Source organism: Thiothrix sp. (genome assembly GCF_028714775.1).
Classification (GTDB): Bacteria; Pseudomonadota; Gammaproteobacteria; order Thiotrichales; family Thiotrichaceae; genus Thiothrix.
The window spans coordinates 1-54,243 of sequence record NZ_JAQTLS010000010.1 but is presented as its reverse complement, the minus strand read 5'-3'; the positions used below and the strand labels follow the sequence as shown (position 1 = coordinate 54,243).

Genomic DNA, 54,243 nt, shown 5'->3' with positions numbered 1-54,243 from the left:
GTCAGCAATGTCGGTCTGGTTCATGCTGGCGTCTTCGGAAATGAAGCCCAGCACCAGCAGAAAACCCGTGGAACTTTTCGCCACTTTCACGCCTTGCGCCTGCACCGCCTGCGGCAATTGCGGTAAGGCCAGTTGCAGCTTGTTTTGTACTTGCACTTGGGCAATATCGGGGTTGATGCCTGCCTCGAAGCTCAAGTCAACTTTCGCCGCCCCGGCAGCACTGCTGGAAGATGAAATGTATTGCAAACCATCCAGCCCCGTCATTTTCTGTTCAATGATCTGGGTAACGGAATCCTCCACGGTTTTGGCGGAAGCACCGGGGTAGCTGGCGCTAACTGAAATGGTCGGCGGGGCAATGTCAGGGTATTGCGAAATCGGCAGGTTGGGGATCGCAAGTACCCCCGCCAGCATGATGATAATGGCGATAACCCACGCAAAAATTGGGCGGTCAATGAAGTAACGGGACATAAAACTTACCCCTTTACTGGTACTGGTTTGACTTTCGCACCCGGTTTGGCTTTTTGCAGGCCATCCACCACTACTTGTTCACCGGCAGTCAGCCCGCTTTCCACCACCCATTTGTCGCCTACCGCTTGGGTGGCTTGGATGGTGCGTTGTTCCAACGTGCTGTCGGCTTTCACCACCCACACGCTTGCTGCACCATTGGCTTTACGGCTGACGCTGGGCTGCGGGACTAGCAGTGCATCTTTGCGCCCGCCTGCGCCGAGTTTCGCCCGCACGAACATCCCCGGCAATAACTGCTGTTCGGGGTTGGGGAATTCAGCGCGGACTGTCACCGAGCCGCTCGCTGCATCCACGGTCAGGTCGGTGAAAGCCAGTTTGCCTGCATGGGGGTAAGCGCTGCCATCCGGCAACAACAGGTTCACGGCGGCGGCTTGCTCACGTTTCAGGCGCAGCAATTCGGTGCTGGCTTGGGTAATGTCCACCAAGATCGGGTCAAGCGGCTGGATGGTAGCTAAGGCGTTGGCTTGGTTTGCGGTGACTAAGGCTCCGGCAGTGACAGCGGATTTGCCAATGAAACCGTCAATCGGGGCTTTCACATGGGTGTAGGCGAGGTTGACGCGGGCATTTTTCAGTGCGGCTTGGGCAACGGCGACATCGGCTTCGGCTTGCTTTTGCTCCGTCAACTGGTCGTCGTGGACATCGCGGCTGATCAGGCCACGGTCTGCTAAGCCTTGTCCGCGCTGGGCTTTGCTGCGGGCGGATTCCAATGCAGCTTCGGCTTTGGCAAGCTGGGCAGCGGCAGTATCAGCGGCGGCTTGGTAAGTGGCGCTGTCAATCTGGTAGAGCGGCGTTCCCTTTTTGACTTGCGAGCCTTCTTGGAACAGGCGTTCTTGGATGATGCCTGTGACTTGCGGGCGCACTTCCGCAACTTGCAACGGTGTTACCCGCCCCGGCAATTCGCTGGTCAGCGTGACGGTTTCGGGTTTTAGGGTGATGACCCCAACTTCGGCTTCTTTTTGCGGCGGTTTGCCTGCGTCGTTGCTTTTGCCGCAAGCACTGAGCAGGGCTGTTCCCAACAGCAGGGCGGGAATCATGAATTTAAATTTGGCGATGTCTTGCATAATGCCCTTGTCCTTATCCCAGCGAATACAAACTGTCATTAAAAAGTCCAAAAAAGTCAGAACGGAATGTCATCTTCAAGATCAAAGGCATCGTTGTCTTTATGAACAACCTTTTGCAAACTATACTTCATCAAAAGCTGGTTCAGTTTTTCCAACGCTTGTCCCTTAGCAAACACTGCTGTGGAAGCTGCTCCTTCTCTCAGCTTCTCAAGATAAGCTATGGGTAAATCACTTATGTCATTCAAATAGCTCAGTTTTACCAACGCTTCCTGTTCTTCATTAGCTTGCAGGATTGTGTCAACGAAGCATGTCAGCATTTTTGTTCGAGTTTTTGGTGAAGATACCAATATTCCAAAAATTTCCTTGGCTACCTGCGATATTGTTTTATTACCATCTGCCTGCAAGCCTTGGTATTTCTGGATGAATCCGTAGGGGATTACATCTCGGACAATGGGAATAACTAGAATACCCCGACCAATAGCAATACCAACTTCTTGATTTGTCCAGTTGCTTTCCTTGAAACCTGGCATCAAGATGGCAGCCAACGCATCCATAGAGAACAGCCCTGCCTCAATTTCATCTTGCCATTTTTTCGTAGGTTCAATATCAACATGCGCCACAAAAGCTGAAATGCCAAATTGCTTGAGAGCTTTTCGTAAAGTGGCTGTTCTATCTTTAAATGTGGAAATATGGCTAAGAAAAAGACGAAAGTAACCCGCCTCCCAAAAAGTTGCTTCCGCAGTATTTTTGTCTGTTACCACTGTATACGTGTGAGGTATACCTAGCTCATCGGCAACTTTCAGCACAACCGTATCAGGTTCACCTGCAAGCAAATCTTTCGTGTATTTCCACTTACTGTTAACGTTTGATGTGGGTTTATTGGTATTGACACCAGAAGCTTCGAGATATGCTGAAATATCGTCATACCCCATTCGACTTTGCAAGGTACGTCCGACTTTGTCAATTAAATCAATGCGATCTAAAGCTCTCATCAGTGACCATTAAGTATCATGTTTTAGTGCAAATTCGATGACATCTACGCCCAATCGTATGCCTCTTGCCTGCATCCGCTGGATAGCCTGAGCTAGTGAAAACTCTGGGTGTTCCTGTTTGTAGCGCACCAATACCCCGGTTGAACCTGTCAGCGTCAAGCCATTGAGGCGGGCAACGCGCCTGCCGATGGCTTCATCAATACAAACCGTTTCAAGACCTTTGTCCAGTGCCAGTTGGATAACGGCAGCTTCGCCTCTGTCGAGCGAATTTGCCAAAAACGGTGAAATCTTAACGGACTGCTGAGCTTTATGCAGGAAACTGGCTGCCATGAATTCTGGTATGGCGAAGTTATTGTCACCACCCCGGCAAATTTCTTCTGCCACTTCAAACGGGACATGTACCGCAGTATACAGACTGCGCAGCGGTTCCAATGTTCCCCACTCCGCTACTAGGGCAATCAGCGGACTGGTGTTAATGACGATGGTTTTCTGTTCAAGCATTGGCTAAGTCTGCCTCAAGCTCATCCATCGGCAAATCCAGCATCGGCACACCGTAACGGTGCAGGTTCAGCAAGAAAGTTACCCGTTCGATGCCTGCCAGTTGAGCTGCCATGCCGGATGATAGGCGTTTCATTTCAAACAACTTGACCGCCATTGCCATACGCGCTTCCTGCGCAAACGCCGTCGGCGTCATTTGCAATGCATCAGGAAAATGGGCGGGGTATTCGACGTGTATGGAGTTTGACAGCATGGGTGTTCCATCCTTTTCTACCAATATTTCGCCCATTCTAGCACAAGGGCTAGGTAGGAACGGTTCGTTTACGCCGGAACGTGCAGATTAAGGTACGTCGATCAATGTGCAACGGCTATAATCCTGCGCACGAATAACGGAATAGGCGCAAAGCCCGTGGTCAATGGTCAGGTCATCCTAAAACAGGGGCGCGATAAAAATGTCCGCGCCCACCATCCGTGGGTTTTTTCCGGCGCAGTCCAACACGTCAAGGGTAAACCACAATCCGGCGAAACCGTCGAAGTCCGCACTGCGGGCGGGGATTTGCTGGGTGTTGGTGCGTGGTCGCCTGCTTCACAAATTCAGGTGCGCTTGTGGGCTTTTACGGAAGAACCTATTGACCGCGATTTCTTTACGCGCCGTATCCAGCAAGCCTTGGCATACCGCCAGCAATTGGGTATTCCGCAACGCAATTCCGGCTACCGTTTAATCAATGCCGAATCCGATGGACTGCCGGGTGTGGTAGTGGATGTTTTCGGCGATTGGCTGGTGATGCAAGCTTTGACCACCGGGGCGGAATTTTGGAAACACACCATCGCCGATGCGCTGCTGGACGTGATTCCTGCCAAGGGTATCTACGAGCGTTCCGACGTGGATGTGCGCAAGAAAGAAGGGTTGGAAACCACTGTCGGCATCCTCAAAGGTGAGGCGCAGCCTGCACACATCGACATTGTGGAAGAAGGCCGCCATTACCGCGTGGATGTCGTCAACGGGCACAAAACCGGCTTTTACCTCGACCAGCGTGACAACCGCAGCGTGTTACAACAGTATGCAGCAGGCAAAACCGTGCTTAACTGCTTTTCGTACACCGGCGGATTTTCCATTGCCGCGCTACACGGCGGGGCGGAAAAAGCCATCAATATCGACGCCTCGCAACCCGCACTGGACATTGCTGCCGATACCGCAGCGCTGAACGGTTTTGCACCGGAAAAAATGGAACATATTTGTGGCGACGTATTCAAACTGCTGCGCGAATACCGCAACGAAGGCCGCCAATTCGACATGGTGGTACTTGACCCACCCAAATTTGCAGAGAACCGTAACCAATTGGAAAAGGCGGCACGCGGTTACAAAGACATCAACTTGCTGGGGTTCAAATTGCTGCGACCGGGTGGTTTGTTGTTCACGTTCTCGTGTTCGGGCTTGATGGAAAGCGGTTTATTCCAGAAAATTGTCGCTGACGCCGCCGTGGATGCGGGTTGCGATGCACGTATCCTGCGCAAGCTGGATCAGGCTACTGATCACCCGACACGCTTGGCGTTCCCCGAAGGTTATTATTTGAAAGGTTTGGTATGTCAGAAGTAGCGCAAACACCTACCGCCACAGAAGTTTCCACCCAGCAACGCTTGCTGGAAATTTTCAACCGCCTGTTACCGCTGGTGGATAGCGTTTCCGACAAGGTGCGCTTCGCTGCCCTGCTGGGTGTGGGGTTGGATGCGTGGATTTTCGTGTGGCTGTATTTCCTCAAACACTTTTCGCTCACCAGCGCGTTGGTGGTGGCGGGTGTATTGCTGTTGCCGATCCTGATTTTGCTGCGCTTTTGGTGGGTATTGGAAGACATCAAGGATTTGCCCAACATCGCCGGGGAAATGATGAACGATGCCAAAGGCGAAATTAAGGAAACGGTGCAAGGTATCCGCGAGGGTAAGACCCAAAAGCTGGGTTTCTTGAGTTCCGCGAAAAGCTTGTGGAGCATCGGCTCAATGGCGACGGAAGCGCGGGAACTGGTCGGCTCTTACATCAGCATCGGGACATTGGCTAACCCGCTGTCCCTGATACTTGGTGCACTGTCACTGTTGTTCGTATTGCTGCTGATTTTGGTCAGCATTGTGTTGTTGTTGCTCGCCTTGTTCTAACGCTTGCCGCACTCAATAGGCAACAATGATGTTGTCGATGAAAACATCCCCGCCATTGGGGAAGCGGATGTGGATGCTGTCGAAACTGTCCACGCCTGCCGCTTCGCTGTAATGCACCTTCACTTCGGTGTCGCTGGAAATTGATGCGGATGCATCGTGCATTTCCAGATCAAGGATCAGGATGCGCGGGTTGAAACCCTGCGGCGCTGCCCGCACCAGTTTCACCACTTTGTTGCCATCGGGAACTGTAACCGTGCCGCTGACATGCAAAGCACTGGGGCCGGGCGGCATGGCGTTGATCCAAGCGTGCCAATCGTGCGAATGGTCGGGTGGCAATTGCGCATCGTCTTCCCCGTGTGCGTACAGGATGACGGCTTTGCTTGGCCTGAAATCAGTGCCTTCCGCATCATCCCCTCGGGTATAAAAAGTTACCACATAATGCCCAGCTTCCAGCGTACCCAAATCGACCGACTCGTTCAGGCGTTGCGGTAACTTGCTTTCAACCCGCTCGGGGGTAATGTGGGTGAGGAAAATGCTGATGTGGTGGTTTTCAACGCTATGCGATGTTTCTAGCACATGACCGGAGCCAACCACGTCGATGTGGAAATTCAGTTGGCATTCTGGTGGCATTGATTTTAGCAAAGTGATGCCGTCAACGATGACGGGCGACGTTGCTAAAGAATAGCCGGTTGTACTCATAATGAACCCCCTTCACTGGTTTTGATCTTCCCCTTAAGCATAGTGTATCGTCATCATTTTTGTAGGATTACACCTTGCAAAGTCTCATCCTTGGTGGCGCACGGTCGGGCAAAAGCCGTTATGCCGAAACGCTGGCGCAACAGTCCGGGCGCGAAGTCATTTATATCGCCACTGCCACCGCGCAAGACGCCGAAATGCAGTCCCGCATTGCGCACCATCAAGCCAACCGTCCCGCCCATTGGCAAACCATCGAAGAGCCGCTGGCCTTGGCAACTTGCCTGCAACAACACGCCGCACCCGGACGTTTGCTGCTGGTTGATTGCCTGACCTTGTGGCTGACCAATTTGTTGTGCGCGGAAGATGTCAGCCGCTTGCAGCAGGAAACCACGCAATTACTGCAATGCCTGCCAGAACTTTCCGGTGACATTATTTTTGTCAGTAACGAAGTGGGGTTGGGGGTCATTCCCTTGGGTGAGCTGACTCGCCGTTACGTCGATGAAGCGGGGCGTTTGCACCAGCAATTGGCAGCGCAAATGCAACGCGTGGTGTTTATGGTGGCGGGCTTGCCGCATGTGTTGAAGGGTTCAGCCATTTCCTGACGGTTTGGCTGCGGTTTTCGCATAACGCGCCAGAAAACGGTCAAGCTGGTTGGCAAAGGCTTGGCGGTCGGTTTGGTTCAAGGTCGGTGGCCCGCCGGTCATAACGCCGCTGTTGCGCATTTCTTCCATCGCATTGCGGATGCGCAGACGTTCGCGGATATTTTCGGGGGTGTAAAATTGTCCGCGCGGGTTGAGCGCGTGACCTTTCTTTTCAATTACTTCCGCTGCGAGTGGGATGTCGGCGGTAATCACCAAGTCGCCTGCCGATAATTCTTGCACAATGCGGTTATCCGCCACGTCAAACCCTGAGGCGACTTGGATGCTTTTGATGTATAGCGATGGCGGGGTGCGCACGAATTGGTTTGCCACCAGCGTGGTGCGGATTTGCATCCGTTCGGCGGCGCGGAACAGAATTTCCTTGATCACATTGGGGCAGGCATCGGCATCGACCCAGATTTGCATGGCGGTTCCTTCGGTGTGGGGCGCTAAAGGGGTAACTATTCCATAATTCCGCTGGCTTATCGACAAGATGCGTATTTCGCGCCTTTCGGTATTGCTATCCGATACTTGGTGGTCTGCTGCTTTTCAGCAAGTGGCGTGGCGGGGCAAGATGCCTTGGTTCACCAACCACAATAAGGAAACCGCCATGCGCCTGTTACTCCGTATCCTGCTAATCGTCTTGCTGGGGATTGCCTTGTTTGGCTGCGCTACCCAAGCGTTGCATTCCAATAAAAGTAGCAGCACCGAAAAGATCAAAAGTTTCCTCGTCACCCAAGATGCTGCCACTTTGGTGGTGGCGGGTGAGGAGCATCACTTCATTTTCCCTCTGGGTGAACCGCTGAAATCGCTGCTGCAATGGCAAGGGCGTAACAAGCTCACCCCAACTTTCGGTACATTTAGCGTCAATGCCGGGCAAACGGTGACGGGTAATTACACCTTACAATCCAATCTTGCCCAATTAAGCGCCACGGAAAAGCGGTTCCTTACCCAACGCGGTTTCAAAGCGGGTAACAATACCAGCGTGTTGGAATACAGCGCCACCATCCAAGGCACGCGCTATCTGGCGGGTGATGTGAAAGTGCCGCAAACAGCTTACTTCCACCAACCGTATCGCGTGAGCATTATCGCGCCGGATGATGCCGCAGATACTGCTGCGAAAATTGCTCTGACCCCGCTGGCATTGGCGGCGGATGGGGTAACAGCGGTGTTGGGCGGCATTGTGCTCGCGCCATTTTTTGGCTTGTGGGTGCTGTCGGGCGGGTATTAATACGTGAAACGACGCTCTTGGGTCTGGCGTTTATTGCTGGGTGTGCCGGTGTTGCTGTTGGGCATGATGGTTGTGGCGCTGCTGCTACGCGAAGCCCTTTTTAGCGGCCCAGTCGTGCCGCCTGCGGCTTTGCCAACGGGCAAAATTGTAGACATGCATGCGCATATTGCCGGTTATGGCAATGGTGGCAGCGGTTGCTACGTGTCACCGGCATTACGTGCCAATTTCCGTTTTGACCAATACCTCAGCGGATTTGGTGTTACGCGCAAGGAAGTGGAAGCGCACGGCGACCAAGTGGTGGTGGATAAGATTGCCGCCCGCTTGCAAGCTTCCAGCAGCGTCGATGCGGCGGTGTTGCTGGCACTGGACGGGGTGGTGGATGCCAAAGGGGAGCTGGATTTGCCCCGCACGGAAGTTTACATCCCGAATGCTTACGTGGCGGCGCAAGTGCAACGTTACCCCAAGCTGTTTTACTTTGGTGCAAGCATCAACCCTTATCGTAAAGATGCGTTGCAACGCTTGGAAACTGCCAAACGGCAAGGTGCGGTGTTGGTGAAGTGGATTCCAAACATCCAGCAGATTGATCCGGCTGATCCGCAACTGACGCCCTTTTACCTGAAAATGCGTGAATTGCATTTGCCGCTATTGAGCCATACCGGGCAGGAACAGGCATTCAGTAATGCCAATGATGCTTTCGGTGATCCGCGCCGCTTGGCATTACCGTTGTCGTTGGGGGTGACAGTGATTGCCGGGCATGTTGCCACCACCGGGATGAGTGCGGGCGAAGACAATTACCAGCGTATCCTGCCGATGTTTGCGCAATACCCTACGCTCTACGCCGACATTTCCAGCCTGACGCAAATTAACAAACTGGGTTTTATGGGTAAGGCACTACAGGAACCCCGGCTTAAGGGGCGATTGCTGTATGGAAGTGATTTTCCGATGTCCAATATGATCCTGAGTTCCGCGTGGTATTTCCCACTCAACCTGAGCAAAGACGATATGCACCGCATTAACAGTATCCCTAACCATTGGGATCGGGACGTGGCGCTGAAACAGGCACTGGGAGTTCCGCCGGATGTGTTTGCGCGGAGTGCGCAAGTGTTGGGTCTGCCTGATTGAGCGGACACCCCGGCCCGCTGACCTGTTGGCGCATTTTCCCAACATCCACTTGGTGGATAAATTCGGGGACATTCGTAAAGAACGGGTGGTAGCCATACCCACCTTGCATCAGTTCATCCAGCGCCTGCGTTTTGTCCCAGCCTTGGCAGACCATGCGGTATAAGGCGACCACCGTGCCGGTACGGTCAGCACCGTGCAGGCAATGCACCAGCACGGGTTCACGGGATTGGGCAATCACGTTCAGCGCCGCCAGCATTTCACGTTCGCCAAAATCGCCGGGATTCACCCACACATGGTTCAAGGCCAGATGCGTACCCGTGGCGGCACTCTGGTCATCGTGGTATTGGCGTAAATTGAGCACCCGCAGGATGCCCGATTTTTCCAACGCCTGAAAACCGTCCGGGGAAGGTTGGGCAGAACGGTAAAGGTGTGGCGTCACCCGATACAGGTTAGGCGCACCTTCCACGGCTACGGGTTGCGCCCACCATGCAGGGCGTGGGAGTTGCGCCGTATCTGCGGCGTTAGCGGGCGTTTGCGCCAGCAACAGCAGGAAGGTGATGCCCCAGCGGGTAATCTGGCGTGTTATTTTTTGCATTACCCGGCGTTATTCCGAGTGCCCTGCGCTACACGGCAGCCCGCTTTTGAACAGCACATAGCCACTTTGCACCTCTAGCGGGCGGCGGATATGGCTGGCCTCGAAGCAAACCCCGGCATAAAACTGGACATTATTGGCTTCCGCCAAACGGTTGTGGAAAGTGATTTTCTGCATGGTGCATTGCGCGTCATTTTGCCCATCCATATCCGCTAGCGGGATGCCATTCCCCGGCGAAAACACCATAGCAGGCGAGCCATCCTCAAGGTAAGGGTTGGGGTCTGGGGTGATGAAAGCGATTTTAACGTGATGCAATTGCCAGTCGTGGCGCAAGTTACGCAGCTCCAGCAGCAGATGCCTGTCGTGGTCGGTGGTTTCGGGTTGGAACCACAGGTTCATCGCCAAGTAGGGGGTGTCCCCGTATTTTTCTTGCTTAGCGTGGCACGGGGTGCAGGTATACTGCTCCAGCCCCGTGGCATTGTGTTGATTTTCCATCGGTGTTATTTGTGGTGTGTTCATCTTGATCGTTGCCTTTTTAATACAGCCCAGAAGTGTAGACTGTATCGTAGGCTTTGCGGTTCAATTAAACAGCAAAAAACACCTGCCATCCGTCGGGGAATGATCCCCGTCCCGGTTTATTTCTGCTCCTGATACGTGGCGTTGCCGCCATCACCGAGCACCATGCTGTAGTTGCCTTCCCCTGCGTGGTACATGTAGCGCACTTGCAGGTAGTAAATGCCCGCAGGTAAATCCGCTTGCGTCAGGGTAAAGTCAGCCTTGGCATCATCTCCGGCACGCGCCAAACGGTTGCCTTTGTCATCCCACAGGTCTGCAACTATATCCAGCCCACCTTGGGAACTGACGGTGAACTTACCGCCGGGGAATTCCACGCGGAAGGTGTCGTAATCGCCGCGTTGGATGTACGCCTTGACTGTACTGGGATAAGCCAGTGCAGGCGAGGTATTGTCGGCAGTGGTCGGTGCATCAGGAATCTGGATATTGCCCTGCGGTGAAGTGGTTGTATTGGGCTGGGTCGGCTGGGTGTCTGTTCCTGCCGTTGGGGTTTCGCCCGGAACATTGAGCAGCAGTAAGGGAGAATGCCATACGCTCCCCTTACTGCGTGCCGATGATTTTTCTACGGCGGCATCGGCATCAGCAGGTGTTTTCAGCATCACTTGGGTGGAAAGCTTAGGTTTGTTGAACGTTGCCACGATATACAGCGAGTTGTGTTCACTGTTTGGGGCAATGGTGAAATTGTGGCGATACAGGTCGCATTTGGCACTTTCGTTTGCAGTAATCGGCCACGGGCTTTGCCCACGGGTAGCAAAGCCACGCACAACCCCCGATGTTTCGCCGAAACTGCTAGTGTTATCCGTGAGTGGTGTTACGCCATCCATCCAGACGCCTATTTTGGTTCCCGTACCCGAATCCGGTGGCGCTGGTACGCATTCGTATAAGGTGTATTTTTGTCCCGGCGTTACCGTAAACCGCGCTACGGTTAGGTAGGGGCTGCTGCTTAAATAGCGTTGGTACAAACGTTTGGGGGTGTTGGCGGGCGTGGCTTTTTCCGCCGGGGCAGAAATGGTCGCCATCTGGTTCAGCGCTAAGGGTGCTGGTACTGGGTAAGGTGCAGCTAACAGTGTTACAGGCAACAGGCCAATGGCAAGTGTTGCTCCAGCAAGTCGGTATTTCATGGGATATGCTCCTTCACCAAGGAAAATGTAGGACTATTTTCTCTAGTTTCTGCCTTCTTTTTTTCAGGTGCAACAGGCGATTAGGCGTGTTTTTGGGCATCGGACAAATGGTTTTTTTGCCTTATGCGGGTATTGCCCTCGCCTATGGCTAAGGCTTCAGTGCTACTATGGCAGCATCCGCAGATGAATTGAAACCCGACTGGGAGGATGCCTATGCAAGCTAACGAGATTACCCCTTACAGCTTAGGTGAAGAAATTGCCAACGCTGTCACACATGGGCTGGGGACGGCGGCGGCAATCGTCGCGCTGACCTTGATGATGGTGAAATCGGCAGGGGCGCTGGGTGCTGCCAACATCGCTGGGGTCGCCGTCTATGGCGCGAGCTTAATCATCCTGTTCCTGTGTTCCACCCTGTATCACAGTTTTGGCAACCCCACGGTAAAGGCGGTGCTGAAGCGCCTAGACCACAGTGCGATCTTTGTGCTGATTGCCGGGACCTATACCCCGTTTTTGCTGATTACCCTGCAATCCCCGCTGGCGCATGTGTTGCTATTCGTGATCTGGGGAATGGCGGTCGCGGGGGTATTGTTCAAGGTGTTTTTTATTCACCGGCTGAAACGCGCATCCTTGGCGATTTACCTGCTGATGGGGTGGCTGTCGCTGCTGGTGGTGTACGAACTGTACGTCGCCTTGCCTACGCCCGGTTTTGCACTGTTGGTGGCAGGCGGGCTTGCCTATAGCATCGGGGCTATTTTTTACGCTGCGAAAAATTACCACTACACCCATGCCATTTGGCATCTGTTTGTGTTGGGCGGTGCTGCCTGCCATTGTGTGGCGATTGCGGTGTATGTGATTCCGTCGTCGGGTATTTAACCCTATCGGTAACGGTTTATCGTATGCTGATGAAACCGAAGGTATATGCTTTTCGGCGAAGCAATACGTCAGCAATCTTGCTACAGTATCCTTTATATAAGACCTTGTGAGGAGAGCACTTATTTCTGTCGCAACCCCCTACAATACCATCAAGAATTACACCCTCATGGCAGCCTTGTTATCAGTGGTGTTGGTCGGCCTGTTTGCATGGTGGTTCCAAACCCCGTGGTGGATGCTTGGCATTTACGCGCTAGTCGCCGCCCTTATCGCTGTCACCGTGCCCTTGATGTACCGCCTGCTCGGCTATAAAGACTACGACGAAGCCCTGTGGCTGCACGAACGCAATGTGCGCGAACACACCGCCTTGCTGGAACGCCTGCAAAGCGCCCGTGCCAGCCTTGCGGAATTAGACATCAGCGAGGGCGTCAAGCAAGCCGACGTTCTGACCGACATCCTCGACGATTACCGCTCGGTGGTGGAAACTCGTTTCGTGGGTAAAGCCTTTGCTCCCGTCACCTACCTGAATGCCGCCCGCAGTGTGCAGGAACACGTGGTGCAAAACCTTACCGATATGGTAGCCGTCGGTCATAGCCTTTCCGGGATCAGCCGCCAGCAAGGCCAAACCGACTTGTACCAAGAGCAGCAACAACGTCTTACGGGGCTGCTGGCAGAAAACGACAAACTCTTTACCGCCCTGACCGAAACGGCGGTGGAAGTCGCCAATATCCGTTCCACCAGCCAGTTTGAACGGCTGGATACGCTGGCACGCTTAGTCAGCCTTGCCCAAACCGCCAACCAGACAGGAAAATAATAGGCATGAAAACCTCAACCCAACGTATCGCACTGGCATCCATCACCCTGCTGGCGGCAGCGTTACTGACCGCTTGCGATGAGGCAACGGTGGATAACAAAGTAAATGCCGAAACCCAAATCCACAATCTCGTGCAGTCGGATGTGCAACCTAGCCACAACGAAAACCAGTACCGCGCCAACATCCAGCTTACCCGCACTAACTTGCTGTCGATGCTGCCCGATTTGGCGGAATACCCACTGCTGAACGATGCGGCGGATAGTGCCGACACCGAAGCGGCAGAAATTTTCACCTCCGCCGACAAAGCAGGCAAAGGCATGGATGGGGTGTATCTGGAATTGGCGGAACAATTCAACCAGCAGCACCAAACCCTCAGTAACGGCAAAAAAGCCGCGATTGCCATCCGCAAGCTCGATTCCGGCTTGGGGGCGCAATTCATCATGACTGGGCAATACGTCGCGGAAGGTTATTCCCCCGCCAATGGGCTGTGGGGCAATTTGGTCAATGCCAGTGGCAGCAAACTGACCACCGTTGCGGACGTGACTGCTTCCAGTGTTGCCGGGATCATTGTCAAAAAGGCCAAAGTCGACCAGATCACCACCGCTGGAAAGCTGGATATTGCCAAGCTGCTGACCAATGTCAGTAATGGCTCGTTTGCAATGGGCTACACCAACCCTTACCAATCCGCTACGGGCTTGAATTTCCTGCTGACGGTGTTGGATGCGTTTGCCAAAGGCGACCAGACGCAGATGCTTTCCCCCGATGTTGCCAGCGCGTTTGAAGCCTTCCAAGTGGGCGTGCCATTCGTTGCCCAAAACACCTTGCAAATGCGTGATGCGGCAATGGGCAGCGGCGTACTGGATGCCTTTGTCGGCAGCGAACAAACGTGGTTGGGCATGACCGGGATGGATGATTACCAATTCGTCGCCTTCGGGGTACGCCACGACAACCCGCTGTACGCCACCAGCGCGGCTGACCCGGCAGAACAGGAAGTGTTGAAACGCTTTGCCCAGTTCATCAACACCCAAAAGCCAGTACTGGAAAAATTCCATTTCGGAACCAGTTTGGATTACAAGGACGCTTATAAACTGCCCGATGGCGGTGTCATCGCGCAGGCACAAAAGCTGTGGAAACAGAAAAAGTCCGGCGGCAAACCGATTGCAGCGGTATTCGTCACCGACATTTCCGGCTCGATGGAAGGCGAACGCATCAAAAACCTGAAAAAAGCCCTGATCGAATCATCTGACCTGATCAGCGCCAATAACGCCATCGGCTTGGTGTCTTACAGCGACATCGTGAACGTGGATTTGGCGATTAACCCGTTCAACGTCCAACAAAAATCGCTGTTTAATGGTGCGGTCGAGCAACTGGCAGTCGGTGGCAAAACGGCTACTTACAGCGCCACACTGGTCGCGGCGGATTTGCTGCTGGAATTCAAAAAGACCCACCCGGATTACAAGACGGTGATTTTCGTGCTGTCTGATGGCGAGACCAATAGTGGGGTGAGCTTTGAGGATACTAAAGCATTGATGGAATCGGTCGGCATCCCCATCCACACCATTGCCTACGAGCTGACCTCCCCGGCGCTCAAGGAAATGGCTGGCTGGGCGGAAGGCGCTTACACCGAATCCAGCACTGGGTCGGCCTCGTTCCGCATCGGTAACTTGCTGAATGCAGAAATGTAACCACGGCACAGGAGCTATCGTTTGAAACTGTTGAAAGTTTTCGCCCTGTTCATCGTGTTGCATATCGCGGCATGGGCGGGCACGCATACCTACCTGAGCAAACACCAGCCGGATGTGTTGGTGGTGGTGGATACGTCCTACTCCCTGAAACCGCATTTCGGGGCAATGGAAGCGTGGATTAACTACCTGCAAGCCAGTACCCGTTACAAGCGCATCGTGGTGGGGACGGATAAGGCATTGCTGGGGGATTTGCAAAGCATTCCCTCCAAATCTGTCATTTTCCGTTCTGCTTTTGGGCGCATGAGTGCGGATAACCTGAAGCGTTACGAAGAAACTCCGGCGGTAGAAAAAATCCTGTTGTCGGATGGCAGCATCCAGCCAGCAGGGTGGAAAGTGGTGACATTCGGTCATTGACACAACACGCAAATCAGCGTTTACTTATACGCATCTTGGATAGACCAAGATTAACCATTCTCAGTAAGGAGCTTACTGACATGCAAAAAACCAGTTTTGACTTTCTGGTCTTTATAGGCCGTTTCCAACCGTTTCATGCAGGCCACCAAAGTGTGGTGGAAGCCGCATTGCAACGTGCCGAGCGCGTGATTGTGCTGGTCGGTTCCAGTTGCCAGCCGCGTACTTTGCGTAACCCGTGGACATTTGCCGAACGCGAATCTGTTATCCGTGCCGTATTTCCTGATGCAGGCGAACGCTTGATCGTCTCCCCGTTGCTGGATGAAACCTACAACGAGCAGGGATGGATCACCCGCGTGCAACAATCCGTGCATGGCATCACTTGCCGTTTTCCACCGAAAGTGGGCAGTGCCACCCCGCGCATTGGCCTGATTGGGCACAGCAAAGACCACAGTTCCTATTACCTGTCGATGTTCCCGCAATGGCATTCGGTGGCGGTGGAAAACGTGCGTGGGCTGTCATCTACCCCGGTGCGCGAACAGTATTTCCAACACGGCACGACCAGCGATGATGTGCCGCCTGCGGTAAAAACGTGGATGGAAAGTTTCCGTGAATCTGACACCTTCCAACACATTGCAGGCGAGTGGGAATTCGTTAACCAGTACCGCAAGGGCTGGGAAGCCGCGCCCTACGCCCCGACCTTCGTTACTGTCGATGCGGTGGTGGTGCAAGCCGGACACATCCTGCTGATCGAGCGCAAAGCCCGTCCCGGTAAAGGCCAATGGGCGTTGCCCGGTGGTTTCCTTGATCCACGCGAAAAACTGCGGGATGCGGTAATCCGTGAATTGCGTGAAGAAACCCGCATCAAAGTTCCCGCTCCGGTATTGGCTGGCTCGATTGAGAAGGAACAGGTATTTGACGACCCGCACCGCTCTGCTCGTGGGCGCACCATTACCCATGCATTTCTGATCGAACTCAAACCCGATGCGCACGGCTTGCCGAAAGTGAAAGGCGGTGACGATGCGCAACATGCTTTTTGGGTTCCATTGGGCGACCTTGATCCCGAAAAGCTGTTTGAAGACCATTTCCAGATTATTAAGACAATGATTGGGTAAACATTCTCTCTTTTCCACGCTGGATAGACTGGCGTTTAACTCAACACAGGAGGATTTCCTATGTTCACTAACTTGATTCTCAACACGGACAGCTACAAAGCCAGTCACTTTCTGCAATACCCTGCCGGGGCGGAAGTGGTGTCATCTTATATTGAGTCACGCGGCGGGCAGTTTAAACAGTCGCTGTTCTTTGGCTTGCAGGCATTCATCAAGGAATACCTACTCAAGCCTGTTACTATGGCGGATATTGACGAAGCAGACGCGCTATTTGCCGCGCACGGTGTGCCATTTTACCGCCAAGGTTGGGAACAGATCGTGCAGCAGCGCGGCGGTTTCCTGCCCATCGAAATCGAAGCGTTGCCGGAAGGCATGGTTGTCCCCACCGGCAATGCGCTGGTACAGGTACGCAATACTGACCCGCAAGCCTACTGGCTGACTTCGTATCTGGAAACCGCGTTACTGCGGGCGATTTGGTATCCCACTACTGTCGCCACGTTGTCATGGCAGGTGAAGCAAGCGATCCGCCAGTCACTCGAAACCACCTGCGAAAACCCGGAAGCTGAGTTGCTGTTCAAGCTGCACGACTTCGGCGCGCGCGGGGTGTCTTCCCACGAATCGGCAGCCCTCGGCGGCATGGCGCACTTGGTCAACTTCATGGGCACGGATACGGTAGTCGCATTGTTGGCGGCGCGTAAATATTACGGTGCTGAGATGGCGGGTTTCTCAATTCCCGCGACCGAACACTCCACCATCACTGCGTGGGGACGCGACGGCGAGGCAGATGCTTACGCGAATATGCTCAAACAGTTCGCCCAGCCGGGGAAATTGCTGGCGGTAGTCTCTGACTCTTACGACATCTACCATGCAGTTTCCGAGATTTGGGGCAAGCAATTGCGGGCGGAAGTCGAAAGCAGCGGTGCAACCGTGGTGATCCGCCCCGATTCTGGCGTGCCAGAAGAAATTGTGCCGGAAGTGCTGAAACGCTTGTATGCCGAATTCGGCGGGCGCGTGAACAGCAAGGGTTTCAAGGTGTTGAGCGATTGCGTGCGGGTGATCCAAGGTGATGGGGTGGATGTGGATTCCATCGGCGTGATTTTGCAACGTATCCAGCAAGCGGGGTTTTCCACCGAAAATGTGGCGTTCGGCATGGGCGGCGGGCTGTTGCAGAAGGTTAACCGCGATACCTTGAGTTTTGCGATGAAGGCTTCCGCGATTCAAATCAATGGCGCGTGGCGCGATGTGTATAAGCAGCCCATTACCGATTCCGGCAAAAATTCCAAGCGCGGACGGTTGGCGGTGATCAAGGATGCTGGTGGTATCAAAACCATCCGCGAAGATGCGCTGTCGTGGGAAACCAACTGCTTGCGTCCGGTGTTCCGTAATGGCGAATTGCTGGTGGATGACAGTTTTGAAACCGTGCGTGCCCGTTCCAACGGTCAGCTATAAAAGGAGGTTCACCATGTTAGGAGCAATTGCAGGCGACATCATCGGTTCGGTGTTTGAGGCGCGGAACTGGCGCAATGAAGCGCCGCACAAGAGCAAGGATTTTCCCTTGTTCGACCCCAAAAGCAAGTTCACGGATGACAGCGTGCTGACCATTGCGCTGGCGGATGCGATCTTGCACCAGCGCGATTACGCAGAAGTCATGCGCGAATATTACCAGCGTTACACCAAGGTCGGGTTTGGGAAAGCGTTCCGTGTGTGGGGAGCCACGCCGGATGCACCCGCTTACAACAGTTGGGGCAATGGTTCGGCAATGCGTATCAGCCCGGTGGGGTATGCCTTTGATTCCTTGGAAGCGGTCTTGGTGAATGCCCGCCGTTACAGCGAGCCGACCCACAACCACCCGGAAGGCGTCAAGGGGGCGCAAGCGGTGGCGAGCGTGATTTATCTGGCGCGAAAAGGTGCGGATAAAGCCGAACTGAAACGTTTCGTGGAACGCGAATTCGGCTACGACCTGTCACGCACGCTGGATGACATCCGCCCGGATTACGCCTTCAACGAATCTTGCCAACAAACCGTGCCGGAAGCGATCACCGCGTTTCTGGAAGCCAACGATTTCGAGGACACTATCCGTAACGCGATTTCCTTGGGTGGCGACAGTGATACCTTGGCATGTATTGCGGGCAGCATGGCGGAAGCGTTTTACGGCGGTGTGCCAGCGCACATTGCCGCGCCGTGTTTGGCGTTGCTGGATGAACCGTTACGCAATGTTACCCAAGCCTTTCGGACAACTTATCACCTGAATGCCTGAGCTACCGTGGGGGGAATGTTAGAAACTTTTCCCCCACGACACGCCCTTGTTGTTGATGCTCCAGTCGCCCAACTGTATTCCGGCAACCGCGCCTACCGCATCCCATACCAAATCTTTACCGCTGAAATGGTTGTCTTGTTCTTGGCTGTCGGCAATTTCTTTGACAATGCCTGGAACCATCGCCAAGCCAAACGCCTTGGGTTTGCTATGGGTGTAAGCGTAAGCTGCCAAACCTGTACCGGCAGAAAGGGCAAAGTGCATGGTTTTGTCGCTGCCTGTCCACGCATCTTCCGCAGCGTGCGCCGCGCCAGACAGCATCAGGGTCAAAGCCAACAGATAGTGTTTCATGATGGGTATTTCCTGTAATAAATAGCCAAATCTTATAAGACTGCCGCCATCGGCGCATGAATTCAGACGGGCGGCGGGCGCGGCTAAACTGCACCAAATCTGCATCAGTATCCGCCATATTTCCACATCCGCCCAAGGTAAATCTCCACGGTGGCTGCTTATCCTTGACCTATCACCAACAACAAGGAGTTACCCCATGCACAGCCGCGCTTTTTACTTCAAACTCGCCACCATCATCGGCCTGATGGTGTTTTTGCTGATCCCGCAATCGTTCATCCTCGGCTTGGTGGGGGAACGTGCGGGGTGGCGCGAACAGGCGTACCAAAGTATCGGGCAAAGCTGGCCCGGCGAACAAACATTAGCAGGCCCGGTGCTGGCAATCCCTTACCAGTTGACCTTTAACCGCAAGGAAAAGGTGAAAGACGATGGCGGACGTGAACGCGAAATCACCCGCGAAGAAACCCTCAGCGATACGCTTTACCTGCTGCCCAAGCAATTGAACATCCAAAGTAAACTGGATAGCAGCGTGCGTTACCGGGGGATTTACGGCGTGCCGGTTTACACCAGCGGCTTGCAGGTCAAAGGCGAATTCAGCAACCAAGCGCTGTTGGATTTACTCGCGGAAAACAAAGATAAGCAATTCCGTTGGGATAAACCCTACCTGTCGGTGCTGGTGCGTGACCAGCGCGGCATCGTTGCCCCACCGAGCCTGACATGGGCAGGCAGTAAACTAGCCTTCCAACCGGGCAGCAACTTGCCGGGGGCGGGCGCAAGCGCAGGGATGTACGCCAAACTGCCCGCACTGGCGTTAGATGCCGAAACCCGTCTGCCGTTTGCTTTCGATCTGGAATTGAACGGGATGCGGGCGATGAATTTTGCCTTGCTCTCGGAAGACACCAGCGTGCAATTGGCTTCCAACTGGGCAAACCCCAGCTTCACGGGTGAATTGCTGCCAGTTAGGCGCGACATCACGGAAACGGGTTTTAGTGCGCAATGGCGGGCATCGTCGTTTTCCTTCAATGTCACGGGCGCGATGGAAGAATGCCGTAAAGGGGATTGCACCAACTTGTTGAGCCGTGCGGTTGGATTCGGCCTGATCCAGCCAGTGGATGTCTACCAGCAGTCGGAACGCAGCATCAAATATGCGCTGCTGTTCATCGTGCTGACGTTTGTCACGCTAATTTTGTTTGAATTGCTCAAGAAATTGCGCATCCATCCGGTGCAATACACGCTGGTTGGGTTTGCGCTGCTGGTGTTCTACCTGCTGCTGATTTCGCTGTCGGAACACCTTGCCTTCCTCACTGCATACAGCACGGCAGGCTTGGCGAGTACTGGGTTGCTGACGCTGTATTTTGGTGCGATCTTGCACAGCCGCAAACTGGGATTATTGCTCGGCGCGGGTTTGGCGGGCTTGTATGCGCTGCTCTACATGATTTTGCAGGCGGAAGAAAACGCGCTGCTGATGGGCAGTGTGCTGATCTTCGTAGTGTTAGCGGTGCTGATGCTCGCGACCCGGCACTTCGACTGGTATGCACTGACAGCGGGAAATGCGGGCGAGAAATTGGCAAGCCCTGCGCCTACGACGGAATAATCCCCTATAGCATTGGCTGTGTCAGTACGGTGTAAAGCTGTTCTGACACAAGTGTAAAGTCAGCGTATTGCTGCTGTAATTGCCCCAATAATGCCAAATTCTGCTGAATTGCTTGCTCTACCGCCGCTTCAATCTCCGCTATTTTTTGCGTATCCAGTTGGCAATGCTGTTTCGCAAAGGTGTGCAGCACCTTACGTTTAGGCCAGCGTTTCGAGCCTGTCAGGGTCAACGCCATCGTGTCATGCGGCAGGTAAGGGACGGTGCTGACCAGATCAAACACGGGGGCAAGCGTGCGGCTGATGCTTGGGGTTTCACCACTGCGCAAGCCTTGCAGGTTGGGGTATAACACGCCCAGATTTTTCAGGTGCGCATCGCCATTCCTGATCCTGATGTTGAGGTAGGTCAGTTTGAATAGGTCATACAGCGCTTTGCCCTGATGTTCCGGTGAAACAAATTGGCGGATGGTGTTGGTGCAGCTTTCCAAAGAACTGTCGTATTTCTGTTTCGTGCCTTTGGCTTGCAGCACGCAAAAATCCTCAAAGCCCAGTGCTTCGCCGTCGCTGCCAATGTCGAAACGCTGGCTGACCAACAGCTTGGCGTTATCGCTGAGGTAAAAGATTGGGACATTCAAACCTGCGTCTTTGGCAATGCTCATGCACAGGTATTCATTGCAGCCTAGATGGGGGTAATCTGCCCCCCAGCTTTTGACGATGTAATGCTCAACCGGGAACGTCAGATGCCCTTGCAGGTCGAGCAGGACTTTGGGTTGTACGCCCGCTACCCCGGATTGTTGGGCGTAACGTTGCAGCAATTCACTGAACAAGTTGGCATCGGGGTTGTTCAGTAAATCTTGCAAGGTTAAGGGGTTGTCACTGGGGAGGCGCAAGGGTTGGTCTGCCAATGCGTAGGCAATGCGCCCGATTTGGTGTGTGCCTAGAATGGTCAACAGGGTCAGGTCATCACTGCCGTATTGCTTGGCGGTCATGCGCTCTAAGGCTTCGCGCAACGCACCTTCGGGCAAGTTCATCTCGAAAATGGGGTGCAATTGCCCGTAATTGTAACTTTCGTGGCGCAACGGCATGGTCAGCGACAAAGCCTCGCAGGCATCATGGCGGTAGCTGAAAACGTGTTGCTGCTGGCTGGCACTTAAGCGCCCTGCGGGGGCAGGCTGGGTTCCGTGTCCGGTGTAAACGTCGACTTCAGCCATATTGCACCTTCAACTCATCCAGCGTGGGCAGGCCGACATCTTTAGTGGTGAGGGTTTTGCCCAGCATTCCAAGAACACGCTCCACTTTGCGGATGCCGATGTCGTTGTAATCGTTGCGTTCGAGTGCGCCGATGGTGGTACGGTCAAGATTGCACAGGTCGGCAAGGTATTGTTGACTCCAGCCGCGCGTTTTGCGGGCGGAGCGGATGGTTTCACCGATAGTTGCTAGCATGATGTTTATATTCATCAAAATGGGGATATTTGGCAGTATTGATGAATATGGTCATCATTTCAAGCCTGTTTTTCCCAAGGTGATTCAGGTAATACGGCGGCTTCTGCAATTATTTTCTGGTCATCATGCCATGCTTGCCTTTCGGCTGGGGTCAGACTGTGAAGCGCACGCTCTGGACGGTGATCATCGCCTGCGTCGTAGTCGATTGTGCCGAACAGTTGCAGGATTGAGGCTCGTTTATGGCGTTGGATGTATTCCTGCAAAGCTTGGGTAACAGCCTCCTGTTTGGTTTTTAAACCACTGAGTTTGGTTACTGCTTCGATCAGGTCATCGTCGAGTTCGAGATTTACCATAAGTCCCACCTCCTTGTTTATATACACATTTGGAGTATAGGTTTGCTGGTAAACGGGGAACAAGTGTTTGCGCTAAATCTACACTGTGCCGCTCAAATACTGCTGGCGGCGCTCTTCGGGGAGTTTCTCAATCGCATAACGCAGCATCGTGCGCGGCATCTGGCGGTAATGCGTTTGCAAGAAGGTTTCTTCCGCCGACAGGTCGCGCTTGCCGATTTCGCGCAGCATCCAGCCGACGGCTTTGTGGATCAGGTCTTCGCGGTCAGTGAGCAGCCGCGCTGCCAGCGTGAGGGTGTCAGCAAAGTCGCCGCGCTTGATGAAGTGGAAGGTTGCCATCACCGCGATCCGCCGTTCCCACAGGTTGGTGGAAGCGACCAGTTGGGTGAGCAATGCCCGGTCTTGCGCCAGCAGGTGTGCACCGATGATGTGTTCGGCGGAGGTGTCGACCAAATCCCAGTTGTTGATGCGCGGCAGGTTGCGCAGGTAGAGCGCGAAAATGTCCGCCTGTTTGGGCGCGTCCGCTTTGGGGTATTGGCGCACCAGCATCAGCAGTGCCAGCAGACGGTCTTCGTGCCACGGCGAATGCAGCAGGGTTTCCACTTCCGGCAGGCTGAGGTTCGGGTATTGCTTCACCAGTTGCCGCAGCGCGGGGACGCGGATGCCACGGAACTGGTCGCCCGCGCCGTATTCGCCGTGGGCGGTTTTGAAGAAACGCTGGAGGTTGGCAGCGTCAACGGGGTTGGCGAGTCGGGTTAGGTGGTGTTGGAGAGTTGGATTCACAGTTCAATCTCATTGGTCTTGTCGGGGGGAATCTATCAAGACATCCACTTGTCAGGGAAGGAGTACCCTCGAATATTCCGTTTTGTTCTCAAATATTGCGTTTTTTGAGAAGGTGGAGGAGGATGTATACCAAATTTCCGCATTTCTGAGAAGATGGATAACATGCAAACTATCTCACTGGCAGCGTTGCTTCCCCAACTGGAAACTTCCGGTATCCTCAAGGCACTGATTGTAGCCCACCGCTACCTTGCAGAATTAAAGGGTATCGCGAAGACCATGCCTAATCAGGCAATTCTATTGTCAACGCTCAGTTTGCAGGAAGCCCAAGACAGTTCTGAAATCGAAAATATCATCACCACGCAAGATGCGCTGTTCAAGTACAGGTTACAGGCTGATGTGCATGATGTGGCAGCGAAAGAAGTCTCCAATTATGCCGATGGCTTATCGGTTGGTTATCAGCGGGTGCGTGAGCATGGTTTGTTGACCTTGAACAGCATCTTGGCGATACAGGAAACGTTGGAAAGCAATCGGGCAGGTTTCAGGAAAGTGCCGGGAACGGTTCTCAGGAACGATAAAACTGGGCAAGTCGTCTATGAACCGCCTTCCCCGGAACAAATACCGTCGCTGATGGGTAATCTGGAGCAGATACTGCATGATGGTTGCGTCCAACTTGACCCATTGGTCAGGATGGCGATTATCCACCACCAGTTTGAAACCATTCATCCCTTCTATGACGGTAATGGTCGAACGGGCAGGATCATTAACATTCTGTACTTGGTGAAAGAAGGGTTGTTGGATGCGCCTGTCTTGTATTTGAGCCGTTACATCAACCACACCAAAACAGATTATTACCGCTTGTTACAAGAGGTGCGTGATACGGGGAATTGGGAAAACTGGGTCATTTACATAGTGCGCGGCGTTGGTTTGACGGCAAAACACACCATTACGTTGATCGAAGGCATCAGGCGCTTGTTGCAGCAACAAAAGCACCACATCAGGGACAATCACCGTTTTTACAGCCAAGATTTGATTAACAATATTTTTCGTCATCCCTACACGAAAGTGCAGTTTTTGGAGCATGACCTGAACGTGTCGAGGGCGACAGCCACCCGTTATCTGGATGCGTTAGCGGTTGATGGCGTTTTGGAAAAGCATAGGCTGGGGCGGGAAAATTATTACCTCAATAAAGCCCTCGTCGATTTGTTGTTTAACATCCCGAAGATTGAAACTGCGTAATGGGCAAAATGTCTGCTGACATTTGTCACCATGCGCTATCTTGTACTTAGGTAACATGAACGGTTTAGGTGTTTATATTAATGAGCAATGTGGAGCAAAACGATGGATCAAGAAAAAACCAATAACCCCCCAGCAGTGGACGCAGCAGTGACAGCCGCCGGTGTGGAAGAATTTGCTGTCCTCCAGTCCAGCGCGGAAGCGCAAGATGCGCAGTTCAGTGCGGTAGAAGACATTCTGGAACATACCGAGCCGCGCCCTGCGAACAGCGCCGAGGCGATGAAAGCACTCGAATCTATCCTCGAAGGCGCATCCCCAGATGACGCAGCGGCACTGAAGGCGGCGTTGTTACGCTGGCAGAAATACGAAGCGCGGATGCCGGTTAGCCCCGATGATGAATTGGTGGATGACTGGCGCAATGCGGTTTACCCCTACAAAAACCGCCTGTCACGCAAGAATTATGAGAAGCAAAAATACCACCTGCAAGTGGAACTGCTCAAACTGCAAGCGTGGGTACGTGAAACCGGGCAGCGTGTCGTGATTTTCTTTGAGGGACGTGATGCGGCGGGAAAAGGTGGCGCAATCAAGCGTTTCATGGAACACCTTAATCCGCGTGGTGCGCGTGTCGTCGCCTTGGAAAAGCCCACTGAAATGGAGCAGGGGCAATGGTATTTCCAGCGTTACATCCAACACCTGCCGTCAGCGGGTGAAATCGTGCTGTTTGACCGTTCTTGGTACAACCGTGCAGGCGTCGAGCGTGTCATGGGTTTTTGTAACGAAAACCAATACCTCGCGTTCATGCGCCAAGCGCCGGAATTGGAGCGTAATCTGGTCAATAGCGGCATCCATATCATCAAGTTCTGGTTCTCGGTCAGCCGCAAAGAACAGCGCCGCCGTTTCAAAGAGCGTGAAATTCACCCGCTCAAGCAGTGGAAGCTCAGCCCGATTGACTTGGCATCCCTCGAAAAATGGGACGAATACGGCAAGGCGAAAGAGGCGATGTTCTACCACACCGACACTTCCGAATGCCCGTGGATCATCGTCAAATCAGACTGCAAGAAACGCGCCCGCCTCAATGCGATGCGTTACGTGCTCAACAAGCTGGATTACAAAGGCAAAGACCTGCGTAACCTCAGCCAAGCTGACCCGCTGATTGTCGGGCGGGCCAACTTTGGGGGCAATAACAACAGCTAAACGCTTATTGTAGGCGCAATACCTGCCCCGCCTTGATCCCATAAGGTGCGGGCAGGCTATTCAGGCTGATAAGCTGGCGTACTGGCACGCGGGTTTGACGCATGACTTCATACACGGTGTCGCCCGCTTTTACGGCATAAGTGTTTGAGCCTCCTCTGGCAGACCCCACATGCAAATCATCCCACGGGAAAACTTGGTTGGTTTCCACCTTAGCCCGCAACACCGCTTGGTTGGCTTTGCTGGATGATGATGCTTGGCGCAACACCGCTTTGATGGGTTTGGCGCGAGGTTCCACTGAGGTATCGGCATACGTTTCGGCAACACTTGCTTTATAAATACGGTCTTGACCATCGGAGAATTTGCCATAGGCGTGCATGACTTTGCTGACATAGCCGCTGTTCGGAATCCGCCCACCTTTACTGACATTACCCTCGCCCGCATTGTAAGCAGCTATAGCACGTCTGGCGTTACCGTCGTAATGCCCCAGCAAGAAACTCAAGTAACGCGCACCGCCGTGGATGTTTTGCCACGCATTGTAGCCATTGTTGATATTGAAACGGCGGGCTGTCCCCGGCATGAGTTGCATCAAACCTTTTTCACCGGAAGAGCCACGTGCGGTGGATTTGAAACAACTTTCGATGGTAATCACGGCTTTGATCAGGTCTTTGCTTACCCCGTATTTGGAAGAGGCACTGGCAATCGGTTGCCCATACTGGCTGGCTTTCTGTTCCAAGCTGCTGGGGCTTAAGGTTTGGCAACCACCGCCGCCGCCGACATGATGCGATTTGGCACGGTGGGCTTTGTGGGAAGCCGCATCAGCGAAGTTGAGCGGAGTCGATGCGATTGACAAAGCAATCACTAGCGCTACGCCAAGCGCGATAGATATGATCTTTTCCATAAGTTTTCTTCTTAATCCATTCAATTGACACAAACCGGCAACCATACCGGATGCCCCTTAATGGGGCAAATATTCCGTTGGCTCCATCTATTTAGTTATCAACGGTTTGCAAATCAAGCGGTTATTTTGCATCAATGCGGGAACTTTATCCTGTTTGATGGGTCATCCCCCTCATTTGCGCAGGTAACGGGTATCGTCGAAAGCGGGTATCCACTGAGGTACATACACCACCGCAATCACCGTCAACATGCCATTGAGCAGCCCTTCCGGCAGCATCAGTAGCGGGATATAGGGCAGGTAATTGGTTTGCAGGTAATACGCCGAAAACGTTTCCGTCCACCACAGCAGCAAGCTGCCCACCGCAATGACCGCAACAATACTGAGTATCGCGGCTAAAAACGCATTGACGAACACGAAAATAAAAATGTTGGTCGGCAAGCGCCGCTGGCTCCAACGCAATAGCCAATGGGTGATCAGGATCGGGATGCCGCCCATGACCAAGGTATTGCTGGGGACAGCAAGCAGGCCAGCATCCAAGCGCCAAAAAGTAATGCCCACGATAGCGGTGGCGGCAATCAAGGCCAAGCGCCAACCGAACAGCAACGTCATGAGCGTGAAACCCAAGAAGTGGAAATTGAGGTTACTGCCAATCCCCGCCCGCAACAGCCAGAAGGTGCTTGCAAACACGATAGCGCCAAGGTAAACATGGGTGTGCTCGCGCACATAGCCCCACGGCGCGTGGCGGAATGCTTGCACCAGCAGTAGGAACAGGACGAAGCCCGTTACTAACAACCAGTCTTGATTGAACACATTAGCAGGTATATCCATGCAAGCCATTCTCTCACGCTTATTGGCGATTCAGCCACCCACCCGGCGGGTCGTAAAAATAGTATTTCTGTGCCTGATGGCTATCGGGTTGGTGCTTGCCTTACTGCCGATGGACGGTATGGGGCTGGAATTCAACAACCGCGACAAGCTGGCTCACGCTGCCGCCTTTTTCGGCTTTGCTTTCCTGTTAGATTTGGCAACGTTACGCAGCTTTTGGTACTGGAAAGCACCTTTACTGCTTTCTTACGGCGCGGTCATTGAGATATTGCAAGCGTTCACGCCGTGGCGCTCATTTTCCGTGGCGGATTGGGCTGCGGATGCGTTGGGTATCCTGCTTTACTGGTTGGTGTGGCGCGGCTTAACGCACTACGCCACTGCTGCGGATAAGCCTTAGTTGCCGGTTTTTGCAGGCGTGGTGGGTTCCGTCTCTTCGTAGATTTCCACCCGTGCATCATTGATCTGGTAGCCCGCATCGGCTAGGTCTGTGTGTTTTCCGGTGGTGCTGAGCGTGCCGTAAACCCAGATGGGGGAATACATATCGCCCATACTGATGGACTTGCCTGATTGTGGTGTGACCAAAATGGTCTGGTTGACGGGGGGCGGCGGGACATGGATGCACGCGCCAAAGAAAGGTACGAGCAGGAATTCCTTCACCGTATCGGTTTTTTCGTCCACTTCCAGCGGGGAAACGAAGCCGGGAAGTTTGACCTTTTTGCCATTTAGCGCGGGGTTAACGGGGGCATTATTAAGTTCGGCCTGCATCTTTTCTAGGACTGCATTTTCTTTCGGATCGCCTTCGGGAATGGCGTCGATTTGCGGCTGGTACTTTTTCATGATGTCTGCCAAGCCCTGCCCCGGCAGTTCGAGGTCTTCCCACGCCAGTTCTTTATATTCGGCGTTTTGCGCCTTGAGCTTCGCCAGTTCGGTATCCGGTGGTTTGATTAGGCTGTTGATCAGTGTGCCAACAACAGGGGCATCAGCAGGCAATGCCGTATTGGGAGTCCCCATCGTGGCGGGTTGGGCGGTGCTGGCTGGGGTTGCTGTGGTTGTTTCCTTGTCGCCACAGGCTGCGAGCAAACTGGCAAGTACGATTGCCAACAGAATCGTTGTTTTCATCATCATACCCTTACGGTCAAACCATCTTGCAGGGAACGGCGGTAAGCAATTGCCCCCGGAATCAGGCTGAACAGTAGCGCAAGCCCCGCCACCACCGCAAGCATCAGCACATTGGGCATATCCGGTATCCAAGTACGCAAGTAAAAGCCATATTCAGCCACCACCCACGGGCGGGCAGCGAACAGTGCCGCATAGACCAGTGTTACCCCAGCCAGACAGCCCAGTACTACCAGCACCAGCGCTTCCAGCACGAACAGCAAAAACACCTGCCGTGGATGTGCGCCGACTGCCCGCAAGATCGCCATTTCCCGCCGCCGTTCATTGAGGGTGGAAAGTAGTATGGTCAGCATTCCCAGCAAACCTGCTACCACCACGAAACCGCTGATGATGCGCAACACGGTTTCAAACATCCCGATGGCTTGCCACAAATCAGCCAGTGCCACGCCCGGCAAGGCTGCTAGCAGCGGCTCGCGTTGGTATTCATTGATCTCGCGTTGCACTCGGAAAGCGGCGGCGCGGTTTTTCAAACCCACCAAAAACGCAGTGATCAGTTTGGGGCGTAAGTTTTTTTGTACAGCCTCTTCCGCGCTGATGTGGTAGCCCGGCACTTGCACACCGCTTACCCAGTCGACGTGGATGGCTTCAATGCCCTCCAGCGTGACATGCACCGTGCGGTCGATGGGCGTGCCAGTCGGCTTGAGGATGCCCACCACATGGAAGGGCTTATCGGCATGTAAGGCGAAACTTGCCGACGCGGTTCCATGCGCCAGCACGATGTTATCCCCCAGTTTATACCCCAACTTGCGGGCGACTTCTGCGCCCAACACGGCGTCATACACGCCTGCAAACGGCTGGCCTGCGGAGAAATCCAGCAACTGCTTGTCTCCGTAACGGTAGTAACGGAAATAGTCCTGATTCGTCCCCAACACCCGGTAGCCCTTGTGGGAATCACCTAAGCTCAACGGCACTGACCATTCCACCAGCGGATTGCCGATGATTTCCTGATACGACTGCCAACTGATGTTATTGGTGGCATTGCCGATGCGGAATACGCTGTAAAGTAGCAATTGCACCGGGCCGCTGCGTGCGCCCACCACCAAATCCGTGCCGGAAATGGTGCTGAGGAAACTGGCCTTGGCTTCCTTGCGGATGTATTCAACCCCGAGTAGCAGCGCAATGCTGATGGCGATGGAAAACACGGTAAGCAATAGGCTGGCGCGGCGGTTCCACAGGCTGCGGAGGGTAAGTTTGAGCAGGATCATGGTTGGTTTACCTCGCGTAAATCCACCACGCGCGGGAAATGGCTGGCGATGTGCGGGTCATGGCTGACAAAGAGGATGGTGCTGCCCTGTGCTTCAGCTTCCCGGAATAACAAGTCGAGGAAACCGTCGCGGGTGTCAGTGTCGAGTGCGGAAGTCGGTTCATCCGCAATGATCAATTCCGGGTTGCCAATCAGTGCTCGAGCTACTGCTACCCGTTGCTGTTGCCCCACACTCAAGTCGGTGACGGAACGGTTACGCAAGTCGGCATCCAGCCCCAGATGATCCAACAGGCGGTTGGCTTCCACCAAGGTATTCCCTGCTTGTTGCTTACGGCGGGTGGAAAAGTGGCAGGGCAATTGCACGTTTTCCAGTACTGACAGGTAAGGCAACAAATTGAACTGCTGGAAGATCACCCCCATGTGGTCAGCACGGAAGCGGTCGCGGGCGGAACTGCCCATACTATGCAGCGCTTGCCCCAGAATACTAAGGCTGCCGCTGGTGGGAGTGAGGATGCCCGCCAGCAGATTGAGCAAGGTGGTTTTGCCGCTGCCGCTTGCGCCTTTGATGAACAGGTGTTCGCCTTGCGCCACATGCAGGTTCGCAATTGCCAGCGTGTCGCGGATTTGACTGTGCCAACGGTAGTGCAAGTTTTGCAGTTCGATCACGTTCATGGGGTCAGTTTGATGGTGTCGTCTTGTCCCAGTTCCACGGCTGACGCGCCTTTGTCTGTTACCCATTCGGCGTTGATGCGCTGGAAACCTTCCGGGAACGCGCTAAACAGTTTGACCGCGACTTCTTTCAACTCGGCGGGTTTGTTGCAGGCGTATGCCCACGTAACGTCCACATCATTGTGGGCATCGCTATTTTGGGGTTCTGCGGTGGTGGGTGCGGTTTCTGTGCCAGCTTCCGCGTTACCGATGTCATCACCCAGTAGCCCGGAAAGTACTTCGGTGTCTTTCAGTTCGCATTCGGCTTCGGGGTTGACGTTGAACAGTTCATCGCCACCTTCCAATTTTTCCACCAAGTCGTCCAGTTTTTGCTTGTCTTCGTCAGTGTCAGGCATGTGCTCAAAACCGACGAGGTTAACGGCGGGGGAGTCGAGCATGATTTCTAGCCCCGTTTCCCCGACAGACAGGGAAAGTTTTGCTGTGCCGTGTTCGTGTGCGCCATGTTCTTCGTGTTCGACAGGGGCGGCGGCAGCTTGGGTTTGATCGTCGGCGTAGAGCTGCCCCGCCGAGAAGGTAAACAGCAGGCTGAGGGTACTGATCAGGATAGTGGGGAGTTTCATGTGCATCTCCTTTCGCTAGGTGGAAGTATTAACAGTTTGGGTAAAAGCGTTCAGCAAGTTGCTGACATAGGCTTCGTCGAGATCGGCAGTGATAAAGACGAAGCGGCTGCGATGATCGTTATCAGGCCATGCGGGCAATTCCACCGACGGGTAGAACAGGTGTTGGACAGCGTGCAACACCACCGGGCCTTGATGTTCTTGGACATTGACGATGGCTTTCATGCGTAACAGGCGCTGGTGGCAGAATTCCGCCAGTGTTTCCAATGCTGCCGACACATCAGCCCAGCGCAAGGGTTGGTCGAAGGTCAGGGAAAAACTGCGGATGCGCCCATCCGTGCCCTTAGGGCTAGGTGCGGCAGGGTTACGGATAGCCGCTTGCGTCACGGGATTTGCCGCGACAATACGGAAATTGTCTGCCGCCAGCCATTGCTTGGCTTTGGCGGGTTCCGACTGGTGGTAAGCGCGGAGTTTGAAAATAGTGTCTGGGTTAACATCACCATTACGCACATGCGCAATGGGGGCGGCAGGGTTGGTGCTGGCGAGGCGGGCTTCCAATTGCCGGATGGTGTCAGCATCGGCAAGGTCGGTTTTGGTCAGCAGCAAACGGTCTGCCCCGGCGACTTGCCTTACGGCTTCAAAATGTTGGTCAAGCTGGCTGTTGCCAAATACCGCGTCCACCGTGGTCACAACCCCATCCAGATAATGGCGTTTGGCTACCCAGTCGGAACGCAGCAAGGTTTCCATGATCGGCATCGGGTCGGCGATACCTGTGGTTTCAATAATGATGCGCTCATACGGGGGAATCACCCCATCGCGCCGTCCCATCCACAAGTTTTTCAGGGTGGGGACGAGTGAGCCTTGGATTTCGCAACACACGCAACCGCCGGAAAGCAGTGCCATCGGGCCGTTCGTGTTTCCCACTAATTGGTGATCCAGCCCTACACTGCCGAACTCATTCATGATGACGGCGGTCAGCGGCGGCGCACGCAATAGCCGTTCCCAGAACGACGGTCTGAGCAGGTTATTCAACAGGGTGGTTTTTCCACTGCCGAGAAAGCCAGTTAGCAGGGTAATTGGGATGCGGTCAGCGCTTGCTTGCACGTTAGTATGTCTTCTTGCAACAGGGGTTGTCAGGTTTTACGGTAGCAGAAGTGTGGCACGATAAGGAACCCGGCTACAAGCGGGATAAGTGCGTCGAGGCTTGGGCTTGAACCTCGGCGCACTGTGTTTCAGGCAACGGAAATGTCGCCTGAGTTCCCTCTCAATCAAATATAAAGGGAAGAATTAGGGGGTAACTTCCATGTTATTTTCATCATTCCATTGATTGAAACCTTAATGTAGTCTGAATGGCGGAAAAAGCAAGGAACAATGCAGTATTTCGTTGCAACGTTACATTACGTTAAGGTAATCGGGGTATGCGCGACTTCCCGGTGCAAGGGATGGAAGTCTTGCCCACTTTGCCGTAAAGTGCAGAAATTCTATGAATCAGGCACACGTAGGAATTATGGCTGACACGATCCGCATCGCAACCCGCACCAGTCCCCTCGCCATGTGGCAGGCCGAACACGTCGCCCGCCGCTTACAAGAAGCCCACCCCGGCCTGCAAATCGAAATGGTTGGCATGGTCACACGCGGTGACAAAATCCTCGACAGCCCGCTATCCAAAATCGGTGGCAAAGGTTTGTTCGTTAAGGAATTGGAAATGGGGATGCTGGAAGGTACGGCTGATATTGCGGTGCATTCCATGAAAGACGTGCCGATGGATTTCCCCGAAGGTTTGCACCTGCCGGTTATCCTTGAGCGCGAAGACCCGCGTGATGCTTTCGTTTCTAACCGCTATGCCACCTTGGATGATTTGCCGCAAGGCGCTATTGTGGGCACGTCCAGCTTGCGCCGCCAAACCCAAATCCGGGCGCGTTACCCGCATTTACAGATCAAAGATTTGCGTGGCAACGTCAATACGCGCCTGTCGAAATTGGATAATGGCGAATACGATGCCATCATTTTGGCAGCGGCGGGTTTGATCCGTTTGGAATTCCAATCACGTATCACGGCTTACTTGTCGACCGAACAGAGCTTGCCTGCGATTGGTCAAGGTGCGGTGGGGATTGAATGCCGCCGTAATGACCCTCGGGTGGAAAGCCTGCTGGCTCCTTTGCGTCATGCGGAAACGACAGTTTGTGTGCGTGTCGAACGCGCCATGAACAAGCGCCTCAATGGTGGTTGCCAAATTCCGGTAGCGGGTTTTGCCGAGTTGGATGATGGGGCATTGCGGATGCGCGGTTTGATCGGCTTCCCCGATGGTTCTGCGGTCTATACTTGTGAATTGCGCGGTTGCTCGGTAGACCCCGAATCGCTGGGGGTTATGGTTGCGGAAGATTTGTTGGCGCAAGGCGGTGACAAGGTATTGGCGTCGCTGGGCATTCATGCCTAAAACCTTGCACGGCTTGCAGGTGGTTGTTACCCGCCCTGCACACCAGTCGGAAGCTTTTCGGCAACAACTGGAACAAGCCGGAGCGCAAGCCTTGTGTATCCCTGTCATTGAAGTCAGGGCAAGCGACCAACCGCAGGCGGCGCAGGCAATATTGGCAAGTTTGGCGTCTTACGATGCGGCGCTGTTCATCAGTGCCAATGCTGTTACCTTTGGCCTTGCAGCACTGGATGACGTGCAGCAACAAGTTTTACAGCGCCTGACTTTAGGTGCAATTGGTAAAAAGACAGCAAAAGCCTTGCAAGAACGCGGTTTCAACCCCCAATGGGTTCCGGCGCAAGGGTTTACCAGCGAAGATTTTCTGGCGATGCCGGAAGTACAACAGCTTGCGGGCAAGCGTATCCTGATTTTTCGGGGTGAGGGAGGGCGTGAGTTATTGGCAGATGGCTTACGCCAGCGCGGTGCGGTGGTGGATTATGTGGATGTTTATCAACGTATTTGTCCAAAACATGATGCCGGACAACTGAAACAACACCACGAACGCCAGCAGCTTGATATAATTGCCATCACCAGCAGCGAAGGGCTTTTGAACCTGCTCACGTTGCTGGATAATCCTGACTGGATAAAAACGGTTCCCCTGCTTGTGGGTAGCCAGCGAATGTTGGTAACAGCCCGGCAAGCCGGTTTTACAGGACTTATTGTCATTGCAGACAATCCCGGCGATGAGGCCATGTTGCAGGCACTCAATCAATGGGCACAGGAATCCCACGATGATCGACAAAACAGCACACGAAGCTGATAACAATAACGCCGATACCGCTGTTGATACGCTGGACGTACACAGCAGTGACCTAAAGTCTGGGCACGCCGCCCGTGCGGGTGGGGCGCGTTTTGCCCTGTTCCTTGCCATTTTGGCGCTGTCTTTTTCGGTGATCGGTATTGCGGCGGGTTATAAACACTGGCAACGCATGAATGATAAGGCCAATAAAGGTTTGGCTGAAATTGCGGCGTTGCGTGAGCAGTTGCAGCAAACCCCGCGCAATGATGCGATGGATGCCCTGCGTAAGGAATTGGCGGATAAAACCGCGCAATCCCAAACCGTCAGTGCCGATGCCGTCAAGGAAGTGGCGCGGATGCAAGAGCAAACCCGCCAGTTTGCCGACACGGTTGCCTCCCAAGTTGAGCAAGTAACATTCCTGCAAGCGCGGGCGCAGCAAACGGCTGCTCCTACCACGGCTGATGAGTGGCAAGTGGCGGAAGTCGAGTTCCTTTTGCAAGTGGCGAACCGCGAATTGCATCTGGCAAACAATGTCCAGACAGCCAAAGACAGCCTGAAAGAAGCCGATGCTGCGTTGGCGAAATTGGGTTCAGTTAATTATTTGCCGGTACGCCAGCAGATTGCCCGCGACATTGCCGCACTGGAAGCGGCTGCCGTGCCCGACATTGCTGCTACTTCGCAACACATCAGTGCCATGATGCTGGCGCTTAAACCCTTACCTGCCGCTGCCCCTGCACCGGATAAGCCAGCGGTTGAAGAACCGAAGCCGGAATTTGGGGAAGGCAATTCCCTCTGGGCAGAATATAAACGTAAGCTCAGCGATGCCATCGTGATCCGCCGCGCCGATGGCCCCTTGCAAACCGCGCTGGATGGCGATGCCCGCCAAAACCTGTACCAGTTGCTGTATTTACGCATGGAAACCCTGCGCTTGTTGCTGCTGCAACGTGACAATGCTGGATTCCATGCCCAGCTTGGTTTGCTGAAAGATACCACCAGCACTTACTACCCCAAAGATCAGGCAGAGCCACTGCTGAAAGAGCTGGGTGAATTCGACAAACTGGATTTGAAACCTGTGATGCCGGACATTTCTGCCAGCCTCAAGCAATTGGAAAGTGCCCGCCAGACAGAAACCACCAAACAGCAACCAGCGGCTGAAGGCAAAACCAAGCCAAGCGAGAAAGACCCTGCGAAAGCCAGCGCGAAAGGGGGTAAGGGCGAATGATTTTTTACCTCATCGTACTGCTGTTGCTGGTTGCAGGCGCGTTCTGGCTGGGGCAATTGGTGCTTTCCAATCCCGGTACTGCCAGCATTACGTGGGGCGTGTGGAGCTTGGAAATGAAAACCGCCACGCTGGTTGCCGCTGTGCTACTGGCGTGTTTGGCTTTCTACCTCTCGATTGCCCTGTTGCGTTACGTCTTCGGCTTGCGTAAAAACTTCAGCCGTTACCGGGAAGCGCGGCTGGGCAGCAAGGCTAACCGTGCGCTCAGCCAAGGCTTAATCCTGTTGACCGAAGGGCATTGGGAAAAGGCCGAGAAAGTATTGCTGGAACACGCTCCCCACAGCGAAACGCCAGTGCTCAACTACTTGGCGGCAGCACGCGCCGCACACATGCGGGAAGCCTATTCGCGCCGTGATGAATTGCTCAAATTGGCGATTGAAAGTGACAGCAAGGCCAATATTGCCGTGGGTGTTTCCCAAGCTGATATGCAAATTATCAGTGGGCAATTGGAGCAGGCGCACGCAACCCTGACGCGCCTGCGTGAGCTTTCCCCCAAACACCCTTATGTGCTTAAGCTGTTGGCAAAAGTCCTGTACCGGCAGGAATACTGGGATAGCCTGCTGGAGTTGTTGCCCGAACTGATCAAACAGAACCTGCTGAAGAATGATGAAATGGCTAAGGTGCAAGGCGCAACTTTGCAAGCCATGTTCCAGCAATACGCCAAAAACAAACAAACTGACAAGTTACAGGGCTTGTGGAAAAAGCTGCCCAGCGTGATCCGCGAAAATCCCGAAGCCATCTTATTGTACGCCCGCGCTTTGCACACGGCGGGGGACGAGCTTAGCTGTGCTAGTCTGATCAGCAATAACTTGGGTAAGCGTTGGGATGATGGCCTTGCTGACCTGTACGGGCGCATCCAGCACCACAGCTTGGGTAATGCCATCCAGCAAGCGGAAAAATGGCAACTCAGCCGCCCAGACAATAACCCAGCCTTGCTGCTGCTGTTGGCTCGCCTGTACAACCAGCAAAAATTGTGGGGGATGGCGAAAAGCTATTACGAGTCCAGCCTCAACCAAGCGCCGAACACCAAAGCCTATCTGGAGCTGGCGGAATTGCTGGATACCATGAAAGAGCCGGAGAATGCCCAGCGTTGCTACCGTCTCGGCTTACGCTACTGCATCCGGGGTGAAGGTGAAAAACTCACGCTGACTGTAACGCAGCGCCCGCAGGCTAACCCACAGGCGCATAGCGCAGTGCCCTTAACGCCTTACAACGGCTTATAAGGGCAGTCTTGCCACACCCGTATCGACAGCAGCTTGGGCAACGGCTGTCGGTACGCGCTCACGCAAACGCAGGTCGAATGGCTTAGGAATGATGTAATCCTTGCCGAACTCCAGCTTATCCAAGCCGTAAGCATCCAGCACGTTTTGCGGAACAGGTTCCCGTGCCAGTGCCGCCAATGCATTGACCGCCGCCTTCAGCATTTCCGTATTGATGCAACGCGCCCGCACATCCAAGGCCCCACGGAACAGGAATGGGAAGCCCAGTACATTATTGATCTGGTTCGGGTAGTCACTGCGCCCGGTTGCCATGATCAGGTCATCACGCGCCGCCAGCGCCAATGCTGGGGAAATTTCCGGGTCAGGGTTGGAAAGTGCAAACACAATCGGTTTGTCAGCCATGCTGTTGAGCATTTCCACCGTCATGACATTTGGCCCGGAAACACCGATAAATACGTCCGCATCCCGGCAAGCGTCTGCCAATGTGTGTTTGTCAGTTTCCACGGCGTATTGGCGTTTAAAAGCATTCAGGTCGGTGCGCCCGGTGTGCAGCACACCTTTGCTATCCACCATCAGCAGCTTTTGTTTGCTTGCGCCCAGTGCGGTCAGCAGGTTCATGGAAGCAACCCCGGCAGCGCCTGCGCCAACACACACAATGTTCACATCGTTGAGTTGCTTGCCTTGGATTTCCAGCGCATTCATCAGCCCGGCAGCAATGATGGTTGCCGTACCGTGCTGGTCGTCATGGAATACCGGAATGTCGAGCATTTCCTGCAAGCGCCGTTCGATCTCGAAACAGCGTGGGGCGGAAATGTCTTCCAGATTGATGCCGCCGAAAGTGCCCGCGATATTTTTTACCACGGTAATGAATTCTTCCACATCTTGGGTTTCTACTTCGATGTCGAACACATCCACATCTGCAAAGCGTTTGAACAGTACGCCCTTGCCTTCCATGACTGGCTTGCCTGCCAATGCGCCAACATTGCCCAAGCCCAAGACGGCGGAACCGTCAGAAATGACTGCGACCAGATTGCCTTTGCCAGTGTATTTGTAAGCGGCTTCGGGGTCTTTGTGGATTTCGCGCACGGGTTCAGCAACACCCGGTGTGTAAGCTAATGACAGGTCGCGTTGGGTGGCAGTGGGTTTGGTGATTTCCGTGGCAATTTTGCCGGGGCGTGGCTCGGCGTGATACTTCAACGCATCTTCTTTCAATGTGGACATGACTTCTCCTTGGGTATTATTGGATTGTTTTTAGCAATTGGCCGGGGCGCGGTTCACCGTTCGGGAACAGGCCATTTAATAGGCGTAAATGCATCGCAGCATTGTTACGTAAACGGCTGGATTGCGCCAGTGTCTCGAAGCTTTCGCCGGGGCGGGCAGTGATCAAGTGCATTTGTACCGTTTGCCCATTGCCCAACGGCATCCGTAAGCCTTCCAATCGGTGGAGATAGGCATCATGCCCCGGATCGCGGCTGCCAGGGCCGTATTGGCGGGCTTGCGCAATCAGTTGTTGTAAGCGCATGTCGTTGCTGGGGTGGGTGGAATACAGGTCGCGGTACGGGTCGCTCGCGCCGCCGGTAAACTGTTCGTAAGCTTGCAAAGTGGCAATCACATTGACCATGTAAGCGGGGTCGTAACCCGCGCGGGCAAGGTATTCTGCCCCCAGCCCATCGGCCTGTAATTCTTGGTCACGCCCGTATTTGCGTAAGGTCAGTTCAGTCAGGGTGCTGATCAGTTCCGGGTTCCCCAGTTTCTCGCCCAGCACTTTGGTGGCAATATCGCCGACTGCGCCCCACGAGGCTTGGCTGACGTTATGGCGGGCGCAAACGTGCCCAATTTCATGCCCCAATACTCCGGCGAGTTCCGCTTCAGAATTTAAGTAAGCCATCAGCCCGGTGGTAACGTAAATATACCCACCCGGTAAAGCAAAGGCATTGACCGCAGGATCATCCAACACCGTGAAACGGTAGGGTAAGTTACGGCGGTCGCTTTGTGCTGCGATCATTTGCCCGATGCGGCTGACATACGCCTGCAAACTGGCATCACGGTACGCGGTATTTTGTGCCATCACCTCTTGATCGGCTTGCTGCCCAGCAGCAACTTCATCATATTCCGACATGAGCGATAACTGGTTTTCCCCAGATACCGGGTTAGGTGCGCACCCCGCCAGTAAGGTCGGAATTGCCAATACGATACCTATCAACACCGCCGCATAGCGCATTTCCATATCTCCTCTGGCGAACAAATAAAAAAGGCGTCCATGAAGGACGCCTTTAATATGCATGATTCCAAAACAGTCTGCTAGGGCTTACTTGCCACGCGCATAACGGTTTTTGAATTTTTCTACGCGACCCGCAGTCGTGTTAACTGCTTGCTTACCAGTGTAGAACGGGTGTGACTGGCTGGAAATTTCCACCTTAACCAGTGGGTATTCTTTACCGTCTTCCCACGCGATATTTTCTTTGGTGTTGATGGTAGAGCGGGTCAGGAACGCGAAGCCGCTAGTCATATCTTGAAAGACGACTTCTCTGTAATTGGGATGAATGCCGGGCTTCATGTTGTGAAATCCTCAAATTATTCGGTACGTGCGAAAAGGGCGGCATCATACCGCTAATTGATTGAAAGTTCAATCTCGGCTTGCACGTTCACCTTGAGTTTTTGTTTGCCCGCTTCCAGTGATGGTGGGGCGGGTGCGGCGGCAGCGGCTGCATCCATTGCTGCCATGCGCATCATGGGCGGTTGGAAGTCATTGGCGGCTTGCACATCCAAGCGCACCACCCGGTATTCCCCGCGCCCCATATTGGTCTTAACTTGGTCTGCGCGTTTTTTGAAATTGGCGAGTGCGATACTGATCAGTTCGTCTTCGGTGCTGGTTTGCACTTCCGGCGAAACGCTGTAATTGATGCCTTCGATGCGCAGCTTTTCCTGCAACTTGCCCAGCAGGCCGCTCAGTGTTTTGCTGTCCTTGCTTTTGAGTTGGAGGCTTTGGCGTACCTGCCAGCCGGTCACGCGCCCGTCGGTGTACAGCGGGTTGGTGGTGTAATCCAGCGTGCGGGCTTCGACGGCGCTTTCCTGTTTGGCGACCCCCATGGCCCACGTAATGGCTTGGTTAACTGTATCCGCCATTGCCACGGTATCTTGCCCCTGTTGTTCGGCGTACAGGACGGCGGTCAGCACATCATTGGGCACTTCTTTTTCAGCACTGACGGTGAAGGCAATGCGGTCGTAAACGGGTTTGTCTTCGGCATGGGCAGCGCTCAAGGCTGATAGCCCCAGCAGCAAGGCTGCGAATTGTTTTTTCATGGTACTTCTCCTGATCAAGTGTGGCGGTAAACTTCCTGCCCGATTGGACAACCAGCGGGCAAGAAGTTCATGTTCCCTATTCAGGAGTGTAGGCGGATCAGAAGTTCTCCGTAGAAGTAAACAGACCAACGCGCAGGTCTTTGGCTGTGTAAATTTCGCGCCCATCCACTTCCATGCTGGCGTCACCAATACCCATCACCAGTTTGCGGGTGATGACGCGGGTAAGGTTGACTTTGTAGGTAACTTTTTTCGCTTTCGGCAGTACTTGCCCAAAGAATTTGACTTCGCCAACCCCGAGTGCCCGCCCATGCCCCGGATTGCCCAGCCATGCAAGGTAGAAACCGATGATTTGCCACATAGCATCTAGACCCAAGCAACCGGGCATTACCGGGTCGCCGGGGAAGTGGCAATCAAAGAACCACAGGTCAGGGGTGATGTCCAGTTCTGCCAAAATGTGGCCTTTGCCATGCGTGCCGCCGTCGGCGCTGATTTCGAGGACGCGATCCATCATCAGCATGTTTGGCGTGGGCAATTGCGCATTACCGGGGCCGAACATTTCGCCACGACCGCATTGCAGGAGTTCTTCACGGGTAAAACTGGATTGTCTGGACATAAAGCAAGCTCAGGGTAAAAAATATAAAGCACGGATTGTAACGGAAATATGACAGCGCAGGAACGGACTTGTAACCGTCTTACGCCAGCGCATAGTCGGTTGCCAAGCCCACAAACACTGCCATCCCCAGCCAGTGGTTGTTGAGGAACGCTCGCAGGCTTGGCAAAGGCTCACGGTTACGGATCAACCATTGCTGGTAAACAGCGAAACCACTGGCTACCAATAAACCCAGCCAGTACCAAATACCCCGTCCGACAAGGACACCAACCAGTGCCAGTAATAGCAAGGTCGCCACCTGCAAAATGCCTACGATCAAACGGTCATGCTGCCCAAACAGGATGGCGGTCGACTTGATGCCGATTTTCAGGTCATCTTCGCGGTCACACATGGCATAGAGGGTATCGTAAGCGGTCGTCCACAATACTGCCGCAATAAACAGCAGCCACGCCACCAACGGCGGCATTTCCCCACTGACGGCAGTGAAGGCCATCGGGATTGCCCACGAAAATGCCGCGCCCAGATGCACTTGTGGCAAGTGATGGAAGCGTTTCATAAACGGGTAAGTGACTGCCAACAGCACCGCCACCAGCGACAGGGCGATGGTCAGGGTATTCAGGTACAGTTCCAATAGGAAGGACAGCAAGGCCAATACGGCGAATACGCCCACAGCTTCCCGTGAGGTGATATACCCAGCCGCTAACGGGCGGGTTTTGGTGCGTTGTACGTGTGGGTCAAAATCACGGTCAGCGTAATCGTTAATGGCACACCCTGCCGAGCGCATCAGCACCACACCTGCAACAAACACAAATAGGATACCGAAATCCGGTACACCTTGTGCTGCAATCCACAGCGCCCACAGCGTAGGCCAGAGTAACAAATAAATGCCGATAGGCCGGTCAAGCCGCACCAAGCGGATGTAATGATGCAGCTTTTCCCTCATTGTGGGTCGAGCATCAAACGTTTGACGGGGTTGCCGTTTTGCAGATGGCTTTCGATGATTTCGTCGATGTCTTCTTTGTCCACCCACGTGTACCAAATGGCTTCTGGGTAAACGACTACCACCGGGCCTTCGGCGCAGCGGTTCAGGCAACTGGCGGAATTGATGCGGGATTTGCCGTCTTTGTGTAAACCCAGTTCCTTGGTGCGCTGTTTGGCGTAGTCACGCATGGCTTGGGAATCAAAGTTGGCGCAACAGGCTTCCCCGTTTTCGCGCTGGTTGGTGCAGAAAAAGACGTGGTATTGGTAGAAACTCATGGGTAGTGGCTTGCCTTGGGGAACATAGGCTGATTATGCCAGAGAGGAGGATACCCACAAAACAAAACAGGGCGGAAATCCGCCCTGTTTCGATCAATCAGCCAACGGCCGGTTGATTATTTTGGTGCAGCAGGAGCAGCAGCAGGGGCAGCTTGACCTTCCATACCAGACATGCCACCCATGCCTTGTTGGGCAGGTGCAGCAGGAGCGGCAGGTGCAGCGGCAGCAGGAGCTTCAGCTTTAGGAGCTTCTGCGCCTTCTTTCTTTTCGCCACAAGCAGTCAGAGCGAAAGCAGCCAGCAGTGCAGCAATCAGCAGACGATATTGAGTCATTTTCTTAATCTCCACAAAACATTAATAAAATGTATAAACAGTGAGCAGCATCCGTTTTGGACATCTGCCTGAGCAACTGTCTACAATTCCACACTGTAGACTGTATTTGCACGAGCAATCCCGCCGGGTTTCCGACTAGGGTCACTACGCTGGTAATGCTAGCATCCTTTTCAACCTTTTGTATAAGTTTTTTGGCATCTCTTGACCAAGATACAGAGTGCTACCCCGTGGTCGACCCATTGAGGTAAGTCAGAATGCCATTAACACTCGCACCTTCGTCGATCTGTAACTCTGCGTAATGGATATTACCGATAACTTCCGCACCTGCCTTCAAGGAAATGCGGCGGGAAGCAAAGACATCACCCGCAATTTTGCCTGCGACAATCACGGTGGGGGCACGGAGTTCCCCGATGACCTCGCTCCCGCTCTGGATGTAAAGGGCAGCAGACGAATCAATAGGGGCAACGATGTTGCCATTAACCCGGCCTTGGATGTACAGGTTGCCATTAAACGAGATGTCGCCAACGATCTCGACGTTCTGCTCAAGCAGGGAAGCAGAGGAAGAATTTCTGGTGGTCATGTCATGCCTTCTAGGTCAATTCAAAGGAGCGCGTTTTGCCGATAGTAGCAGTACTCCAGCAAAACATCATTCCTTACGAGCGAAGGGACTCAAGTTCATGTTCCAGCGCGGCAATCGTGTCATCACGCAGTTGCAGGTCTTCCATCAGCGCCTGAACCCGTATCTCTGCGGTTTCCAATTTTTCCAGCACGTCGCCATCGGTGCTTTCCGTATTTTCCATCCGCGCCCGAAGTTTTTCTACTTGGTCTTCGGCTTCTTTCAGGTCACGGCGTAAGGCAGCATTGTCCCGGTGGCACTGTTCCAAGCGGAAGCGTGACTCAAAGGGGTTGTCGGGCAGCTCTTTGGAGGCTGGGAAGCTAGCATCGGGTAACTTTCCACGTGTCCACCAGCCTATCCACAGCCCTGCGAGCACGGCAATGATTAAAATTAGTACAATTTGTGTTATCAGGTATAACATCGGCAACTCCCTGCACATCCTTATAACCCAACATTCTAGCAGTATCAGGCAACTAGGGTGTGACACCTTTTATCCGAAAAAGATTTTCTGCTCCAATTTATAGACTATGATCAAAAAAACTTCTGCTACATGCGAAGAATTCGGCTATATAGGATAAGTACTTTTTACGGTTCCGAACTTATGCTTGGAAAGTTGCTACGCGGGGGGAGCACGCAAGTTCCTCCAGAACTGCCGCTGGCTTTTAGCCTTGAGGGAGAAAGACGGCTGCGGGTTCAACAAGATTATTCACCAGTAAACGCTTGGCGTTTCCTGTCACATCACATACGTCGTTACCCTCACGACTTAAGAGGTCATACCCAGCGCATTTTATTGGCGCAGGCTGAGCCTCTGCGTGACCGCTTGGCTGGGAGCCTGCAAGACATATTTCTTGCCTTGGGGTCTTCGGGTCAACAGTTGCGTGGTCGTTTGCTGGAGCTTGTCAAGGATGACCTTGACGATGCTGACCGGGCGTTTTTCACGAAATGGCTGGAAGGCGGTGGCGATTCACTCAGTGGGGTGGCTCAGTGGCGCAGAGGCTCGTTGCTTGCGACAGGGCAAGATGCTGCCGCTGCCAGCTTGCTGCACGTTGAGCGCAGCCAAGAAACGGCACAGTATACGGATGTTATGGAAGAGGTGATCGCCTGCCTTGAATATGGGCAAGTTGATACTGCGAGGGAATTGCTGGAAGCAGAAATGTTTGCTGGCAGGGCAGATGAAGCCATGGAACAAGAACTTGTGAATATTTACCAATACACACGCGACAGGGAGAGGCTGGATGCCATGATCATGCATTTACAGGACGCCGGGCGCAATATCTCCGCCTTATGGAAGGAGAAACAGCAAGAATCCGAAAATTGGTAGAAAAGCGATAAACAGGCTGGATCTATGCTGAAACATTCCAAAACTGGCCCACTGAAAGTTGCACTTCTGAGTGTTGGCCCGCATAACCGGGCGATCCTAGAGTTTTTCTTTGCTGGTGCAGGCCGTAGCTTATTTAAAACGGTTTCCATACCGGAGGCGGAGGCATTGATCGTTGATTACGATCATGTGGGCGCTAAGGATGAATGGGAGCAACAGTCCAACACCCACAAGCCGGGTATTGTGCTTTCTGTGCATCCCGTGGAGTTATCCAATACCATCTGGCTTCCTAAGCCACTGACTTCCAAGGCGTTGACGGAGGCGGTCGGGCGTGTGTATGCGCTGGCTAGCGCAGCCGAAGCGGCGGCAGCACCTGCGCCCGTAGCAGCGGAACCGCCACCCAAGCGGGAAGTTGTACGGGAAGAGCCGGTGGTGTCGTCATCAGCGCCGCAGCAATTATTTGGCGGTGGATCTTTTCCGCAACCATTTGGCGTTTCCGCCAAACCTGCCCGTAAGTTGCGCTCGCTGGTCATTGATTTATCCGATGAGGATGATGAGGACGACAGCTCGCTGGTAGCTAAACCTGTAGCCCCTGAAGTAGCGGCAGAAGTAGAAAAGGTGTTTGACCCGGCAGAAGCCAACATTTCCATGGAGGAAGTGGCCCGCACGGTTGAACCAGAGGTTCCACCCGAAGTTGCTGAGCAGCGCTGGCGTGAGTTGTGTGGTGATCGCGAGGATATTGATGACCCTTCCGATCGGCGCATGGATGCGATTTTCTTTACGCCGGAAAACTACCTGTTGAGCAATGTGTTGGAGGCCGTCAGGCTGGCGCGACAGTCCAACCAAAGTGTGCAACTTAAGCTGCCGGGTGGTGGTTACGCCTTGCTGATGCCGGACATGAGCCAAGCTTACTGTACGCTCGATACCCGTGCGGATGAATTTGCCATGCTATGCAATAACCCTGTGCAAACAGGACAAGTTGCACTACATATACCCAGTAGTACCGAGCTTTTACAATTGGAAGAAGAAGCCCGCGACCATGCGGGGGGGATTCTTGACCTCGAAGCCTTTATCTGGGTGGTTAGCCTGTTGACAGCACAAGGGCGTTTGAGCCGCAATGTGGATGTCAATAAGCGGATTGCCTTGAAACACTGGCCGAACATGACACGCCTTGAACAGTTTCCACAAGTTATGCGTATTGCTGCCTTGTGGAGCCAGCGTCCGGGCACTCTGTTCGAGATTGCCAAAGCCCTAGATATACCGCAGCGCTACGTGTTTTCATTTTACACAGCAGCCAGCACACTTAATCTGTTTGAACTGGATCAGACTAAACTCAAGAGCCGGGAAAAAGAGAAGCCACAGGAAAGCCGTGGGCTGTTCGCGCGTCTGTTGAAGCGTCTGCTGGGAGGAGGCAAAAAGTAGTTTATGAGCATGATCAACCGCAAAATCATTTTTACTGGGCCTGTTGGTGCAGGCAAGACCACTGCCATTGCCGCTATCAGCGATATAAAGCCGATAACCACAGACGAATACGCCTCAGACATGACCAAAAGCCGTAAGCCGCAAACTACGGTGGCGATGGACTATGGGCTGATCCGCTTGAGCGATAAGGAACGGGTGCATTTATATGGCACGCCGGGACAAGAACGCTTTGATTTCATGTGGGATATTTTGACCAAGGGTGGGATAGGACTCGTCCTGCTGTTGGACAATACCCGTAAAGACCCTTTTCAGGATATGCGTTTTTACACCAACGCATTCCGTGATTTTATCGAAAAGCAACAAATGGTAGTTGGTGTCACCCGGATGGATTTGCAACACAAACCGGGCTTGGCTGACTATCGGCAGTGCTTAGAATCACTTTCCCTGCCATCGCCGATATTTGAGATCGACGCACGCAGTCACAAGGATGTCACCATGTTGATTCAGGCTCTGCTGTTTTCACTGGATCCGGGAGTGACAAACTGATGAGCGAGTACATACTCACAGAAAACCTGTACTTAGGCATTACGCCGGGTGGCACGTATTACGCCGTACAGGATAAATCTGACGAACCAGGCCGCGAATTCCTGCACCGTCTTATGCAGGAGGCGGAAACCCCAGTATTTAACGTGGGTGTCGCCTGTGAGCTTAGCGGCTATAAAAAGAAACGGGCCTTGGAGTTTGTCCATTGGCTACAGGAAGCGGGTTTGGTACTTGGCCTAGAGCAGAGTGAGTCTGCCCCACAGGAAACACTGGAACGCTTGCTGCCACAATTGCTACGCACCATGTCGGATGAAGGTAAGGCGATCCTCGCGGAAAGCCGTGGCCTTTACCTCGGCAGTGCTGGTTATACCCATGAAGCGGCGGAAGAGCTTGCTGCACTCAGTGCCAACTTGACGGCTGTTTACGCCCGTCATAAGGAACTGTTGCAGGGCAACCTCGGCTATCGCCAGCGTGCGTGGGGTCTGGTGGATGCCAGTGGCAATAGTGAGGTTGGTTTCTGGCCGCTATACATTGGTCAAAACCGTTTTACGCTAATTATCGGCGGTATTCCCCAGTTCAACCAGCCCGGCTTCAAACGCTTGGTTTGGGCGTTAGAAATGCGTTACGGCAAAACTGAAATACCTGTCTGATATAAACACAACCAAGGAGAGAAAATTACATGCGCTCTGAAATGCTTAACTCTATCCTGAGTGACCTGAATGGTTCTTCTGCGGACATTGAAGCTTCTGCGGTGTTATCAACTGACGGCCTGATGATGGCCTCCCTGCTGCCGGGCAGCATGGATGAAGACCGCGTAGGCGCAATGAGTGCCGCGATGTTGTCACTCGGCGACCGTACTGCTGAAGAACTGGCTCGCGGCGCACTGGAGCAAGTACTGATCAAAGGCGACAAGGGTTATATTTTGATGACCCATGCGGGTAAAGAAGCTGTTGTGACGGTATTGGCAAAGCCTAATGCACGTCTTGGCTTGATTTTCCTTGACGTGAAACGTGCGGCAGAGAATATCGGAAAAATCATCTGATTGAGGTTGCCCCTTTAGAAGGGTTAACGCATGTAGCCTAAACAATAAAAGGCGGTTCGGTATCCGCTGCTTACCGGATGCAGAATCAAGAGAGATGTACGATGGACGACATGACAACAAAGGATGTGCAGGAGCCTTATACCAAGCACCTGTTGCATTACTTCGATGGCACTTCGCGGTACGTCCTCATCAAAGATGAGGAAGTGCCTTTTCCTGAGGGCAAGTTAATTGTTTCCCGCACAGATTTGCAAGGAATAATTACCCATTGTAATCAGGCATTTATAGAGATGTCAGGCTATACGGAAGAAGAGCTGATTGGGCAGCCACATTACATCCTTAGGCATCCTGATATGCCGAAGGTTGCTTTCAAAGATGCGTGGGATACGGTGGGTAGTGGTGTCAAATGGCATGGCTACGTCAAAAACTTGCGCAAAGATGGACGCTACTACTGGGTTTACGCAACGATCATTCTCAATATACGTGACGGAAAGCCCGTCAGTTGCACATCTGTGCGGCGTAAACCATCACGTACTCAGGTTGATGCATGTACGGCGCTATATGCTAAATTAAGACAGGCGGAAGAGGAGTAAAGGTATGCGTTACGTTATGACGGTCAGCCCTGATTTCCCCCCCGGTCAGATTGCAGGTTGGTATATTTTTAACACATGGTTGCAACGCCAGTTGGGGGAGCATATCCATGTGGAGCTTTATTCTGATTTTGAAGCTCAGCGTAAAGCTATTCGGGAAGGTCAGATTGACCTGATCTACGCTAATCCGTTTGATGCGGCGATGCTGGTGCGTGAAGAAGGCTTTACTGCTATTGCTGCGCCATTGAGCAAACCCGATGAGGCGGTGATTGCGGTAGCGGTTGATTCCCCAATACAGCAGGTGGCGGATTTAAAACCGGGAACCCGGATTGCCGCTACGGATGACCCGGATGTCAACTTGATTTCCATGATCATGTTGGAGCCAGCGGACTTGTCTGCGCAGAATACCCAGACACAAACGGTGGGGACTTATATCCTAGTTGCTAAACAAGTGTTGCAAGGCAAGGCGGATGTCGGTTTCTTCCTGAAAGATGCTTTCGCCGGGCTTTCTGGCATGATCCAACGGCAATTGCGGGTGTTAGTACGCAGCGAAATTCATGTTATCCGGCATGTTTTGCTGGTAGGCCCCCGCTTGCGGGAGCGGCACGGTGATTTATGGAACCTTTTGTCTGAAATGGGAGAGAACGACAAAGGAAGGGATGCGCTTAAAAATTTGGGCTTGCAAGGCTGGGAAATGCAGACCCAAGAAGACACTGAATTTATGATTGACCTGATGGACACACTGGTTAACTAGCCATGAAAAACACCTTCCAAACAATCCGGCTGTCGGTGCTAGCCTCTACCTTGGTCATTGCGCTCTGCTCCTCTGGCATGGCAATGGCTGAAGGCAAGACGTGGGAAATCAAACCGAATGACACCTTGGGTGTCGTTGTTGCCAAGCAATATTCGGGTTACGCCAACCGGCCTGCCATTATGCAGGCAATCCTCAAGGCCAACCCGGATGCCTTTATTGGCAACAACCTTAACCGTCTGATTGTCGGCAAGGTTTTGAATTTGCCGGATGCCAGCACGATCCCTGATCTCAAGCCACCTGTAGCGGCGGGTGGTACGGCGGATAAGGCGACGCTGGAGCGCTTGAAAACGCTTGAAGCAGACCGTGCGGAGATGGAGGAGACCCTGAAACTGCTGGAAGAAGAGAACGCTTCCTTGCAGGAGATGGTGAAAAATTACGAAGAAGCTAAGCAATCCAAAGATGCTGAGCTTGCCAAGCTGAATGATAAGGTGAAAGAGCTGGAGGCGTCGCTGGCTGCTTCTGGAGGTAAGCCTGCACCTACGACTGCCGCCGTTACAGAGGGTGGCGGTGATCTGGCTACATTAAAAGGCAGTGTTGACAGTTTACAGGCTGAAAATACCGACCTTAAAAGCCAATTAGAGAACAGCAAGAAAGAGTTGGCTGACAACCAGCGCGTTACGGAAGAGCTGAAAACTCAACTGGCTGACTTGAAACGCCAGAATGAAACGCTGAGTAATGACCTACAACAGGCACATGCTGCGGCCAGCGTGGCGGAGAGCAAGGCTTCCAGTGGCAATTGGTGGCCTTGGGCGCTGTTGGGTTTGATGGCATTACTGATGTTGCCGTTGTTGTGGTTGCTCAAACGTAACCGCGAAGAGACGTTGGTAACAACAGTTGCAGCACCACCCAAGGCAGAACCCCTTGCAAAAGTGGTTGCACCTGTTAGCACAACCGCTGAAACCTATTCCGACAATACACCGCCGCCAATGCCAGTGATGCCCGTCGTGGCTGATACGGGCGAACGTGCGCTGGAAGACCCCGATACCGAACTCAAGCTGGATATTGCCCGTGCTTATTTGGATTTGCGTGATTCGACAGCAGCGGCTGATATTCTGAAGGAAGTCATTGCCGAAGGCGGCGAGCGCCAGAAGCAAGAAGCCCGCGAAATTTTGTCATTCATTGCCTAATAAATCACTGCGGGTACGGGCTATACAGATAGCCCGTACCTGTTTCAATACATCCCATTTATTCCCTAAAAGCAGCAAGTTATCCTGCTTATCCCCTTATTCTTTCCCTCTATCTACTTATCAGTAGCCGGTAATCAACGTCAAGCTCTAACCTATAAGTCAAACCATTGGTCTATATTCTATGGTTCTTGTAACGATAGATGGAGTTTCAGATGCCTGACTCAACACGAAGCACCCAGCAATTATTTCCGCTCATGGCGCTGTTAACACTGCTGGTGGTTGCGACACTTACCCTGCTTACCTTGTGGTTCAAGCAGCCCGTTATTGAAACAGATTTGTTGCAACGTGCGCGTCAAACGCTAACGGAAGCGGGTTTGCCGCCCAGTGGCCTCCACTTTAGCGGGCGCGATGGTGTCCTGAGTGGGACTGTGGCAAGTGAAGCTGAGGCTAGCCGCTTAGTTGAGATCGCCAGTCAGGTTTATGGTGTGCGGGATGTCGATAACCAGCTTATCGTGGCAAGTACAGCAGCGTATGGGCAGGTGGGGATGCTGGAGATACCCGCGCAGCTTAGTAAAGGCTGGCATGTTCCCGCCAGACAACATGCGGTTGAACAAATTGACTTGAGTGAGATCCAGTTTGCGTATTCCAAGGCGGAACTCGATACGGATGCGATGGAAGTATTGGATAAAGTGGTCGCCCAGTTATACAAGGAACCCGTCGGTACAGTGATTGAGGTTTCTGCCCATACCGACAGTAATGGTACGGCTTTAGGGAATATGGCGGTCACTCAGGCGCGTGCTGATGTTGTGCGGAATTACTTGTTGTCCCAAGGGATCAATGCCGCCCAAGTCAAAGCGCAAGGCTATGGTTCAGCACTCCCTGTTGCAGGGAATGACACCGATGCGGGCAGGAAGCAAAACCGGCGCATCGAAATCACCGTCCTTAGGGAGTAGTAGATGGAGTATTTTGTGATTCAGACTGCAATTTTTTTATTGTTGGCCGCTGTTGCGGGAATAGCTTTAGGCTGGTGGGGTGCGCGGCTTGTCCATGCCAACCTTACCGCCAATTGCCAGAATGAGCTGGCAGGCTTGCGCCGCAACTATGAAGATGCCATCAAAGACAACCTGCTTTTGCGTACCCAGTTGCGGCAGATGGAAGGTGCATTGCGCAAAGTGGGCACTACCTCGTCTAATGCCGATTACGGTGAGTTTCTGGAAACGCGCAAAGCGCTGGAAACGACCCGCCGCCAATACGAGGCATTGCTGGAGAAGTTGCATCAGCAGGAAAAGTCGCTGAATCAGTTTCGTACCCAGTTACAAAGCCGCAAAGCAGAACTGGATGAACTCAAGCAGTCAATCACCGTACCCGCTAAAGATGCCAGCACACCGCTTGCTTCCTTGGGTAAAGCTTCAGAGCCAGAGCTGGTTGCCAGTGACGACCTGACCTGTATTCAAGGTGTTAACCAGTCACTGGCGAGTAAGTTACGTGCCTTGGGTATCATCAGCTACCGTCAGATTGCGGAGTTTACCCGTGATGACATCAACAGCGTCCAACGCATTATCGGGGTGGAAAGCAAGTTGCCGGTTGATGAATGGATTCAGAATGCCCATTCACTTTTCCAGCAAAAATGCAGCCAGCCGCAACTGTAATCGTGCTTAGAATTTGTTGGCTTGCTGGCTCGTCCGCACAATCAGAAAACCACGTTGCCGTTCGGCATCATAGATCAGCCCCAATTCATTCCCGTCTTGCGTGCCGATAAAGCAGGTTTGGCGTTCCAGTGATGCCGGTTGCCACCAGCTTGCGGGAGGGTTTTTTCCGTTAAACGCGGTCTGCAAGTATTCGGGGGTGAGTGCGTGCTGTTGCAGGTGATGTTTACGGATAAAGTTTTCAATCGGTTGGCGGGCGACGGTGAAAGCAAACCATGAGGTGCTCCCTTGTGGCGAGAGCCGCTTGATGCCGTTGACCTCGCTGAAAGCGTCAGATGTCGCGCCAGACCAGTCTGCCAAGGCTTGTTTTACATCAACGGGGTTCGCGGTTTGGTAGCGGGTTTCCGGTAAGGGCAGGAGCATTTCAGCGATATAGGGTGTTGCGACGACGGCAGCAACGGAGAGCAGGATGGCAGACATCAAAACGGGAAAGAAATATTTCATAGCTTGAATAGTCGTGTTGCGTTGTGGGTAGTGGCCTTGGCAATGTGCGCGATAGTATCACCACGCAACGCGGCAAGGGTAGTGGCAATCACCGACAAGCGGGTGGGGTCATTGCGTTTTCCGCGCCATGCACTATCGGGTTGGTCGGGGGCATCGGTTTCCAGCAATAGGGCTTCCAGCGGGACGTTGGCTAGTACCGTGCGTAAACGTTGGGCGCGTGGATAGGTGCAAGTTCCACCGACCCCCAGATAGAAGCCGAGCCGGATGAGGGTGTTGGCTTGCTGCTGACTTCCGGCAAAGCTATGGATGACGCCACAGAGACCGGGAAAACGGCGCAGGTATTTGATGATGGCATCGACCGAGCGGCGGGCGTGGATGATCAGGGGCAGGTTGAACTCCCGCGCCAGTTTCAGGTGTTCGACAAATAAGGCTTCCTGCTGCGTCACATCCAGTTCGGGGAGGAAGAAATCCAGCCCGCACTCACCGATCGCAACAGGGTTCTCGCGTTCCAGCCAGCCGCGCAGTTCCTTTACATGTTCGGGGCGGTGTTCTGCCAAATAGATTGGGTGCAGGCCGTAACTGGCGTGGAAAGCGGGCGAGGTGGCGCATACGTCACGCAAACGTGCCCAGTGGGCGGCACTGACGGCGGGGAAAATCAAATCGCTGACGCCAACAGCTTGTATTTGCTGGGTCAGATCAATGCGGTCAGCCGCAAAATCGGGTTCGTCGAAGTGGCAGTGGGTGTCAATCAGCCTCATGGTGGTTTCATCGGATGGCAAAGCGCTATTATAAGCCGGAATGCACATGAAAACGCTCCACCATCTTTCTCTGCGGCCTGCACGATTCCTGCAAAGGATTGTTGTATGCTGCGCCTAACGACTATCCTGTTGCGGATCGTGACGGAGGCGAACCCCACATGAATATCCCGCGTTCACCGAAAATCATGCTGTTCATCTTAGCACTGGCCTTGCCGGGCGGTGTGTTATTGCTACTGTTCCCGCTGGTACATGACTTGAAAACCCGGCTCTGGCGTAGCCGTTAAATCGCCTGCCAGCAATATTTCAACTGTAAAAACAAAGACGCAAGCATGATAAAAAAACTGGTACTGCTCCCCGGTCTTGATGGCACGGGTTTGTTATTCCAGCCATTGTTGGAACAGTTGGGTAGTGACTTTTCCGTACAAATCATCCGCTACCCTCCTGATCAATGTCAGTCGGTGCAAACTTTGGCGGCGCAAGTGAGAGAACAGGTGGTATTCGATAGCGATACCGTGTTGCTGGCAGAATCGTTTTCTGGCTTGGTAGCGATGGAATTGCTGCGGCAAAATATCCCACTGCACAGCATCATTTTCTGTGCCTCATTTGCCAGTACGCCGCGCCCTTGGTTACTGAAACTTGCCACGATTTTGCCGTTGGAACTATTGTTTCAATTGCCGTTGCCGGATTTCCTGCTGCGTTGGCTGGGGTTGAATGCGCGGTTGATTGGGCTAATTCGGCAAGTGCGGGAACAGGTTTCGCCTGCGGTGTTTGCGTACCGATTGCGCCTGATTGCGGCGGCACAGCATCAGCCGCAGGAACAGCGGTGGGAAATACCTTGTCGCTACCTGCGAGCGGCGGATGATTGGGCAGTGCCGGAGCGTTGTGCGGAAGCATTGCGGCAGTATTTTACGACGGTGAAGGTGACACGCATCAAGCAATCGGGACATTTTCTGCTGCAAAGTCAACCTGCGGCGTGTGCAACGCTAGTCAAACATCAGATGTCTTTCTAAATCCACAAAAGTTACGGCAAGCCTGCATATTTCCTGCAAACCTCAGGTGAATAATCCTGTCTGAAATACGAACCAAAACCGGGGAACAGGAATGAATGGGGACGGTATAGGAAAACGGGGAATCAGGCGGTTGCTGCTGGCGACTATCGCGGTCATGTTGTTTGGCCTGATTGCGGCAACCGCGTGGTACGACCACGACATACGTACCGCACGCCAGCAAACACCAGAACTGGTACAAGCTGCTTTCAAGCGTTATGGTGCATCCTTGCGGCCTGCCGATTTGTCGCCCGAACGCAAGGCCATGCTGTTGACCATTGAAGACCCAACCTTCCTGTACCATCATGGCGTCGATCTGGCGACACCCGGCGCAGGCATGACCACGATTACGCAGGGGTTAGTAAAACAGCTTTATTTCCCAGAAGGTTTCCGCCCCGGCATCGCAAAAATCCGCCAGACCCTGATCGCCCAATACGCGCTGGATGCATTGGTTTCCAAGGATGAACAATTACGCCTGTTCCTGAACATTTCCTATCTCGGCGATGTTGATGGCAAGGCGGTACATGGTTTCGCGGATGCTGCCCACACGTATTTTGGTAAGGAGTTTGCCGCGCTGAATGATGAAGAGTTCCTCTCGCTAGTAGCCATGCTGATCGGCCCGAATGCTTTCAAACCGGGTTCATTCGCGCACACTGAACGGATGCAACGTATCCATGCCTATCTCGCGGGTGAAATCCGGCCTGCCAGCTTGTTGGATGTGGAATACAACGGCAAGCAAAGCGGTTCACTAGCCGAAGAAGCACTGATGGCATTGTTACGCCTGACCACGGATACTAACCCGCATGACTCTGTACACGACAATTTTCCTAATCAGCGGTTTTCAGCAGCAAGGTGACATTGCCATTTGCCTTAGCGATTAAGTTTGGAGGCCATAAAAACAGCATCCACAAGCGGAGGTTTTCTGCCACTGCAC

At 53.4% G+C, this 54,243-nt stretch carries 67 protein-coding genes (1 of these 67 only partly in view); 33 read left to right on the top strand and 34 right to left on the bottom strand.

Features of this window, described 5'->3' with window-relative positions; all coding sequences use genetic code 11:
• The 5 genes in view from PHE17_RS11000 to PHE17_RS10980 are tightly spaced (at most 17 nt apart) and all read right to left on the bottom strand, a layout consistent with a single transcriptional unit that may run on beyond the window.
• Nucleotides 1-468, bottom strand: partial view of an efflux RND transporter permease subunit gene (locus PHE17_RS11000; RefSeq protein ID WP_301015896.1) — the start only. It extends 2,637 nt beyond the left edge of the window; 468 of the gene's 3,105 nt are visible here — the first part of the coding sequence; the start codon lies at nt 466-468; the stop codon falls past the left edge of the window.
• A 5-nt stretch (nt 469-473) separates the two neighbouring features.
• A complete protein-coding gene (locus PHE17_RS10995) occupies nt 474-1,625 on the bottom strand; it encodes an efflux RND transporter periplasmic adaptor subunit (RefSeq protein ID WP_301015895.1) in 1,152 nt (383 codons plus the stop codon).
• Nucleotides 1,626-1,642: 17 nt separating this feature from the next.
• Entirely contained in the window at nt 1,643-2,578 is a 936-nt protein-coding gene (locus tag PHE17_RS10990; RefSeq protein WP_301015894.1) for a toll/interleukin-1 receptor domain-containing protein, read from the bottom strand.
• Nucleotides 2,579-2,587: 9 nt separating this feature from the next.
• Nucleotides 2,588-3,079 (bottom strand): hypothetical protein, encoded by a 492-nt coding sequence (locus PHE17_RS10985; RefSeq protein WP_301015893.1) that lies wholly within the window; start codon nt 3,077-3,079, stop codon nt 2,588-2,590.
• Nucleotides 3,072-3,329, bottom strand: a complete 258-nt coding sequence (locus tag PHE17_RS10980) for a UPF0175 family protein (RefSeq protein WP_301015892.1) — start codon at nt 3,327-3,329, stop codon at nt 3,072-3,074. The genes PHE17_RS10985 and PHE17_RS10980 overlap by 8 nt, the downstream gene beginning before the upstream one ends.
• A gap of 156 nt (nt 3,330-3,485) precedes the next feature.
• Between PHE17_RS10980 and PHE17_RS10975 the strand changes: the two genes are divergently transcribed.
• Both PHE17_RS10975 and PHE17_RS10970 read left to right on the top strand, forming a co-directional pair.
• Nucleotides 3,486-4,673, top strand: coding sequence for a class I SAM-dependent methyltransferase (locus PHE17_RS10975; protein WP_301015891.1), 1,188 nt, complete (start codon nt 3,486-3,488; stop codon nt 4,671-4,673).
• Complete coding sequence (locus PHE17_RS10970) at nt 4,661-5,224, top strand: hypothetical protein (protein ID WP_301015890.1); 564 nt, start codon at nt 4,661-4,663, stop codon at nt 5,222-5,224. The genes PHE17_RS10975 and PHE17_RS10970 overlap by 13 nt, the downstream gene beginning before the upstream one ends.
• A gap of 12 nt (nt 5,225-5,236) precedes the next feature.
• On the opposite strand, the gene PHE17_RS10965 is transcribed toward PHE17_RS10970, so the two are convergent.
• Nucleotides 5,237-5,923 carry a hypothetical protein gene (locus PHE17_RS10965; RefSeq protein WP_301015889.1) on the bottom strand — a complete coding sequence of 229 codons (687 nt, stop codon included), beginning with the start codon at nt 5,921-5,923 and terminating at the stop codon, nt 5,237-5,239.
• Between the two features lie 74 nt (nt 5,924-5,997).
• Here PHE17_RS10965 and cobU point away from each other — a divergent pair, with 74 nt between their 5' ends.
• Nucleotides 5,998-6,522: a bifunctional adenosylcobinamide kinase/adenosylcobinamide-phosphate guanylyltransferase gene (cobU, locus tag PHE17_RS10960; RefSeq protein ID WP_301015888.1), complete on the top strand. Its 525-nt coding sequence runs from the start codon at nt 5,998-6,000 to the stop codon at nt 6,520-6,522.
• Here the strand turns inward: cobU and PHE17_RS10955 are convergent.
• On the bottom strand, nt 6,508-6,984 hold the full coding sequence (locus PHE17_RS10955) for a YaiI/YqxD family protein (protein WP_301015887.1): 477 nt from the start codon (nt 6,982-6,984) through the stop codon (nt 6,508-6,510). The genes cobU and PHE17_RS10955 overlap by 15 nt on opposite strands.
• 67 nt (nt 6,985-7,051) lie before the next feature.
• Between PHE17_RS10955 and PHE17_RS10950 the strand changes: the two genes are divergently transcribed.
• Together PHE17_RS10950 and PHE17_RS10945 are read left to right on the top strand one after the other, a co-directional pair.
• The gene (locus tag PHE17_RS10950; RefSeq protein ID WP_301015886.1) at nt 7,052-7,789 is read left to right on the top strand and encodes a hypothetical protein; all 738 of its coding nucleotides are present in this window, start codon (nt 7,052-7,054) and stop codon (nt 7,787-7,789) included.
• A gap of 3 nt (nt 7,790-7,792) precedes the next feature.
• Nucleotides 7,793-8,911, top strand: coding sequence for an amidohydrolase family protein (locus PHE17_RS10945; protein WP_301015885.1), 1,119 nt, complete (start codon nt 7,793-7,795; stop codon nt 8,909-8,911).
• Here PHE17_RS10945 and PHE17_RS10940 read toward each other — a convergent pair.
• The 3 genes from PHE17_RS10940 to PHE17_RS10930 form a co-directional block, all read right to left on the bottom strand.
• Nucleotides 8,814-9,506 carry a tyrosine-protein phosphatase gene (locus PHE17_RS10940; protein WP_301015884.1) on the bottom strand — a complete coding sequence of 231 codons (693 nt, stop codon included), beginning with the start codon at nt 9,504-9,506 and terminating at the stop codon, nt 8,814-8,816. The genes PHE17_RS10945 and PHE17_RS10940 overlap by 98 nt on opposite strands.
• Before the next feature lie 9 nt (nt 9,507-9,515).
• Nucleotides 9,516-10,022 carry a hypothetical protein gene (locus PHE17_RS10935; protein ID WP_301015883.1) on the bottom strand — a complete coding sequence of 169 codons (507 nt, stop codon included), beginning with the start codon at nt 10,020-10,022 and terminating at the stop codon, nt 9,516-9,518.
• Between the two features lie 116 nt (nt 10,023-10,138).
• Entirely contained in the window at nt 10,139-11,197 is a 1,059-nt protein-coding gene (locus tag PHE17_RS10930; RefSeq protein ID WP_301015882.1) for a hypothetical protein, read from the bottom strand.
• A gap of 213 nt (nt 11,198-11,410) precedes the next feature.
• Between PHE17_RS10930 and PHE17_RS10925 the strand changes: the two genes are divergently transcribed.
• From PHE17_RS10925 to PHE17_RS10895, 7 genes are all read left to right on the top strand, one after another.
• Nucleotides 11,411-12,070, top strand: coding sequence for a hemolysin III family protein (locus tag PHE17_RS10925; RefSeq protein WP_301015881.1), 660 nt, complete (start codon nt 11,411-11,413; stop codon nt 12,068-12,070).
• Between the two features lie 166 nt (nt 12,071-12,236).
• Nucleotides 12,237-12,881, top strand: a complete 645-nt coding sequence (locus tag PHE17_RS10920) for a hypothetical protein (RefSeq protein ID WP_301015880.1) — start codon at nt 12,237-12,239, stop codon at nt 12,879-12,881.
• A 5-nt stretch (nt 12,882-12,886) separates the two neighbouring features.
• A complete protein-coding gene (locus tag PHE17_RS10915) occupies nt 12,887-14,566 on the top strand; it encodes a vWA domain-containing protein (protein WP_301015879.1) in 1,680 nt (559 codons plus the stop codon).
• A gap of 21 nt (nt 14,567-14,587) precedes the next feature.
• Entirely contained in the window at nt 14,588-14,980 is a 393-nt protein-coding gene (locus tag PHE17_RS10910) for a hypothetical protein (protein WP_301015878.1), read from the top strand.
• A gap of 80 nt (nt 14,981-15,060) precedes the next feature.
• A complete protein-coding gene (locus PHE17_RS10905) occupies nt 15,061-16,092 on the top strand; it encodes a bifunctional nicotinamide-nucleotide adenylyltransferase/Nudix hydroxylase (protein ID WP_301015877.1) in 1,032 nt (343 codons plus the stop codon).
• A gap of 60 nt (nt 16,093-16,152) precedes the next feature.
• Entirely contained in the window at nt 16,153-17,538 is a 1,386-nt protein-coding gene (locus PHE17_RS10900) for a nicotinate phosphoribosyltransferase (protein WP_301015876.1), read from the top strand.
• 13 nt (nt 17,539-17,551) lie between these two features.
• On the top strand, nt 17,552-18,346 hold the full coding sequence (locus PHE17_RS10895; RefSeq protein ID WP_301015875.1) for an ADP-ribosylglycohydrolase family protein: 795 nt from the start codon (nt 17,552-17,554) through the stop codon (nt 18,344-18,346).
• A gap of 18 nt (nt 18,347-18,364) precedes the next feature.
• Here the strand turns inward: PHE17_RS10895 and PHE17_RS10890 are convergent, their stop codons facing one another.
• Nucleotides 18,365-18,694, bottom strand: a complete 330-nt coding sequence (locus PHE17_RS10890) for a hypothetical protein (RefSeq protein ID WP_301015874.1) — start codon at nt 18,692-18,694, stop codon at nt 18,365-18,367.
• Nucleotides 18,695-18,890: 196 nt separating this feature from the next.
• On the opposite strand from PHE17_RS10890, the gene creD reads away from it, so the two are divergent.
• Nucleotides 18,891-20,285: a cell envelope integrity protein CreD gene (gene creD / locus PHE17_RS10885; RefSeq protein ID WP_301015873.1), complete on the top strand. Its 1,395-nt coding sequence runs from the start codon at nt 18,891-18,893 to the stop codon at nt 20,283-20,285.
• 4 nt (nt 20,286-20,289) lie between these two features.
• Here the strand turns inward: creD and PHE17_RS10880 are convergent, their stop codons facing one another.
• The 4 genes from PHE17_RS10880 to PHE17_RS10865 all read right to left on the bottom strand — a co-directional run bounded on the left by PHE17_RS10880 (nt 20,290) and on the right by PHE17_RS10865 (nt 22,857).
• Nucleotides 20,290-21,492, bottom strand: a complete 1,203-nt coding sequence (locus tag PHE17_RS10880) for a type II toxin-antitoxin system HipA family toxin (RefSeq protein WP_301015872.1) — start codon at nt 21,490-21,492, stop codon at nt 20,290-20,292.
• On the bottom strand, nt 21,485-21,724 hold the full coding sequence (locus tag PHE17_RS10875) for a helix-turn-helix transcriptional regulator (protein ID WP_301015871.1): 240 nt from the start codon (nt 21,722-21,724) through the stop codon (nt 21,485-21,487). Before PHE17_RS10875 ends, PHE17_RS10880 begins: the two co-directional genes overlap by 8 nt.
• 59 nt (nt 21,725-21,783) lie before the next feature.
• A complete protein-coding gene (locus PHE17_RS10870; RefSeq protein ID WP_301015870.1) occupies nt 21,784-22,077 on the bottom strand; it encodes a type II toxin-antitoxin system VapB family antitoxin in 294 nt (97 codons plus the stop codon).
• A gap of 78 nt (nt 22,078-22,155) precedes the next feature.
• A complete protein-coding gene (locus tag PHE17_RS10865) occupies nt 22,156-22,857 on the bottom strand; it encodes a DNA alkylation repair protein (RefSeq protein WP_301015869.1) in 702 nt (233 codons plus the stop codon).
• Between the two features lie 162 nt (nt 22,858-23,019).
• Here PHE17_RS10865 and PHE17_RS10860 point away from each other — a divergent pair, with 162 nt between their 5' ends.
• Nucleotides 23,020-24,093, top strand: a complete 1,074-nt coding sequence (locus PHE17_RS10860) for a Fic family protein (protein ID WP_301015868.1) — start codon at nt 23,020-23,022, stop codon at nt 24,091-24,093.
• 372 nt (nt 24,094-24,465) lie between these two features.
• Entirely contained in the window at nt 24,466-25,284 is an 819-nt protein-coding gene (ppk2, locus tag PHE17_RS10855; protein WP_301016021.1) for a polyphosphate kinase 2, read from the top strand.
• A 4-nt stretch (nt 25,285-25,288) separates the two neighbouring features.
• Here the strand turns inward: ppk2 and PHE17_RS10850 are convergent, their stop codons facing one another.
• Nucleotides 25,289-26,182, bottom strand: a complete 894-nt coding sequence (locus PHE17_RS10850; RefSeq protein WP_301015867.1) for a transglycosylase SLT domain-containing protein — start codon at nt 26,180-26,182, stop codon at nt 25,289-25,291.
• A gap of 171 nt (nt 26,183-26,353) precedes the next feature.
• Nucleotides 26,354-27,010 (bottom strand): energy-coupling factor ABC transporter permease, encoded by a 657-nt coding sequence (locus PHE17_RS10845; protein ID WP_301015866.1) that lies wholly within the window; start codon nt 27,008-27,010, stop codon nt 26,354-26,356.
• On the opposite strand from PHE17_RS10845, the gene PHE17_RS10840 reads away from it, so the two are divergent.
• The gene (locus PHE17_RS10840) at nt 27,009-27,404 is read left to right on the top strand and encodes a VanZ family protein (RefSeq protein WP_301015865.1); all 396 of its coding nucleotides are present in this window, start codon (nt 27,009-27,011) and stop codon (nt 27,402-27,404) included. The two genes, PHE17_RS10845 and PHE17_RS10840, sit on opposite strands and share 2 nt — an antisense overlap.
• On the opposite strand, the gene PHE17_RS10835 is transcribed toward PHE17_RS10840, so the two are convergent.
• The 5 genes from PHE17_RS10835 to PHE17_RS10815 are packed head-to-tail and all read right to left on the bottom strand — an operon-like array spanning nt 27,401 to nt 31,777.
• A complete protein-coding gene (locus PHE17_RS10835; RefSeq protein ID WP_301015864.1) occupies nt 27,401-28,126 on the bottom strand; it encodes a DUF3299 domain-containing protein in 726 nt (241 codons plus the stop codon). The two genes, PHE17_RS10840 and PHE17_RS10835, sit on opposite strands and share 4 nt — an antisense overlap.
• Nucleotides 28,127-28,128: 2 nt before the next feature.
• A complete protein-coding gene (locus PHE17_RS10830; RefSeq protein WP_301015863.1) occupies nt 28,129-29,388 on the bottom strand; it encodes an FtsX-like permease family protein in 1,260 nt (419 codons plus the stop codon).
• Nucleotides 29,385-30,059, bottom strand: a complete 675-nt coding sequence (locus PHE17_RS10825) for an ABC transporter ATP-binding protein (RefSeq protein ID WP_301015862.1) — start codon at nt 30,057-30,059, stop codon at nt 29,385-29,387. Before PHE17_RS10825 ends, PHE17_RS10830 begins: the two co-directional genes overlap by 4 nt.
• The gene (locus PHE17_RS10820) at nt 30,056-30,676 is read right to left on the bottom strand and encodes a DUF2796 domain-containing protein (RefSeq protein WP_301015861.1); all 621 of its coding nucleotides are present in this window, start codon (nt 30,674-30,676) and stop codon (nt 30,056-30,058) included. Before PHE17_RS10820 ends, PHE17_RS10825 begins: the two co-directional genes overlap by 4 nt.
• Nucleotides 30,677-30,691: 15 nt before the next feature.
• On the bottom strand, nt 30,692-31,777 hold the full coding sequence (locus tag PHE17_RS10815) for a GTP-binding protein (RefSeq protein WP_301015860.1): 1,086 nt from the start codon (nt 31,775-31,777) through the stop codon (nt 30,692-30,694).
• 403 nt (nt 31,778-32,180) lie between these two features.
• On the opposite strand from PHE17_RS10815, the gene hemC reads away from it, so the two are divergent.
• Genes hemC through PHE17_RS10795 form a run of 4 tightly spaced genes read left to right on the top strand, consistent with a single transcriptional unit; the run spans nt 32,181 to nt 36,387 of the window.
• Nucleotides 32,181-33,110 (top strand): hydroxymethylbilane synthase, encoded by a 930-nt coding sequence (gene hemC / locus PHE17_RS10810; protein WP_363320104.1) that lies wholly within the window; start codon nt 32,181-32,183, stop codon nt 33,108-33,110.
• Nucleotides 33,103-33,906 carry a uroporphyrinogen-III synthase gene (locus tag PHE17_RS10805; RefSeq protein WP_301015859.1) on the top strand — a complete coding sequence of 268 codons (804 nt, stop codon included), beginning with the start codon at nt 33,103-33,105 and terminating at the stop codon, nt 33,904-33,906. Before hemC ends, PHE17_RS10805 begins: the two co-directional genes overlap by 8 nt.
• Entirely contained in the window at nt 33,878-35,107 is a 1,230-nt protein-coding gene (locus PHE17_RS10800) for a uroporphyrinogen-III C-methyltransferase (RefSeq protein ID WP_301015858.1), read from the top strand. Before PHE17_RS10805 ends, PHE17_RS10800 begins: the two co-directional genes overlap by 29 nt.
• A complete protein-coding gene (locus PHE17_RS10795; RefSeq protein ID WP_301015857.1) occupies nt 35,104-36,387 on the top strand; it encodes a heme biosynthesis HemY N-terminal domain-containing protein in 1,284 nt (427 codons plus the stop codon). Before PHE17_RS10800 ends, PHE17_RS10795 begins: the two co-directional genes overlap by 4 nt.
• On the opposite strand, the gene PHE17_RS10790 is transcribed toward PHE17_RS10795, so the two are convergent.
• The 10 genes from PHE17_RS10790 to PHE17_RS10745 all read right to left on the bottom strand — a co-directional run bounded on the left by PHE17_RS10790 (nt 36,382) and on the right by PHE17_RS10745 (nt 42,923).
• A complete protein-coding gene (locus tag PHE17_RS10790; protein WP_301015856.1) occupies nt 36,382-37,605 on the bottom strand; it encodes a malic enzyme-like NAD(P)-binding protein in 1,224 nt (407 codons plus the stop codon). The two genes, PHE17_RS10795 and PHE17_RS10790, sit on opposite strands and share 6 nt — an antisense overlap.
• Nucleotides 37,606-37,621: 16 nt before the next feature.
• Nucleotides 37,622-38,611, bottom strand: a complete 990-nt coding sequence (locus PHE17_RS10785; RefSeq protein WP_301015855.1) for a M48 family metalloprotease — start codon at nt 38,609-38,611, stop codon at nt 37,622-37,624.
• 81 nt (nt 38,612-38,692) lie between these two features.
• Nucleotides 38,693-38,941, bottom strand: a complete 249-nt coding sequence (locus tag PHE17_RS10780; RefSeq protein WP_301015854.1) for a type B 50S ribosomal protein L31 — start codon at nt 38,939-38,941, stop codon at nt 38,693-38,695.
• 53 nt (nt 38,942-38,994) lie between these two features.
• Complete coding sequence (locus tag PHE17_RS10775; RefSeq protein WP_301015853.1) at nt 38,995-39,687, bottom strand: SIMPL domain-containing protein; 693 nt, start codon at nt 39,685-39,687, stop codon at nt 38,995-38,997.
• A 97-nt stretch (nt 39,688-39,784) separates the two neighbouring features.
• Nucleotides 39,785-40,300 carry a 3-hydroxyacyl-[acyl-carrier-protein] dehydratase FabA gene (gene fabA, locus PHE17_RS10770; protein ID WP_301015852.1) on the bottom strand — a complete coding sequence of 172 codons (516 nt, stop codon included), beginning with the start codon at nt 40,298-40,300 and terminating at the stop codon, nt 39,785-39,787.
• 79 nt (nt 40,301-40,379) lie between these two features.
• On the bottom strand, nt 40,380-41,240 hold the full coding sequence (gene ubiA / locus PHE17_RS10765) for a 4-hydroxybenzoate octaprenyltransferase (RefSeq protein ID WP_301015851.1): 861 nt from the start codon (nt 41,238-41,240) through the stop codon (nt 40,380-40,382).
• Nucleotides 41,237-41,554, bottom strand: coding sequence for a (2Fe-2S) ferredoxin domain-containing protein (locus PHE17_RS10760; protein WP_301015850.1), 318 nt, complete (start codon nt 41,552-41,554; stop codon nt 41,237-41,239). The genes ubiA and PHE17_RS10760 overlap by 4 nt, the downstream gene beginning before the upstream one ends.
• A gap of 116 nt (nt 41,555-41,670) precedes the next feature.
• A complete protein-coding gene (locus PHE17_RS10755; RefSeq protein WP_301015849.1) occupies nt 41,671-41,886 on the bottom strand; it encodes a hypothetical protein in 216 nt (71 codons plus the stop codon).
• A gap of 220 nt (nt 41,887-42,106) precedes the next feature.
• A complete protein-coding gene (locus PHE17_RS10750) occupies nt 42,107-42,466 on the bottom strand; it encodes a polymer-forming cytoskeletal protein (protein WP_301015848.1) in 360 nt (119 codons plus the stop codon).
• 73 nt (nt 42,467-42,539) lie between these two features.
• On the bottom strand, nt 42,540-42,923 hold the full coding sequence (locus PHE17_RS10745) for a hypothetical protein (protein WP_301015847.1): 384 nt from the start codon (nt 42,921-42,923) through the stop codon (nt 42,540-42,542).
• Nucleotides 42,924-43,292: 369 nt separating this feature from the next.
• On the opposite strand from PHE17_RS10745, the gene PHE17_RS10740 reads away from it, so the two are divergent.
• The 10 genes from PHE17_RS10740 (at nt 43,293) to PHE17_RS10695 (ending at nt 51,004) form a co-directional block, all read left to right on the top strand.
• Nucleotides 43,293-43,823: a hypothetical protein gene (locus tag PHE17_RS10740; protein ID WP_301015846.1), complete on the top strand. Its 531-nt coding sequence runs from the start codon at nt 43,293-43,295 to the stop codon at nt 43,821-43,823.
• Between the two features lie 24 nt (nt 43,824-43,847).
• Nucleotides 43,848-45,242, top strand: a complete 1,395-nt coding sequence (locus tag PHE17_RS10735; RefSeq protein ID WP_301015845.1) for a hypothetical protein — start codon at nt 43,848-43,850, stop codon at nt 45,240-45,242.
• Nucleotides 45,243-45,245: 3 nt separating this feature from the next.
• Nucleotides 45,246-45,788 carry an ATP/GTP-binding protein gene (locus PHE17_RS10730; RefSeq protein ID WP_301015844.1) on the top strand — a complete coding sequence of 181 codons (543 nt, stop codon included), beginning with the start codon at nt 45,246-45,248 and terminating at the stop codon, nt 45,786-45,788.
• Complete coding sequence (locus tag PHE17_RS10725; protein ID WP_301015843.1) at nt 45,788-46,435, top strand: hypothetical protein; 648 nt, start codon at nt 45,788-45,790, stop codon at nt 46,433-46,435. Before PHE17_RS10730 ends, PHE17_RS10725 begins: the two co-directional genes overlap by 1 nt.
• 29 nt (nt 46,436-46,464) lie before the next feature.
• Nucleotides 46,465-46,827: a roadblock/LC7 domain-containing protein gene (locus PHE17_RS10720; RefSeq protein ID WP_301015842.1), complete on the top strand. Its 363-nt coding sequence runs from the start codon at nt 46,465-46,467 to the stop codon at nt 46,825-46,827.
• A gap of 101 nt (nt 46,828-46,928) precedes the next feature.
• Nucleotides 46,929-47,417, top strand: coding sequence for a PAS domain-containing protein (locus PHE17_RS10715; protein WP_301015841.1), 489 nt, complete (start codon nt 46,929-46,931; stop codon nt 47,415-47,417).
• Nucleotides 47,418-47,421: 4 nt separating this feature from the next.
• Nucleotides 47,422-48,168: a phosphate/phosphite/phosphonate ABC transporter substrate-binding protein gene (locus PHE17_RS10710; protein WP_301015840.1), complete on the top strand. Its 747-nt coding sequence runs from the start codon at nt 47,422-47,424 to the stop codon at nt 48,166-48,168.
• Between the two features lie 2 nt (nt 48,169-48,170).
• On the top strand, nt 48,171-49,355 hold the full coding sequence (locus PHE17_RS10705; protein ID WP_301015839.1) for a FimV/HubP family polar landmark protein: 1,185 nt from the start codon (nt 48,171-48,173) through the stop codon (nt 49,353-49,355).
• Nucleotides 49,356-49,567: 212 nt separating this feature from the next.
• Nucleotides 49,568-50,308 (top strand): OmpA family protein, encoded by a 741-nt coding sequence (locus PHE17_RS10700; protein WP_301015838.1) that lies wholly within the window; start codon nt 49,568-49,570, stop codon nt 50,306-50,308.
• A gap of 15 nt (nt 50,309-50,323) precedes the next feature.
• A complete protein-coding gene (locus tag PHE17_RS10695; protein ID WP_301015837.1) occupies nt 50,324-51,004 on the top strand; it encodes a hypothetical protein in 681 nt (226 codons plus the stop codon).
• Between the two features lie 6 nt (nt 51,005-51,010).
• Here PHE17_RS10695 and PHE17_RS10690 read toward each other — a convergent pair whose 3' ends face one another.
• Together PHE17_RS10690 and PHE17_RS10685 are read right to left on the bottom strand one after the other, a co-directional pair.
• Complete coding sequence (locus PHE17_RS10690) at nt 51,011-51,505, bottom strand: hypothetical protein (RefSeq protein WP_301015836.1); 495 nt, start codon at nt 51,503-51,505, stop codon at nt 51,011-51,013.
• Nucleotides 51,502-52,263, bottom strand: coding sequence for a TatD family hydrolase (locus PHE17_RS10685; RefSeq protein WP_301015835.1), 762 nt, complete (start codon nt 52,261-52,263; stop codon nt 51,502-51,504). Before PHE17_RS10685 ends, PHE17_RS10690 begins: the two co-directional genes overlap by 4 nt.
• A 158-nt stretch (nt 52,264-52,421) precedes the next feature.
• On the opposite strand from PHE17_RS10685, the gene PHE17_RS10680 reads away from it, so the two are divergent.
• From PHE17_RS10680 to PHE17_RS10670, 3 genes are all read left to right on the top strand, one after another.
• Nucleotides 52,422-52,547 (top strand): hypothetical protein, encoded by a 126-nt coding sequence (locus PHE17_RS10680; RefSeq protein ID WP_301015834.1) that lies wholly within the window; start codon nt 52,422-52,424, stop codon nt 52,545-52,547.
• 45 nt (nt 52,548-52,592) lie between these two features.
• Nucleotides 52,593-53,273, top strand: coding sequence for an alpha/beta hydrolase (locus PHE17_RS10675; protein ID WP_301015833.1), 681 nt, complete (start codon nt 52,593-52,595; stop codon nt 53,271-53,273).
• A gap of 91 nt (nt 53,274-53,364) precedes the next feature.
• Nucleotides 53,365-54,165, top strand: coding sequence for a transglycosylase domain-containing protein (locus PHE17_RS10670; protein ID WP_301015832.1), 801 nt, complete (start codon nt 53,365-53,367; stop codon nt 54,163-54,165).
• Nucleotides 54,166-54,243 lie beyond the last annotated feature (78 nt).

Coding starts and splice junctions, on each gene's coding strand:
- PHE17_RS10995 (WP_301015895.1), bottom strand. CDS start 1,625: ATGACAGTTTGTATTCGCTGGGATAAGGACAAGGGCATTATGCAAGAC.
- PHE17_RS10990 (WP_301015894.1), bottom strand. CDS start 2,578: ATGAGAGCTTTAGATCGCATTGATTTAATTGACAAAGTCGGACGTACC.
- PHE17_RS10985 (WP_301015893.1), bottom strand. CDS start 3,079: ATGCTTGAACAGAAAACCATCGTCATTAACACCAGTCCGCTGATTGCC.
- PHE17_RS10980 (WP_301015892.1), bottom strand. CDS start 3,329: ATGCTGTCAAACTCCATACACGTCGAATACCCCGCCCATTTTCCTGAT.
- PHE17_RS10970 (WP_301015890.1), top strand. CDS start 4,661: ATGTCAGAAGTAGCGCAAACACCTACCGCCACAGAAGTTTCCACCCAG.
- PHE17_RS10965 (WP_301015889.1), bottom strand. CDS start 5,923: ATGAGTACAACCGGCTATTCTTTAGCAACGTCGCCCGTCATCGTTGAC.
- PHE17_RS10955 (WP_301015887.1), bottom strand. CDS start 6,984: ATGCAAATCTGGGTCGATGCCGATGCCTGCCCCAATGTGATCAAGGAA.
- PHE17_RS10950 (WP_301015886.1), top strand. CDS start 7,052: ATGCGTATTTCGCGCCTTTCGGTATTGCTATCCGATACTTGGTGGTCT.
- PHE17_RS10940 (WP_301015884.1), bottom strand. CDS start 9,506: ATGCAAAAAATAACACGCCAGATTACCCGCTGGGGCATCACCTTCCTG.
- PHE17_RS10935 (WP_301015883.1), bottom strand. CDS start 10,022: ATGAACACACCACAAATAACACCGATGGAAAATCAACACAATGCCACG.
- PHE17_RS10930 (WP_301015882.1), bottom strand. CDS start 11,197: ATGAAATACCGACTTGCTGGAGCAACACTTGCCATTGGCCTGTTGCCT.
- PHE17_RS10925 (WP_301015881.1), top strand. CDS start 11,411: ATGCAAGCTAACGAGATTACCCCTTACAGCTTAGGTGAAGAAATTGCC.
- PHE17_RS10920 (WP_301015880.1), top strand. CDS start 12,237: ATGGCAGCCTTGTTATCAGTGGTGTTGGTCGGCCTGTTTGCATGGTGG.
- PHE17_RS10915 (WP_301015879.1), top strand. CDS start 12,887: ATGAAAACCTCAACCCAACGTATCGCACTGGCATCCATCACCCTGCTG.
- PHE17_RS10905 (WP_301015877.1), top strand. CDS start 15,061: ATGCAAAAAACCAGTTTTGACTTTCTGGTCTTTATAGGCCGTTTCCAA.
- PHE17_RS10900 (WP_301015876.1), top strand. CDS start 16,153: ATGTTCACTAACTTGATTCTCAACACGGACAGCTACAAAGCCAGTCAC.
- PHE17_RS10895 (WP_301015875.1), top strand. CDS start 17,552: ATGTTAGGAGCAATTGCAGGCGACATCATCGGTTCGGTGTTTGAGGCG.
- PHE17_RS10890 (WP_301015874.1), bottom strand. CDS start 18,694: ATGAAACACTATCTGTTGGCTTTGACCCTGATGCTGTCTGGCGCGGCG.
- creD (WP_301015873.1), top strand. CDS start 18,891: ATGCACAGCCGCGCTTTTTACTTCAAACTCGCCACCATCATCGGCCTG.
- PHE17_RS10880 (WP_301015872.1), bottom strand. CDS start 21,492: ATGGCTGAAGTCGACGTTTACACCGGACACGGAACCCAGCCTGCCCCC.
- PHE17_RS10875 (WP_301015871.1), bottom strand. CDS start 21,724: ATGCTAGCAACTATCGGTGAAACCATCCGCTCCGCCCGCAAAACGCGC.
- PHE17_RS10870 (WP_301015870.1), bottom strand. CDS start 22,077: ATGGTAAATCTCGAACTCGACGATGACCTGATCGAAGCAGTAACCAAA.
- PHE17_RS10860 (WP_301015868.1), top strand. CDS start 23,020: ATGCAAACTATCTCACTGGCAGCGTTGCTTCCCCAACTGGAAACTTCC.
- ppk2 (WP_301016021.1), top strand. CDS start 24,466: ATGCCGGTTAGCCCCGATGATGAATTGGTGGATGACTGGCGCAATGCG.
- PHE17_RS10850 (WP_301015867.1), bottom strand. CDS start 26,182: ATGGAAAAGATCATATCTATCGCGCTTGGCGTAGCGCTAGTGATTGCT.
- PHE17_RS10840 (WP_301015865.1), top strand. CDS start 27,009: ATGCAAGCCATTCTCTCACGCTTATTGGCGATTCAGCCACCCACCCGG.
- PHE17_RS10845 (WP_301015866.1), bottom strand. CDS start 27,010: ATGGATATACCTGCTAATGTGTTCAATCAAGACTGGTTGTTAGTAACG.
- PHE17_RS10835 (WP_301015864.1), bottom strand. CDS start 28,126: ATGAAAACAACGATTCTGTTGGCAATCGTACTTGCCAGTTTGCTCGCA.
- PHE17_RS10830 (WP_301015863.1), bottom strand. CDS start 29,388: ATGATCCTGCTCAAACTTACCCTCCGCAGCCTGTGGAACCGCCGCGCC.
- PHE17_RS10825 (WP_301015862.1), bottom strand. CDS start 30,059: ATGAACGTGATCGAACTGCAAAACTTGCACTACCGTTGGCACAGTCAA.
- PHE17_RS10820 (WP_301015861.1), bottom strand. CDS start 30,676: ATGAAACTCCCCACTATCCTGATCAGTACCCTCAGCCTGCTGTTTACC.
- hemC (WP_363320104.1), top strand. CDS start 32,181: ATGGCTGACACGATCCGCATCGCAACCCGCACCAGTCCCCTCGCCATG.
- PHE17_RS10805 (WP_301015859.1), top strand. CDS start 33,103: ATGCCTAAAACCTTGCACGGCTTGCAGGTGGTTGTTACCCGCCCTGCA.
- PHE17_RS10800 (WP_301015858.1), top strand. CDS start 33,878: ATGATCGACAAAACAGCACACGAAGCTGATAACAATAACGCCGATACC.
- PHE17_RS10795 (WP_301015857.1), top strand. CDS start 35,104: ATGATTTTTTACCTCATCGTACTGCTGTTGCTGGTTGCAGGCGCGTTC.
- PHE17_RS10790 (WP_301015856.1), bottom strand. CDS start 37,605: ATGTCCACATTGAAAGAAGATGCGTTGAAGTATCACGCCGAGCCACGC.
- PHE17_RS10785 (WP_301015855.1), bottom strand. CDS start 38,611: ATGGAAATGCGCTATGCGGCGGTGTTGATAGGTATCGTATTGGCAATT.
- PHE17_RS10780 (WP_301015854.1), bottom strand. CDS start 38,941: ATGAAGCCCGGCATTCATCCCAATTACAGAGAAGTCGTCTTTCAAGAT.
- PHE17_RS10775 (WP_301015853.1), bottom strand. CDS start 39,687: ATGAAAAAACAATTCGCAGCCTTGCTGCTGGGGCTATCAGCCTTGAGC.
- fabA (WP_301015852.1), bottom strand. CDS start 40,300: ATGTCCAGACAATCCAGTTTTACCCGTGAAGAACTCCTGCAATGCGGT.
- ubiA (WP_301015851.1), bottom strand. CDS start 41,240: ATGAGGGAAAAGCTGCATCATTACATCCGCTTGGTGCGGCTTGACCGG.
- PHE17_RS10760 (WP_301015850.1), bottom strand. CDS start 41,554: ATGAGTTTCTACCAATACCACGTCTTTTTCTGCACCAACCAGCGCGAA.
- PHE17_RS10755 (WP_301015849.1), bottom strand. CDS start 41,886: ATGACTCAATATCGTCTGCTGATTGCTGCACTGCTGGCTGCTTTCGCT.
- PHE17_RS10750 (WP_301015848.1), bottom strand. CDS start 42,466: ATGACCACCAGAAATTCTTCCTCTGCTTCCCTGCTTGAGCAGAACGTC.
- PHE17_RS10745 (WP_301015847.1), bottom strand. CDS start 42,923: ATGTTATACCTGATAACACAAATTGTACTAATTTTAATCATTGCCGTG.
- PHE17_RS10735 (WP_301015845.1), top strand. CDS start 43,848: ATGCTGAAACATTCCAAAACTGGCCCACTGAAAGTTGCACTTCTGAGT.
- PHE17_RS10730 (WP_301015844.1), top strand. CDS start 45,246: ATGAGCATGATCAACCGCAAAATCATTTTTACTGGGCCTGTTGGTGCA.
- PHE17_RS10725 (WP_301015843.1), top strand. CDS start 45,788: ATGAGCGAGTACATACTCACAGAAAACCTGTACTTAGGCATTACGCCG.
- PHE17_RS10720 (WP_301015842.1), top strand. CDS start 46,465: ATGCGCTCTGAAATGCTTAACTCTATCCTGAGTGACCTGAATGGTTCT.
- PHE17_RS10715 (WP_301015841.1), top strand. CDS start 46,929: ATGGACGACATGACAACAAAGGATGTGCAGGAGCCTTATACCAAGCAC.
- PHE17_RS10710 (WP_301015840.1), top strand. CDS start 47,422: ATGCGTTACGTTATGACGGTCAGCCCTGATTTCCCCCCCGGTCAGATT.
- PHE17_RS10705 (WP_301015839.1), top strand. CDS start 48,171: ATGAAAAACACCTTCCAAACAATCCGGCTGTCGGTGCTAGCCTCTACC.
- PHE17_RS10700 (WP_301015838.1), top strand. CDS start 49,568: ATGCCTGACTCAACACGAAGCACCCAGCAATTATTTCCGCTCATGGCG.
- PHE17_RS10690 (WP_301015836.1), bottom strand. CDS start 51,505: ATGAAATATTTCTTTCCCGTTTTGATGTCTGCCATCCTGCTCTCCGTT.
- PHE17_RS10685 (WP_301015835.1), bottom strand. CDS start 52,263: ATGAGGCTGATTGACACCCACTGCCACTTCGACGAACCCGATTTTGCG.
- PHE17_RS10680 (WP_301015834.1), top strand. CDS start 52,422: ATGAATATCCCGCGTTCACCGAAAATCATGCTGTTCATCTTAGCACTG.
- PHE17_RS10675 (WP_301015833.1), top strand. CDS start 52,593: ATGATAAAAAAACTGGTACTGCTCCCCGGTCTTGATGGCACGGGTTTG.
- PHE17_RS10670 (WP_301015832.1), top strand. CDS start 53,365: ATGAATGGGGACGGTATAGGAAAACGGGGAATCAGGCGGTTGCTGCTG.